Origin of the sequence: Azospirillum sp. TSH58 (genome assembly GCF_003119115.1) — a bacterium.
Classification (GTDB): domain Bacteria; phylum Pseudomonadota; class Alphaproteobacteria; order Azospirillales; family Azospirillaceae; genus Azospirillum.
Window position 1 is genome coordinate 887882 of sequence record NZ_CP022364.1, and the last position, 56213, is coordinate 944094.

53 protein-coding genes, 1 tRNA gene and 1 pseudogene (2 of these 55 running past the window's edge) are annotated in these 56213 nt (G+C 68.5%); 37 read left to right on the forward strand and 18 right to left on the reverse strand.

Annotated features, from left to right (window positions below; genetic code table 11):
- The 7 genes from nifN to TSH58p_RS07790 all read left to right on the forward strand — a co-directional run.
- Positions 1-382: the 3' portion of a nitrogenase iron-molybdenum cofactor biosynthesis protein NifN gene (gene nifN, locus TSH58p_RS07760; protein ID WP_109068587.1), read on the forward strand. Its footprint begins 1019 nt before the window's first position; only the last 382 of its 1401 coding nucleotides appear in the window; the start codon falls outside the window, past its left edge; its stop codon occupies positions 380-382.
- A 47-nt stretch (positions 383-429) separates the two neighbouring features.
- A complete protein-coding gene (nifX, locus tag TSH58p_RS07765) occupies positions 430-831 on the forward strand; it encodes a nitrogen fixation protein NifX (RefSeq protein WP_038531130.1) in 402 nt (133 codons plus the stop codon).
- Positions 832-835: 4 nt separating this feature from the next.
- Complete coding sequence (locus tag TSH58p_RS07770; RefSeq protein WP_109068588.1) at positions 836-1300, forward strand: NifX-associated nitrogen fixation protein; 465 nt, start codon at positions 836-838, stop codon at positions 1298-1300.
- A 10-nt stretch (positions 1301-1310) separates the two neighbouring features.
- Positions 1311-1517: a CCE_0567 family metalloprotein gene (locus tag TSH58p_RS07775; protein WP_094305893.1), complete on the forward strand. Its 207-nt coding sequence runs from the start codon at positions 1311-1313 to the stop codon at positions 1515-1517.
- Positions 1518-1683: 166 nt separating this feature from the next.
- Positions 1684-1977, forward strand: coding sequence for a ferredoxin III, nif-specific (gene fdxB / locus TSH58p_RS07780; protein ID WP_109068589.1), 294 nt, complete (start codon positions 1684-1686; stop codon positions 1975-1977).
- Between the two features lie 90 nt (positions 1978-2067).
- Positions 2068-2658: a nitrogen fixation protein NifQ gene (locus tag TSH58p_RS07785; protein ID WP_109068590.1), complete on the forward strand. Its 591-nt coding sequence runs from the start codon at positions 2068-2070 to the stop codon at positions 2656-2658.
- A 90-nt stretch (positions 2659-2748) separates the two neighbouring features.
- Positions 2749-3522, forward strand: coding sequence for a hypothetical protein (locus TSH58p_RS07790; protein WP_109068591.1), 774 nt, complete (start codon positions 2749-2751; stop codon positions 3520-3522).
- Positions 3523-3608: 86 nt separating this feature from the next.
- On the opposite strand, the gene TSH58p_RS07795 is transcribed toward TSH58p_RS07790, so the two are convergent.
- Positions 3609-4106, reverse strand: a complete 498-nt coding sequence (locus TSH58p_RS07795; RefSeq protein ID WP_109068592.1) for a hypothetical protein — start codon at positions 4104-4106, stop codon at positions 3609-3611.
- 281 nt (positions 4107-4387) lie between these two features.
- On the opposite strand from TSH58p_RS07795, the gene TSH58p_RS07800 reads away from it, so the two are divergent.
- From TSH58p_RS07800 to TSH58p_RS07855, 12 genes are all read left to right on the forward strand, one after another.
- Positions 4388-4768, forward strand: coding sequence for an iron-sulfur cluster assembly accessory protein (locus TSH58p_RS07800; protein ID WP_109068593.1), 381 nt, complete (start codon positions 4388-4390; stop codon positions 4766-4768).
- A gap of 62 nt (positions 4769-4830) precedes the next feature.
- Positions 4831-5748, forward strand: a complete 918-nt coding sequence (nifU, locus tag TSH58p_RS07805; RefSeq protein ID WP_109068594.1) for a Fe-S cluster assembly protein NifU — start codon at positions 4831-4833, stop codon at positions 5746-5748.
- 3 nt (positions 5749-5751) lie between these two features.
- Complete coding sequence (gene nifS, locus TSH58p_RS07810) at positions 5752-6957, forward strand: cysteine desulfurase NifS (protein WP_109068595.1); 1206 nt, start codon at positions 5752-5754, stop codon at positions 6955-6957.
- A gap of 244 nt (positions 6958-7201) precedes the next feature.
- A complete protein-coding gene (gene nifV / locus TSH58p_RS07815) occupies positions 7202-8347 on the forward strand; it encodes a homocitrate synthase (protein WP_109068596.1) in 1146 nt (381 codons plus the stop codon).
- A 46-nt stretch (positions 8348-8393) separates the two neighbouring features.
- The gene (gene cysE, locus TSH58p_RS07820; RefSeq protein WP_371732440.1) at positions 8394-9284 is read left to right on the forward strand and encodes a serine O-acetyltransferase; all 891 of its coding nucleotides are present in this window, start codon (positions 8394-8396) and stop codon (positions 9282-9284) included.
- Between the two features lie 17 nt (positions 9285-9301).
- Positions 9302-9625, forward strand: a complete 324-nt coding sequence (gene nifW / locus TSH58p_RS07825) for a nitrogenase-stabilizing/protective protein NifW (protein ID WP_109068597.1) — start codon at positions 9302-9304, stop codon at positions 9623-9625.
- Positions 9626-9972: 347 nt separating this feature from the next.
- Positions 9973-10824 (forward strand): electron transfer flavoprotein subunit beta/FixA family protein, encoded by an 852-nt coding sequence (locus TSH58p_RS07830; RefSeq protein ID WP_109068598.1) that lies wholly within the window; start codon positions 9973-9975, stop codon positions 10822-10824.
- A gap of 54 nt (positions 10825-10878) precedes the next feature.
- Positions 10879-11958 carry an electron transfer flavoprotein subunit alpha/FixB family protein gene (locus TSH58p_RS07835; protein ID WP_109068599.1) on the forward strand — a complete coding sequence of 360 codons (1080 nt, stop codon included), beginning with the start codon at positions 10879-10881 and terminating at the stop codon, positions 11956-11958.
- 29 nt (positions 11959-11987) lie between these two features.
- On the forward strand, positions 11988-13289 hold the full coding sequence (locus tag TSH58p_RS07840; protein WP_109068600.1) for an FAD-dependent oxidoreductase: 1302 nt from the start codon (positions 11988-11990) through the stop codon (positions 13287-13289).
- Positions 13286-13579 (forward strand): ferredoxin family protein, encoded by a 294-nt coding sequence (locus TSH58p_RS07845; RefSeq protein ID WP_014239763.1) that lies wholly within the window; start codon positions 13286-13288, stop codon positions 13577-13579. The genes TSH58p_RS07840 and TSH58p_RS07845 overlap by 4 nt, the downstream gene beginning before the upstream one ends.
- 209 nt (positions 13580-13788) lie before the next feature.
- The gene (locus tag TSH58p_RS07850; RefSeq protein WP_109068601.1) at positions 13789-14088 is read left to right on the forward strand and encodes a hypothetical protein; all 300 of its coding nucleotides are present in this window, start codon (positions 13789-13791) and stop codon (positions 14086-14088) included.
- A 212-nt stretch (positions 14089-14300) separates the two neighbouring features.
- Positions 14301-16292: a methyl-accepting chemotaxis protein gene (locus TSH58p_RS07855; protein ID WP_109068602.1), complete on the forward strand. Its 1992-nt coding sequence runs from the start codon at positions 14301-14303 to the stop codon at positions 16290-16292.
- 149 nt (positions 16293-16441) lie between these two features.
- Here the strand turns inward: TSH58p_RS07855 and TSH58p_RS07860 are convergent, their stop codons facing one another.
- From TSH58p_RS07860 to TSH58p_RS07875, 4 genes are all read right to left on the reverse strand, one after another.
- The gene (locus TSH58p_RS07860; RefSeq protein WP_109068603.1) at positions 16442-19417 is read right to left on the reverse strand and encodes a DUF3369 domain-containing protein; all 2976 of its coding nucleotides are present in this window, start codon (positions 19415-19417) and stop codon (positions 16442-16444) included.
- A gap of 149 nt (positions 19418-19566) precedes the next feature.
- Complete coding sequence (locus TSH58p_RS07865) at positions 19567-20286, reverse strand: Crp/Fnr family transcriptional regulator (protein ID WP_109068604.1); 720 nt, start codon at positions 20284-20286, stop codon at positions 19567-19569.
- Positions 20287-20537: 251 nt separating this feature from the next.
- Positions 20538-21146 carry a cold-shock protein gene (locus TSH58p_RS34410; protein WP_109068605.1) on the reverse strand — a complete coding sequence of 203 codons (609 nt, stop codon included), beginning with the start codon at positions 21144-21146 and terminating at the stop codon, positions 20538-20540.
- A gap of 351 nt (positions 21147-21497) precedes the next feature.
- Positions 21498-23693, reverse strand: coding sequence for an ATP-dependent RecD-like DNA helicase (locus tag TSH58p_RS07875; protein ID WP_247873875.1), 2196 nt, complete (start codon positions 23691-23693; stop codon positions 21498-21500).
- A 236-nt stretch (positions 23694-23929) separates the two neighbouring features.
- Between TSH58p_RS07875 and TSH58p_RS07880 the strand changes: the two genes are divergently transcribed.
- Positions 23930-26104 (forward strand): malate synthase G, encoded by a 2175-nt coding sequence (locus TSH58p_RS07880; protein ID WP_371732434.1) that lies wholly within the window; start codon positions 23930-23932, stop codon positions 26102-26104.
- 464 nt (positions 26105-26568) lie between these two features.
- Positions 26569-28560, forward strand: a complete 1992-nt coding sequence (locus TSH58p_RS07885; protein ID WP_247873876.1) for a methyl-accepting chemotaxis protein — start codon at positions 26569-26571, stop codon at positions 28558-28560.
- Between the two features lie 187 nt (positions 28561-28747).
- Here the strand turns inward: TSH58p_RS07885 and TSH58p_RS07890 are convergent, their stop codons facing one another.
- Entirely contained in the window at positions 28748-30928 is a 2181-nt protein-coding gene (locus TSH58p_RS07890) for a methyl-accepting chemotaxis protein (RefSeq protein ID WP_109068606.1), read from the reverse strand.
- A 215-nt stretch (positions 30929-31143) separates the two neighbouring features.
- On the opposite strand from TSH58p_RS07890, the gene TSH58p_RS33065 reads away from it, so the two are divergent.
- On the forward strand, positions 31144-31398 hold the full coding sequence (locus tag TSH58p_RS33065) for a hypothetical protein (RefSeq protein WP_146205833.1): 255 nt from the start codon (positions 31144-31146) through the stop codon (positions 31396-31398).
- Here the strand turns inward: TSH58p_RS33065 and TSH58p_RS07895 are convergent.
- A tRNA-Val gene (locus TSH58p_RS07895) sits at positions 31377-31451 on the reverse strand. The two genes, TSH58p_RS33065 and TSH58p_RS07895, sit on opposite strands and share 22 nt — an antisense overlap.
- A gap of 232 nt (positions 31452-31683) precedes the next feature.
- Here TSH58p_RS07895 and TSH58p_RS07900 point away from each other — a divergent pair.
- From TSH58p_RS07900 to glk, 3 genes are all read left to right on the forward strand, one after another.
- Complete coding sequence (locus TSH58p_RS07900; protein ID WP_109068607.1) at positions 31684-32562, forward strand: N-formylglutamate amidohydrolase; 879 nt, start codon at positions 31684-31686, stop codon at positions 32560-32562.
- A 463-nt stretch (positions 32563-33025) separates the two neighbouring features.
- Positions 33026-34423 carry an alpha,alpha-trehalose-phosphate synthase (UDP-forming) gene (gene otsA, locus TSH58p_RS07905; RefSeq protein WP_109068608.1) on the forward strand — a complete coding sequence of 466 codons (1398 nt, stop codon included), beginning with the start codon at positions 33026-33028 and terminating at the stop codon, positions 34421-34423.
- Between the two features lie 10 nt (positions 34424-34433).
- The gene (gene glk, locus TSH58p_RS07910; protein ID WP_109068609.1) at positions 34434-35408 is read left to right on the forward strand and encodes a glucokinase; all 975 of its coding nucleotides are present in this window, start codon (positions 34434-34436) and stop codon (positions 35406-35408) included.
- A 7-nt stretch (positions 35409-35415) separates the two neighbouring features.
- Here the strand turns inward: glk and TSH58p_RS07915 are convergent, their stop codons facing one another.
- Positions 35416-36009 (reverse strand): uracil-DNA glycosylase, encoded by a 594-nt coding sequence (locus TSH58p_RS07915; protein ID WP_247873877.1) that lies wholly within the window; start codon positions 36007-36009, stop codon positions 35416-35418.
- Positions 36010-36125: 116 nt separating this feature from the next.
- On the opposite strand from TSH58p_RS07915, the gene TSH58p_RS07920 reads away from it, so the two are divergent.
- Together TSH58p_RS07920 and TSH58p_RS07925 are read left to right on the forward strand one after the other, a co-directional pair.
- On the forward strand, positions 36126-36527 hold the full coding sequence (locus TSH58p_RS07920) for a 4a-hydroxytetrahydrobiopterin dehydratase (protein WP_109068611.1): 402 nt from the start codon (positions 36126-36128) through the stop codon (positions 36525-36527).
- A gap of 167 nt (positions 36528-36694) precedes the next feature.
- Positions 36695-37879: a glycosyltransferase family 4 protein gene (locus TSH58p_RS07925; RefSeq protein ID WP_109068612.1), complete on the forward strand. Its 1185-nt coding sequence runs from the start codon at positions 36695-36697 to the stop codon at positions 37877-37879.
- A gap of 3 nt (positions 37880-37882) precedes the next feature.
- Here TSH58p_RS07925 and TSH58p_RS07930 read toward each other — a convergent pair whose 3' ends face one another.
- From TSH58p_RS07930 to minC, 10 genes and pseudogenes are all read right to left on the reverse strand, one after another.
- A complete protein-coding gene (locus tag TSH58p_RS07930; protein ID WP_109068613.1) occupies positions 37883-39085 on the reverse strand; it encodes an aminotransferase class V-fold PLP-dependent enzyme in 1203 nt (400 codons plus the stop codon).
- Positions 39082-39465, reverse strand: coding sequence for a cupin domain-containing protein (locus TSH58p_RS07935; RefSeq protein WP_109068614.1), 384 nt, complete (start codon positions 39463-39465; stop codon positions 39082-39084). Before TSH58p_RS07935 ends, TSH58p_RS07930 begins: the two co-directional genes overlap by 4 nt.
- Complete coding sequence (gene dgcA / locus TSH58p_RS07940; RefSeq protein WP_109068615.1) at positions 39462-40460, reverse strand: N-acetyl-D-Glu racemase DgcA; 999 nt, start codon at positions 40458-40460, stop codon at positions 39462-39464. The genes TSH58p_RS07935 and dgcA overlap by 4 nt, the downstream gene beginning before the upstream one ends.
- A 79-nt stretch (positions 40461-40539) precedes the next feature.
- Positions 40540-41646: a methyl-accepting chemotaxis protein gene (locus TSH58p_RS07945; protein ID WP_109068616.1), complete on the reverse strand. Its 1107-nt coding sequence runs from the start codon at positions 41644-41646 to the stop codon at positions 40540-40542.
- A 431-nt stretch (positions 41647-42077) separates the two neighbouring features.
- Entirely contained in the window at positions 42078-43388 is a 1311-nt protein-coding gene (locus TSH58p_RS07950; RefSeq protein WP_109068617.1) for a methyl-accepting chemotaxis protein, read from the reverse strand.
- Positions 43363-43911 (reverse strand): PAS domain-containing protein, encoded by a 549-nt coding sequence (locus tag TSH58p_RS07955; RefSeq protein ID WP_094305923.1) that lies wholly within the window; start codon positions 43909-43911, stop codon positions 43363-43365. The genes TSH58p_RS07950 and TSH58p_RS07955 overlap by 26 nt, the downstream gene beginning before the upstream one ends.
- Before the next feature lie 234 nt (positions 43912-44145).
- The gene (locus tag TSH58p_RS07960) at positions 44146-45549 is read right to left on the reverse strand and encodes a CRTAC1 family protein (RefSeq protein ID WP_109068618.1); all 1404 of its coding nucleotides are present in this window, start codon (positions 45547-45549) and stop codon (positions 44146-44148) included.
- A 385-nt stretch (positions 45550-45934) separates the two neighbouring features.
- Positions 45935-46183: pseudogene (gene minE, locus TSH58p_RS34670) on the reverse strand (cell division topological specificity factor MinE); the annotation flags it as partial.
- A complete protein-coding gene (gene minD, locus TSH58p_RS07970) occupies positions 46180-46995 on the reverse strand; it encodes a septum site-determining protein MinD (protein ID WP_109068620.1) in 816 nt (271 codons plus the stop codon). The pseudogene minE and the gene minD, both read right to left, overlap by 4 nt.
- Before the next feature lie 141 nt (positions 46996-47136).
- Positions 47137-47898, reverse strand: a complete 762-nt coding sequence (gene minC, locus TSH58p_RS07975) for a septum site-determining protein MinC (protein ID WP_371732435.1) — start codon at positions 47896-47898, stop codon at positions 47137-47139.
- A gap of 740 nt (positions 47899-48638) precedes the next feature.
- On the opposite strand from minC, the gene TSH58p_RS07980 reads away from it, so the two are divergent.
- The 10 genes from TSH58p_RS07980 to TSH58p_RS08025 all read left to right on the forward strand — a co-directional run.
- The gene (locus TSH58p_RS07980; RefSeq protein ID WP_109068621.1) at positions 48639-49379 is read left to right on the forward strand and encodes a PhoH family protein; all 741 of its coding nucleotides are present in this window, start codon (positions 48639-48641) and stop codon (positions 49377-49379) included.
- A gap of 251 nt (positions 49380-49630) precedes the next feature.
- A complete protein-coding gene (locus TSH58p_RS07985; RefSeq protein WP_247873878.1) occupies positions 49631-51811 on the forward strand; it encodes a bacteriohemerythrin in 2181 nt (726 codons plus the stop codon).
- Positions 51812-51838: 27 nt separating this feature from the next.
- Positions 51839-52084: a hypothetical protein gene (locus TSH58p_RS07990; RefSeq protein ID WP_146205834.1), complete on the forward strand. Its 246-nt coding sequence runs from the start codon at positions 51839-51841 to the stop codon at positions 52082-52084.
- Positions 52085-52156: 72 nt separating this feature from the next.
- Positions 52157-52759: an SCO family protein gene (locus TSH58p_RS07995; RefSeq protein ID WP_109068623.1), complete on the forward strand. Its 603-nt coding sequence runs from the start codon at positions 52157-52159 to the stop codon at positions 52757-52759.
- Positions 52760-52935: 176 nt separating this feature from the next.
- Positions 52936-53298, forward strand: coding sequence for an AtpZ/AtpI family protein (locus TSH58p_RS08000; RefSeq protein WP_014239729.1), 363 nt, complete (start codon positions 52936-52938; stop codon positions 53296-53298).
- A gap of 12 nt (positions 53299-53310) precedes the next feature.
- The gene (locus TSH58p_RS08005; RefSeq protein ID WP_035672105.1) at positions 53311-54054 is read left to right on the forward strand and encodes a F0F1 ATP synthase subunit A; all 744 of its coding nucleotides are present in this window, start codon (positions 53311-53313) and stop codon (positions 54052-54054) included.
- A gap of 73 nt (positions 54055-54127) precedes the next feature.
- Positions 54128-54352, forward strand: a complete 225-nt coding sequence (locus tag TSH58p_RS08010; protein ID WP_014239727.1) for an ATP synthase subunit C family protein — start codon at positions 54128-54130, stop codon at positions 54350-54352.
- 87 nt (positions 54353-54439) lie between these two features.
- Positions 54440-55090 (forward strand): ATPase, encoded by a 651-nt coding sequence (locus tag TSH58p_RS08015; RefSeq protein WP_109068624.1) that lies wholly within the window; start codon positions 54440-54442, stop codon positions 55088-55090.
- Positions 55087-55566, forward strand: a complete 480-nt coding sequence (locus TSH58p_RS08020) for a F0F1 ATP synthase subunit B (protein WP_199230041.1) — start codon at positions 55087-55089, stop codon at positions 55564-55566. Before TSH58p_RS08015 ends, TSH58p_RS08020 begins: the two co-directional genes overlap by 4 nt.
- Positions 55567-55663: 97 nt before the next feature.
- A protein-coding gene (locus TSH58p_RS08025; RefSeq protein ID WP_109068625.1) for a class III extradiol ring-cleavage dioxygenase crosses the window boundary here: on the forward strand, positions 55664-56213 show its 5' portion. It continues 251 nt past the right edge of the window; 550 of the gene's 801 nt are visible here — the first part of the coding sequence; it begins with the start codon at positions 55664-55666; its stop codon lies beyond the right edge, outside the window.

Here is a 56213-nt window from a genome sequence, read left to right on the forward strand (position 1 = left end):
CGCCGTCTCCCCCACCCAGACCGCCGTCCTGGAGAAGCTGAAGGCCGCGACCGTCATGGTCGGCGACCATTCCGACGTGGAGACGCTGGCCCGCGACGCCGACCTGATCGTCTCGAACTCGCACGGGCGGCAGGGGGCGGCGCGCATCGGCGTGCCGCTGCACCGCATGGGGCTTCCCATGTTCGACCGGCTGGGCGCCGGGCTGAAGGTCCAGGTCGGCTACCGCGGCACCCGCGAGCTTCTCTTCGAAATCGGCAACCTGTTCCTGTCCCGCGAGATGGACCACGACAGCCATGGCCACGCTCATGGCCACGCTCATGGGGACGGGCACGAACACGGCCAGCACTGCGGGAGCGGATCATGCGGATGCAGCGCCGGCTGAGTGTGGTGGGCCAGGCCGAGGAGGGCCGGCCCCGCAAAGGAGGTTCCATGAAGGTCGCTTTCTGCACCCAGGACATGCAGCACGTCGACGCGCATTTCGGGTGGGCCAAGAACATCGTGGTCTACGAGGTGGACAAGGCCGGCTACACGATGGTCGAGACCTGCCAGTTCGGCGGCTCGATGTTCGAGGACGGCAACGAGGACAAGCTGATCCCGAAACTCGACGCGCTGGCCGACTGCGCCATCGTCTATTTGTCGGCCATCGGCGCCTCCGCCGCCGCCCGCGTGGTGGCGAAGAAGATCCACCCCGTGAAGGTGGAGGCCACGGACAGCATCACCGCCCTGCTCGACCGTCTGGTCGAAACCATCAACGGCAACCCGCCGCCCTGGCTGCGCAAGGCCCTGAACGCCGGCCAGCCCCAGGAGCTGGCCTTCGACGAGGAGGATTGAGAGCATGACCGACACCGCCGTGGCCGCCGGGAGCGATCTCGCCGAGGCCTTTCTGAAGACCCTGGTCATGCTGTTCCGCGCCGAGGACAGCTACGGCGCCTGGGAAGGCAAGAGCGACGAGACGATCCTCGCCCCCTTCATCCTCGACAAGGAGGCCCGCGCCGCCATCCCGATCATGGGCGACCCGGACCCCGACACGCTGTGGCGGCTGGAGCTGTTCTACAAGGCCGTCGGCATCACGGTCGAGAAGCAGACCGGCCACATCGCCTCCCCCATCATGAAGATGAGCCACGAGGGCTTCGGCCGCATGGTGCTGACCACGGGCCGGCTGGTCGTCGTGTCGAAGCACCTGCGCGACGTCCACCGCTTCGGCTTCCCGTCGCTGGAGAAGCTGGCCGCCGACGGCGCCAAGATCGTGGACGAGGCCGTCGCGCTGATCCGCAAGTATCCCGACGTCGCCGATCTGTGAGGGTTCCGCCATGTCCGACATCGACGCCCTGAAGGACGAGGTCAAGAAGCTCAACGCCCGCGCGACCCAGAAGAAGATGGACCTGCACGACCTGTCGGAGGAACTGCCGCAGAACTGGCAGTCCATCCTCCAGGTCGCCCAGGAGACCTACGACGCCTACAAGACCCTGACCGAGAAGCGCGCCGAGCTGAAGGCCCTGGAAAAGGCGTCCGCCTGACGGACCGGTTCGGAAACCGCGCCCCCACCCCAACCCTCCCCCGCTGACGCAGGGGAGGGAACTTTTCTCCCTCCCCCGCCCGGCGGGGGAGGGCCGGGGTGGGGGCAGCCGCAGCGTCCAGGTCCCAACAAACACCCCCACACCAAGCCCGATTGAGGAGCAGACGATGGCTGAGTTCGTGACCGGCACCACCCGCGGCGGCGCCGCCTGGACGCCGAAATTCGTGGAAAGCATCGACCAGAAGATGTGCATCGGCTGCGGCCGCTGCTTCAAGGTCTGCGGCCGCGACGTGCTGGAGCTGATCGGCATCACCGAGGACGGCGACATCGTCGACGCCTTCGACGACGAGGCCGAGAAGAAGGTCATGAGCGTCAAGAACGCCGGCAACTGCATCGGCTGCGAAAGCTGCGGCAAGGTCTGCTCCAAGAGCTGCATCACCCACTTGCCCCAGGCGGCCTGAAGGCCGCCCGCCTTGTCTCAAGCGGCCTGAGGGCCGCCCACCTTGCCTGAGGCGGCCTGACGGGCCGCCCGCCCCCGGAGGACGGACGCCATGGGCATCCTGCACACCGCCCCGCCGGGGGCGGGTGACACCATGCAGCTCTACCGCTGGCTGACCGACCGTCAGGGACGCTGCAACGTTTTCGACGCGCATCTGTTCGCCTGCATCCTGGCCCGCCGCTGGCCGGCGGGTCCGGGAGCGCTGGGCCTGGACGACCGGGCGCTGAGCCAGCTTCTCGACCGCTACTTTCCCGGCGCCTTCGCGGCCGGCATGCCGGTTCCCGACTGCTCTCCCACCGCCCTGCCCCCGCTGCTTCGCGGCGAGGCGGACGACATCGCCGCTCTCCTGCTCGCCCACCGCTCGCTGGGCATCGAGGAGGAGGAATGGCTCGCCGCGATCGTCGCGCGGGCGATGCTGGACGGCGGCGAGCTGTGGCGGGACCTGGGGCTGGCCGGCCCGAGCCATCTCGCGGCGCTGATGGAGCGCCATTTCGAATCGCTGGCGCTTCTCAACGCCACCGGCACGCGGTGGAAGGTCTTCCTCTTCCGCTTCCTCTGCGCGCGGGATGGGCTGATCCCCTGCGGCGCCCCGGTCTGCCGCGATTGCGGCGCCGAAGCGGTCTGTTTCGGAGCCGCCGAATAGAAACTTGCCGTTCACAGCCGTCCCCGACGCGTCGTCCAGTCAACAGCCATGATCCGAGCCGGATATGGTGAATCCACGGAGCGGACGACCATGCGGAAAAGCGAAAACCGGAACATCGCCGGCTACAACAACATTCTGTGGCGGTTGCCGTACTATGCCCTGAACAAGCAAGGCGGCTGGGAGGAGTTCACCGAAGAGAGCTTTATCCGATTAACGAACCTGCAATTCTGCTGGTACATCCCCGAAAAATACAACCAGAATGACTACCGAACCCTGACCATCGATGCCGCGGTTTCTCCGCAATTGTTGCTGATGGATGAGTTCGATTTCGAAGAAAAGAAGACCTACAAATATGTGGCGGGAGCCGCCTTCAAAACAAAGATCGGCTATTGGGTTCTTCAGCAAATCGGCCGGAACAATTGCGGAAGCACCTGCGCCGCGATGTTGGGTCTCGACAATAATTTCTGGAACGCAGACCGCTACATAAGCACGCAGGACCTTCCATCGCTCCAGAGCGACACCGAATTGGTGATGGAAGCGAACGAGTATTTCGAGGGAAGTCCCTGGCAGCTGGTGATCGACGCGAACGGTTGCTCCGACAGCAAGGACGAGCCGCGGGTCGAGGCCTGGATCACATCCGGCGCCAGCAAGAAGGAGTCCTACATCTACACGGTCGGCGGCCACTACATCATCGTGGACACGGTCTACTCCCGGCTGATCGGCAACGCCTTCGAGCCGTGGGCACTGGTCCGCGACCCGACGGCGGGGTGGCAGATCACGGTTCCCCTGTCCTCGATCGTCAAAGCCATCGGCGACCAGACAAAGGCCGTCACCCGGCTGATGATCGCCGGCAGAACGGGCTGACCGTCACGGGACGACATTCCTCCAGGCGCGTTGGCCGGCGTCATCCCGCATGGGCGCCTCCATGGGCGCCTGACGGAAATTCTTCCCTATTCCTTCTCGATCCCGCGGGCCAGAGCGGCGATGACGCCGTAGCCGACCTGATCCTGCGGGTCGATCTCGGCCAGCTTGGCGAGGATGTCCGTCGCATCCTCAACGCGCCCGCTGCGCAGGCTGATGAAGGCCAGCGCCTTCAGCGTGAAAAGGGTGAAGCGCGGCGGCCCTTCCGTCGTCCAATCCGTGCTGTCCGCGCGCAGGCTCCGCCAGTCCCCGGCATAGCCGCCCTCGCGCGCCGCGGCGTCCAGCCCGATCGTCGCCACCCGCTCCGCGTCCGCGAAGCGCTTGCGGTTGAAGTAGAATTTGTAGAGCGCGTAGAAGACCGGCAGAACGCGCGGCCCCATCCGGTGCGCCTCCCACAGCAGGGCCTCGCAGGCCATGGCGTCGGGGCGGGCCTTCACCGCCTCCTGCAGCTTTTCGTCGATGTGCTCGGGCACGTCGCCGAAGGCCATGCGCCCGTTGGACATCCGCAATTCGACCGGCCGCTCCATCACCCGTTCCCTTCCGCTGTTGTGCGACACCGTGCGCCCGACCGACAATTCTGTATGGGCCGCAAGCGGGTTTCGCAAAAGACCATAAAGCAATTGTGCGTCCTTTCGTCGCAGGATGTCGCAAACCCGACACGGCCCCGACCCGACAATTGTCGGGAAGGCGTCAGCACCGCGATCTGACAATCCTTAAAATTCAATGCCTTATCAATTGGCACACCGCTTGCTGTTCCACTGATCAAGATCGGTCGGCATGCCCGACGGAGCATTTGGAGGCGGCAGACATGGTGACCCTGACGGATGCGGCGGTGAACACCCTGGAGCGCGTGCTGGCGAAGTCCGGCGGCGCCGCGGCCGGCCTGCGCATCGCGGTGGCCGACGGCGGCTGCGCCGGCATGAAGTACCAGATGGGGCTGGAGGCCTCGGCGGGCGACGAAGACGCCGTGCTGACCTTCGGCCCGGTGACGATCTTCGTCGATCCGACCAGCCAGCCCTTCCTGACCGGCGTGGTGGTCGATTTCGTCGAAGGGGTCGAGGGCGCGGGCTTCAAGTTCGACAACCCGAACGCGACGGGCAGCTGCGGCTGCGGCAAGTCCTTCTCGGCGGGGCCGGGGGGAAGCTGCTCCTCCGCGCCGTCCGCCGGCGGCTGCGGCACCGCTCACTAACCCCGAACACACTCTCCCAACCCGGCAAAATCGGGCCGGTCACGCGGGAAAGGCAAGGCGTCATGTGGAACTACACCGACAAGGTCAAGGAACACTTCTTCAACCCGAAGAACGCCGGCGCGCTGGATGAAGCGAACGCCGTGGGCGAGGTCGGGTCGATCACCTGCGGCGACGCCCTGAAGCTGATGATGAAGGTCAACCCCGACAGCCAGGTCATCGAGGACGCGAAGTTCCAGACCTTCGGCTGCGGCTCGGCCATCGCGTCCTCGTCGGCGCTGACGGAGATGATCATCGGCAAGACGGTGGACGAGGCGCTGGCCGTCACCAACCGCGACATCGCCGAGTATCTGGGCGGCCTGCCGCCGGAGAAGATGCACTGTTCGGTCATGGGCGCCGAGGCGCTCCGCGCCGCCATCGCCAACTTCAAGGGCGAGGAGTGGGTGGACGACCACGAGGAAGGCGAGCTGGTCTGCAAGTGCTTCGGCATCGACGCGGCGATGATCGAGCGCGCGGTGACCGTCAACAGCCTGACCACGCTGGAGGAGGTCACCCACTACACCAAGGCCGGCGGCTCCTGCCAGACCTGCCACGAGAAGATCGAGGAGGTGCTGGAGGCCGTGCTCGCCAAGACCGGCGCGCTGGCCCCGCCCAAGTCCCACGCGCCCGGCACGGTCGGGCTGGACGCCATCAAGCCGCTGGCCCCGAAGGCCGAGGCCGCCCCGGCGAAGCTCACGAACGTGCAGCGCATGCAGAAGATCATGGTCGCCATCGAGGAGCTGCGCCCGCAGATCCAGCGCGACGGCGGCGACGTGGAGCTGGTCGACATCGACGGCAAGGACATCTACGTCCGCCTGACCGGCGCCTGCTCCGGCTGCTCGCAGTCCGCCGGCACCATGATGGGCGTGCAGGCCAAGCTGGTCGAGGCGCTGGGCGAGTTCGTCCGCGTCAAGCCCGCCTCCCTCCTGCCGGCGGGGGCCTGAGCCATGACCGCACAGGGCATCTACCTGGACAACAACGCTACCACCCGCGTCGATCCGGAGGTGCTGGCGGAGATGCTGCCGCTGTTCACCGAGCAGTTCGGCAACCCCTCCTCCATGCACGGCTTCGGCGCCGCGGTGGGCGGCAAGATCGAATGGGCGCGCAAGCAGGTGCAGGCGCTGCTCGGCGCCGCCCATGACAGCGAGATCGTCTTCACCTCCGGCGGGACGGAGAGCGACAACACCGCCATCCTGTCGGTGCTGGAGGCCTATCCGAAGAAGAAGAGCATCGTCACCAGCGTGGTCGAGCATCCCGCCGTCCTGGCGCTGTGCGACTATCTGGAGAAGAAGCGCGGCTACACCGTCCACCGCATCGGCGTGGACAAGCGGGGCAACCTCGACCTCGACGCCTACAAGGCGGCGCTGGGGCCGGACGTCGCCATCGTCTCGATCATGTGGGCGAACAACGAGACCGGGACGATCTTCCCGATCGAGGAGCTGGCCCAGCTCGCCAAGGCGGCGGGGGCGGTGTTCCACACCGACGCCGTGCAGGCGGTCGGCAAGATCCCGATGACGCTCGCCACCAGCGCGGTGGACATGCTGTCGCTGTCCGGCCACAAGCTGCACGCGCCCAAGGGCATCGGCGCGCTCTACGTCAAGCGCGGCCTGCGCTTCCGCCCGATGCTGCGCGGCGGCCACCAGGAACGCTCGCGCCGCGCCGGCACGGAGAACGCGCCGGGCATCGTCGGGCTGGGGGCGGCGGCGCAGCTCGCGCTGATGCACATGACCGACGAGAACACGCGGGTGAAGGCGCTGCGCGACAAGCTGGAGCAGGCCATCCTGGCCGCCGTTCCGAACTGCTTCGTCACCGGCAACCCGGACAACCGCCTGCCCAACACCTGCAACGTCGCCTTCGAGTACATCGAAGGCGAGGCGATCCTCCTGCTGCTGAACGAGGCCGGCATCGCCGCCTCGTCGGGGTCGGCCTGCACCTCCGGGTCGCTGGAGCCGAGCCACGTGATGCGGGCCATGGGCGTGCCCTACACCGCCGCCCACGGCGCCACCCGCTTCTCCCTGTCGCGCGAGACGACCGAGGAGGAGATCGACCGGGTGATCGCGGTGGTCCCCGACATCATCGCGAAGCTGCGCTCGCTGTCGCCCTACTGGTCGCAGGCGGGCGCGCCGAAGGAGTTCGCACCGGTCTATTCGTAACACCGAGATCGCAGGCCGGGCCGGGCCCGCGCTCCGGCAACCCGCCCGACGACACCCGCCGGGACGCGGTTCCCCGGCCCGGTCTGCGACACACCACCCTGGCACCGTTGCCCCCACCCTACCCCTCCCCCGCTGGGCGGGGGAGGGAATCAAGGCCCTCCCCTGCGAAGCGGGGGAGGGAGGGGACCCACGACGTGGGGAGGGTGGGGGCAATCACCGCGACGCATTCGCAGAGGCTCACGTCATGCCGATGGCCGGTTCCACCATCATCAACGACACGACGCTGCGCGACGGGGAGCAGACGGCGGGGGTCGCCTTCACGCTCGACGAGAAGATCGCCATCGCCCGCGCGCTCGACGGGGCCGGCGTCCCGGAACTTGAGATCGGCATCCCCGCCATGGGGCCGGAGGAGCGCGAGGGCATCCGCGCCGTCGCCGCGCTGGGGCTGAAGGCCCGGCTGATGGTGTGGTGCCGCATGCACGACACCGACCTGAAGGCGGCGCTGGACTGCAACGTCGGCACCGTCAACCTGTCGATGCCCGTCTCCGACATCCACATCACCAAGAAGCTCAAGCGCAGCCGCGCCTGGGCCCTGGCGGAAATCGAACGCAAGGTCAAGACCGCCCGCGACCACGGGCTTGAGGTCAGCCTGGGCGGCGAGGACTCCTCGCGCGCCGACATGGATTTCCTGATCGCGGCGGCGACCGTGGCGCAGGAGGCCGGCGCCCGCCGCTTCCGCTTCGCCGACACGCTGGGCGTGCTCGACCCCTTCCAGACGCGCGCCTGCATCGAGCGGCTGCGCCGGGCCACCGACCTGGAGATCGAGATCCACGCCCACGACGACCTCGGCCTCGCCAACGCCAATTCGCTGGCCGCCGTGCTGGGCGGGGCGACCCACGTCAACACCACCGTCAACGGCCTGGGCGAGCGTGCCGGCAACGCCCCGCTGGAGGAGGTGGTGGTGTCGCTGAAGGTGCTCTACGGCCAGGACTGCGGTGTGGACACCCGCGCGCTGGGGGCGATCTCCGACCTCGTGGAGCGCGCCTCCAACCGGCCGGTGGCGGTCAACAAGTCCATCGTCGGCGACGCCGTCTTCACGCACGAGGCCGGCATCCATGTCGACGGGCTGCTGCGCGACCGCGCGACCTACCAGAATTTCGACCCCGCCGAGGTGGGGCGCGAACACCGCATCGTGCTGGGCAAGCATTCCGGCACGGCGGGGGTGAAGATGGCCTACGGCCAGCTCGGCATCGCCTGCGACGACGCCACCGCCCAGGCGGTTCTGCCGCGGGTCCGGGCGCTCGCCACCCGCGCCAAGCGCGCCCCGACGGCGGAGGAGTTGCGCGCCTTCCACGACGACGCCACGCGCTGGAGCGCCGTCTCCTCGTGATCCGGAGGACCCCATGGCCGCGATCGACGCCCACCCGGACCTCACCATGACGGAGACCAGCCTCTGGCGTCTGCTGCGCGAGGACGTCGCCTGCGTCTTCGACCGCGACCCGGCGGCGCGCAACGTCTTCGACGTGCTGACCTGCTACCCCGGCATCCACGCGCTGGTGGTCCACCGGCTGTCCAACGCCGCGTGGCGGCGGGGGCTGCGCTGGCCGGCGCGCTTCCTGTCCTATCTGGCCCGCGCGCTGACCAACATCGACATCCACCCCGGCGCCACCATCGGCCGCCGCTTCTTCATCGACCACGGGGCCGGCGTCGTCATCGGCGAAACGGCGGAGGTCGGCGACGACGTGACGCTCTACCACGGCGTGACCCTGGGCGGCACCTCCTGGACCAAGGGCAAGCGCCACCCGACGCTCGGCGACGGCGTGCTGGTCGGGTCCGGGGCCAAGATCCTGGGGCCGATCACCGTCGGCGCCCACTGCCGCGTCGGCGCCAACTCCGTGGTGACCAAGGACGTGCCGGAGGGCATGACGGTGGTCGGCATCCCCGGCCGCGTCGTCCGTCCGGACGCCCAGCGCCGGCTGGCCGCCCACGGCATCGACCTCGACCATCACCTGATGCCCGACCCGGTCGGCAAGGCCATCGCCTGCCTGATCGACCACATCAACCGCATCGAGGCCCGGCTGGAGGCCCACGCGGCGGAGGAGGCCACGCGCGCCGCCCCGCTCCATCCCGCCCCACCGCTGAGCGCCATCCGGCTGGACGACCTGCCGCTCGACGGCATCGTCTGCCGGAGCTGCGGCAACCTGTGCGACCAGGACGCCTGCGGCGACCGCAACCACGATCACCACGACACCGGCCACCACGACACCGGCCACCACGACGCCGGCCACCACGACACCGGCGCCCGCGCCGATCATTACGTCATCTGAAGGGAAAGGACCCCGCCATGAGCTTCAAGGACGATCTGGAGGATCTGGAGACCGCGGAGGACTTCCTGCGCTTCCTCGGCGTCACCTACGAACAGCGCGTGGTCAACGTGAACCGCCTGCACATCCTGCAGCGCTTCCATGACTATCTGTCCGCCGACACCGGCATGGAGGGGCTGGACGACGAAGGCATGGCCGCCCGCTACGGCGCCCATCTGGAGCGCGCCTACCAGGACTTCGTGGTGTCCAACGCGATCGCCGAGAAGACCTTCAAGGTCCACCAGGATGAGGCCAAGCGGATGGCCGACCGCTTCGTCCCGCTGGACTCCCTGCTGCCGACCTGACCCGTTCCATCCGTCGATCCCAGGACGGCCCGCGGACCCGCCCCCGGCGAGCGTCCGCGGGCCGTTGCGCTTTCCGGCCGTCCTCCGCGCCCTGTGCCGGCGGTTGTCGGGTTTGTCCGGTAGGCGACAGAGGCCGGACCGGGTCGGGGAGTCGGTCCGGGCGCGACGGAAGCCCCCTGTTGAGAAGCCGACACGTCCGTTCTTTGTCGTTTTTGCGACAATCTCTCAACTGCCACAAAATCAATACATTCCAACAACTTACCGCACCGCGCAAATCTGGCACGCCGCTTGCTGATAGGGGCACAGCCACGCCGCGCGACAGGCGGCGGAATGTCAAGGAGACCGGGATGCACATCGTTGTCTGTATCAAACAGGTGCCCGACAGCGCCCAGATCCGCATCCACCCCGTGACGAACACGATCATGCGTCAGGGCGTCCCGGCCATCATCAACCCCTTCGACCTCTTCTCGCTGGAGGAGGCGCTGCGGATCAAGGACAAGGTCGGCGCCCGCGTCACCGTCCTGACCATGGGGCCGCCGATGGCCGAAACCTCGCTGCGCAAGGCGCTGTCGCTGGGCGCCGACGACGCGGTGCTGCTGACCGACCGCAAGTTCGCGGGGTCGGACACGCTGGCGACCTCCTACGCCCTGACCTCCGCCATCAAGAAGCTGTCGGAGGAGCAGACGGTCGATCTCGTCTTCTGCGGCAAGCAGACGGTGGACGGCGACACCGCGCAGGTCGGTCCGGGCATCGCCACGCGGCTGGGCTTCCAGCAGCTCACCTACATCTCGAAGATCGAATCGATCGACCAGGACGCCAGGGAGATCGTCGTGCACCGCCGCTCCGAAGGCGGCGTGCAGGTGCTGAAGACCGCCCTGCCCTGCATGATCACGATGCTGGAAGGCACGAACACCATCCGCTTCGGCAAGATGGACGACATGTTCCGCGCCGCCCGCTACGGCCTGAAGACCTGGAGCAAGGACACCACCGGCGCCGAAGAGACGAAGGTCGGGCTGAAGGGCTCGCCCACCGTCGTGTCGAAGGTCTTCGTGCCGAAGCCGCGCGCCCAGAAGGCGACCATGGTCGAGGCCGAGGCCCCCAGCGCCGAAGCCCAGGCGGCGGCCGCGGTCGATGCCATCTTCGGCGCCCAGCCGAAACTCGCCGACGAGCTGCTCGCCCGCGCCGCCGCCGGCCTCTGACGCGCTGGCCTTTGACGCGCCGTTCCTGACGAATCCTCCGCCGGAGACATCCCGATGAGCGAACCAAGCAAGCCGCAGGGACGCAAGTTCCAACTGCCCGAGCACCTGAAGGAATACAAGGGCATCTGGGTGATCGTGGAGCAGGAGCGCGGCTCCGTCCATTCCGTGTCGTGGGAGCTGGTGGGCGAGGCCCGCAAGCTCGCCGACAAGCTGGGGGTCGAGGTAGGGGCCGTGGTGCTGGGCGCCGACAGCCCGGAACTCAACGCCATCTGCGGCGACGCCTTCACCTACGGCGCCGACGTCGTCTACAAGGTGACCGACCCGGTCCTGGCCGACTACCGCACCGATCCCTACACGCGGGTGATGACCGACGTGGTCAACACCTACAAGCCGGAGATCGTTCTGCTGGGCGCCACCACGCTGGGCCGCGACCTCGCCGGCGCCATCGCCACCACGCTCGCCACCGGCCTGACCGCCGACTGCACCGAGCTGGACATCTACATGGACAACCGGTCGCTGGCGGCCACCCGCCCGACCTTCGGCGGCACGCTGCTGTGCACCATCCAGACGCTGGCCTACCGGCCGCAGATGGCCACGGTGCGCCCGCGCGTGATGTCGATGCCCGACCGCGACGACAGCCGCACCGGCCGCGTGGTCGAGGTGTTCCCGACGCTGCGCGAGGACGACGTCATCACCAAGGTGCTGAGCTTCATCGCCGACCGCGAACAGAACGAGGCGCAGCTTGCCTTCGCCGACATCATCGTCGCGGCGGGCAAGGGGCTGGGCAAGCCGGAGAACCTGAAGCTGGTCTTCGACCTCGCCAAGGTTCTGGGCGGCGAGGTCGGGGTGACCCGCCCGCTGGTCCAGGCCGGCTGGACCGGCTTCGACCGGCAGGTCGGGCAGACCGGCAAGACGGTGCGCCCGAAGCTCTACATCGCCGCCGGCATCTCCGGCGCCATCCAGCACCGGGTCGGCATGGAGAAGTCCGACCTGATCCTGGCCATCAACACCGACCCCAACGCGCCGATTTTCGACTTCGCCCATCTCGGGCTGGTCGGCGACGCGCTGACCATCCTGCCGGCCCTGACCGACGCTTTCGGCAAGCGCCTGTCGGTCAACCGGCTGGCCGGCTAAGCAACCGGACGATAAGGAGCCAACAGGACATGGTCGAAAAGTTCGACGCCATCGTCATCGGTGCCGGCCCGTCCGGCAACGCGGCGGCCTACACGCTGGCCAAGCAGGGCCTCAACGTTCTTCAGCTCGAGCGCGGGGAGTATCCCGGCGCCAAGAACGTCCAGGGCGGCATCATGTACGCCGCCGAGCTGGAGAAGATCATCCCGGACTTCCGCGAGGATTGCCCGACCGAGCGCCACATCATCGAACAGCGCATCTGGCTGCTCGGCGACGACAACTATATCGGCACCAACTACCGGTCGGACGCCTTCAACAGCGACAAGCCGAACCGCTACACGATCATCCGCGCCAACATCGACAAGTGGTTCTCCGAGAAGATCCGCGAGGCCGGCGGCCTGCAGATCTGCGAGACCACGGTGACGGAGCTGATCCGCGACGCGTCCGGCAAGGTCATCGGCGTGCGCACCGACCGCGAGGGCGGCGAGATCCACGCCGACGTGGTCATCATGGCCGACGGCGTGAACGCCCTGCTGGCCCGCCGCACCGGCTTCCAGCAGGAGCTGGCGCCGCAGAACGTCGCGCTGGCGGTCAAGGAGATCCTGTTCATCGATCCCGAGCTGATCCAGCAGCGCTTCGGCCTGAAGGACGAAGAGGGCGTGGTCATCGAGATCATGGGCAAGGTGACCAAGGGCATGGTCGGCACGGCGTTCCTCTACACCAACAAGGAATCGCTGACGATCGGCATCGGCTGCCTGATCTCCGACTTCAAGGAGGGCGCCATCCCGCCCTACAAGATGCTGGAGGACCTGAAGAACCACCCCGTCATCAAGCCGCTGATCGAAGGGGCGGAGATGAAGGAATACGCCGCCCACATGATCCCCGAGGGCGGCTACAAGGCGGTTCCGCAGCTCTACGGCGACGGCTGGATGGTGGTCGGCGACGCCGCCCACTTCAACAACGCCGCCCACCGCGAGGGCTCCAACCTCGCCATGGCGTCGGGCCGCATGGCGGCCGAGACGGTGATCGAGCTGAAGCAGGCCGGCAAGCCCTTCAACGCCGCCAACCTCGCCGCCTACAAGAAGAAGCTGGACGACAGCTTCATCATGAAGGACCTGAAGAAGTACCGGAACCTGCCGGGCATCATGCACGAGAACAAGCAGTTCTTCGGCGCCTATCCCGACACGCTGACCGCCGCCGCCCACAGCTGGTTCACCGTGGACAGCGTGGACAAGAAGACGAAGGAGAAGGAGATCATGAAGTCCTTCGTCAAGAAGCGCTCGATCATGGGTCTGGTCGGCGACGCAATCAAGCTGGTGAGGGCCGTGCGATGAGCATCGTGGTCAAGATCGAAGAGAAGCTGTACCAGAACCGCTACATCGTGGACGAGAGCCGGCCGCACATCCAGATCCGCAACGACGCGGTCTGCAAGTCCTGCGAGTCCCAGGCCTGCACCGTCTGCTGCCCGGCGGCCTGCTACAGCAAGAACGAGACGGGCAGCGTGACGCTGGCCACCGACGGTTGCCTGGAATGCGGCACCTGCCGCGTCGTCTGCCAGGACAAGGAAAATATTCAGTGGGACTACCCGCGGGGCGGCTACGGCATCAGTTATAAGTTTGGTTGAGGAACGCACCGGCGGTCCTACGGCCTACGCCGCTGGTCCGCCGGTCGTCTCCCTCTCCTATCCGCCATGACTGAAACCCCTTCCCGCCCCGCGGGGAGGGGTTTTCTTCGTCGCGCCCATCCGAATTTTCAGCCGCCCGGCGGATGCGGACGTGATGGACGCTGCACATATCCGTTGTATCGAGACCCGCGGAACGAGGGAGACGGAACATGCAGCTTCGTGTCTGCTTCGAGAACATGAAGTCGGTCAACGTCAACGACGCGTCCATGATGCGGCACTACGCCGAAAGCTATCTGGCCGATTTCCGGCCGGAATGGGCGGGCTTCATCATGCTGCCGCACAACGAGACCCAGCGCGCCACCATGGAGCCGGCTTGGCAGATGCTGATCCGCAACGCCACGGCGGATACGGAGCGGCGGCTGGTCGAGTATGTGCGGGGCAACCCGATGGCCGCCTATCACGTGCATATTTATCGCCGGGACCATGGCAACGAAGTGAAGGTCCACTGAAATTTTCTATCTCTTCGCCGAAACGACACAGAGTAAATAAGCAAAGCTTGGAAATACTCCAAAAGACCGCCACTCCATATCGGACATACGACCGTTTACGACGGAAAGAGAGGGGCGGTCTTTTCATTTCATTTACCTATCGAACGCACGATGGTGCCCGCAAAGAAGCGCAAAAAGGCGGGCGTGATCCCGCTGGGAGAAGGGAACGCGTCATGCGAGTCACCATCAAGTTCATTTTGCTCTCGGTTCTCACCCTGCTGGGCGTCCTGCTGGCGCTGAGCGACCTGATCGGGCTGCGCGCGCTCAACGTGGCGAACGGAAATCTCCGCACCGTCCACGATGACCGCGTCCTGCCCTTGCGGGACCTCAAGATCATCTCGGACGCCTACGCCGTCTTCATCGTCGATGCGTCGCACAAGGCGCGCAACGGCAACTTCACCTGGAACGAAAGCCTGACCTCCGTCCAGACGGCCAAGGAGGACATCCGGTCACGCTGGGGCGCCTATCTCGGCACCCGGCTGAGTCCGGAGGAGGCCATGCTGGCGGACGGCATCAAGCCCGACATGGTCAAGGCCGACGTCGCGGTCGAACAATTGATCGGCATCCTCTCCGCCCGGAACGCGGCCGCGCTCGACGCGTTCGTGAAGGACGTGCTGTACCAGACCATCGACCCCGTCACCGACCGCATCAGCCAGCTCATCGATCTTCAGGTGCGGGTCGCCGGCGAGCGCTACGGGGAGGCCCAGGCCACCCATGCCTTCGCCAGCGCGACGTCCTGGACCCTGCTGGCGGTTGGCGTCGCGATGGCGGCGCTGGGCATGGCGGTGGTGATCCTGCGGGTCGTGAGGCCGGTGGCCCGGCTGACCGGAACGATGCGACGCATCGCCGCCGGCGACTACAGCGAGGCCGTTCCCGGAGCCGGCGGGCGCGACGAGATCGGCGAGATGGCCCGCGCGGTCGAGGTGTTCAAAGCCAACGGGCTGGACAACCAGCGCATGCACGAGGAACAGACCCGCCAGAGGCAGCAGGCCGAAACGGCCAAGCACGCCGCCCTGGAAAACATGGCCCAGACGATCGAGCGCGAAACCCGGAAGGCCGTGGACCGGGTCGCCGAGCACACCGCGCAGATGAAGGGCAACGCCGAGAAGATGACCCTGTCCGCGGGCGCCGTCGACGTGAACAGCCAGTCCGTGGCCACCGCCGCGCATCAGGCGCTGCGGAACGCCCAGACGGTCGCCGCCGCGTCGGAGGAGCTGGCCGCCTCCATCCAGGAGATCGGCACGCAGGTCGCCCAGGCCAGCCGAATCACCCGCGGCGCCGTGGAACAGGGCGACCGCGCCCGCGCCACCATCCAATCCCTGTCCGACGCGGTGCAGAAGATCGGCGACGTCGCCCAGCTGATCCAGAGCATCGCCAGCCAGACCAACCTTCTGGCGCTCAACGCGACCATCGAGGCCGCCCGCGCCGGGGAGGCCGGCAAGGGCTTCGCCGTGGTGGCCAACGAGGTCAAGAGCCTCGCCAACCAGACCGCCAAGGCGACCGAGGACATCGCCGTCCAGATCGCCGGCATCCAGTCGGCGACGGGGAATGCGGTGAGCGCCGTGTCCTCCATCACCGGCAGCATCGCCGAGGTGGACCATGTGGCCGCGTCCATCGCCGCCGCGATGGAGGAGCAGGGGGCCGCCACCCATGAGATCAGCCGGAGCGTCAACCAGACCGCCGACGCCGCGCGGGAGGTGTCGCGCCGCATCGCCGAGGTGTCGGGCGAGGCCAGGGTGACCGGCGAACGGGCCGCCGACGTGCGCGTCTTCGCGGACGAGGTGTCGGGCAGCATCGACGATCTGCGCGGCCTCCTGGTCCGCGTCGTCCGCACCTCCATGACCGAGGTGGACCGGCGGCACGAGATCCGATACGCGATGGACCTGCCCGCCCGCGCCGACACGCCCGCCGGCAGCCGGACCTGCCGCCTCCTGAACCTGTCATACAGCGGCGGCGCCCTGCAGGCCTGGGATGGCGCGACGGACGCCACGCGCGGCACGCTGCATGTCGAGGGCGTCGGCATGCCCCTGCCCTTCCGCGTGGTCACGCTGGATGCCCAGCACTGCCGCATCCGGTTCGACCTGACGGGCGAGGCGAAGGACGACTTCCAGCGCCGTCTCGACAAAATGGTCCGCGAGCGCGGGCTGCGGCCCATCGCGGCCTGACACCGTCAGGCGTCGGTTCCGACCGACGCCCGGCGATAAGGGCCGCCACGGCGGCCCCGCAGGCCCGCGCCTGCGAAAGGCGGGCGGCCGGCCCTGATGCCCTGGTGGCCGTGCCCGCCGCCGCGGTCGAAAGCGGACCGGACTCCGCTTCAAACCGGCGCCATGCCGCGGATGTAGGCGGCGGCGCGGCCCAATTCCCGGTCGGCGCGGGCGACCAGCGCGCCGACGCCGTCCAACCGGCGGTCGACGCAGGCCAGTTCGATGGCGTCGCTCGCCGCCGCCAGATCGCGCGCGCCCACCGTGCGGGAGGACCCCGCCAGCTTGTGGGCGGCCTGACGCACCCCGTCCCAATCCTCCGCCTGATGGGCGGCGACCAGACGGTCGCGGCTGGCGCTGTTGGAGACGATGAACTCCTGAAGCAGTTGCCCGACGAACTCCATATCCCCGTCGAACAGCGTCGCCAGAACGCCCACATCGATGGGCGGCGCATCGGGTCCGGCCTCCGGCGCCGCGGCGGACGGCGGCGGAGCCGGTTCGGTCGCGGGTCGGGACGGCAGATGGCGATCCAGCAGCCGGCGCAGATGGCCGATCTCCACCGGCTTCGACACCGCATCGTCCATCCCGGCGGACAGGCAGCGCTGCGCCTCGCCGGCCATGGCGTTGGCGGTGACGGCGATGATGGGCAGGCGCGGGCGCCCGCTCGCCGCCTCCTCGGCACGGATCAGGCGGGTCAGCTCGAAGCCGTCCATCTCCGGCATCTGGCAGTCGGTCAGCAGGAGCGCGTAATCGCCGTCGCGCCACAGGGCCAGCGCCTGGACACCGTCCTCGGCAAGGTCGGCCGTCTGGCCGAGCAGGGCGAGCTGCCGCTGGATGACCTGCCGGTTGGTCGGATGGTCCTCGGCCACCAGGATGCGCGGCGGGGCCGCCGCCCCATTCCCCGCCGGGGAGGCCGTGGCCGGTCCGGGATGCCCCGCCTCGGCCTCGACGGCCGGCCCGCGGCCCGCGGCGGCCAGCACGGCGCGCACCAGATGGCCGCGGCGCACCGGGCGGGCCAGCGCGACCGCGTCGATCAGGGCGCCGCGCCCGCCCAGCAGCACCTGCCCGCGCGCCAGCCCCGGCGCGGCGGCGTTCAGCGCCTGCACATCCGCCTCGGCGGTGGTCACCACGACGTCGCAGGGCGTGCCCGGCGGCAGCGCCCGCATCCCGGCCGCCGCGTCCGGCGCGTCCAGCAGCACGGCGCCGTCGGTGCTCAGGTAACGGGCGAGGAACTGCCGCTCCTCCGCGTCGGCGGCCAGGAGCAGCACCGACAGCCCGGCCAGCGGCGGAGCCGCGACGCCCGCGGCGTCGCCGTCCGGGGCGAGATCGGCGGTGAAGGTGAACCAGAAGGTCGAGCCGCGGCCCGGCTCGCTCGCCACCCCCACTTCCCCGCCCATCAGCTCGGCGAGGCGGCGGCAGATCGACAGCCCCAGCCCGGTCCCGCCGAAGCGCCGGGTGGTCGAGGCCTCCGCCTGGGTGAAGGGGCGGAAGAGCTGGGCCTGCGCCTCCCTGGCGATGCCGATGCCGGTGTCGGTCACGGCGATCCGGATGGTCGCCCGCCCGTCCTCGAAGCGCGCCAGCTCGGCGCGGATGCGCACGGAGCCGGAGGGGGTGAACTTCACGGCGTTGCCGGCGATGTTGAACAGCACCTGCCGGATGCGCACCGAATCGCCCATGACCAGCGGCGGCAGGTCGGGATCGACGTAGGTGACCAGAGCCAGATCCTTCTGCCGCGCCGCCGGGGCCAGCGTCTCGGCCACGCCCTCCACCACCGCGGACAGCGACACCGGGGCGCGCTCCAGGTCCAGCCGCCCGGCCTCGATCTTCGAGAAGTCGAGGATGTCGTTGATGATGGTCAGCAGCGCCCCCGCCGAATCGCGCACGACCGCGACCAGCTCCTGCTGCTCGGGAGTCAGCGGCGTGTATTCCAGCAGCTCCAGCATGCCCTGGACGCCGTTCATCGGGGTGCGGATCTCGTGGCTCATGGTCGCCAGGAACAGCGACTTGGCCTGGTTGGCGGCCTCCGCCTCCGCCCGCGCGGCCTCCGCCGCCTCGGTCGCGGCGACCAGCTCGCGGGTGCGGTCGGCCACCTGGCTTTCCAGGTTGCGGTTCAGAGCGGTCAGCTCCTCGTACAGATGCACGTTGTCGAAGCCGACCGCGACCTTGGAACAGAAGACCTCCAGAAGCCGCCGCTCGTCCTCGGTCAGGGGGCGGCGGTGGCTGATGTGGAACACCGTGTCGTGGTGCCGCGAGGTGGAGCGGAAGACCAGCAGGCTGCGCTCCCGCTCATAGCGGTTCCGCCCGTCGGCCAGCGCCTGGGTCACGGCCTCCGCCGCCTCCGCCGGCAGGGCGGCGCGCACCGGCTTGCCCTCCGCCGCCGCGTGGATGCCCCCGGCCCCCAGCACCAGCGGGTCGCGCGCGGCGCCGTCGGCCTCCTCGCCGGTCCAGCGGCTGCACAGGGCGATGCCGTCGCAGGGCGGGCAGATCTCGGCGATCTTCGACACCGCGCCGTGGACGAATTCCGCCATGGTCCGCTTGTCCAGCAGGGCGGAGGAGGCGTCCAGGATGCGCTCCAGCCCCAGGCGGTGGTCCTCGATGGCGGTGATGTCCTGATAGCCGCGCAGGGCGGCGACGACCGAGGTGAACAGCTTCTGCGCCGTCAGCTCCGTCTTCGATTTGTAGTCGTTGATGTCGTAGTTCAGGATGACGTCGCGTTCCGGCGCCTGCCCCGGCTGGCCGGTGCGCAGGATGATGCGCACGCGCCGGTTGTTCAGCTCGCTGCGGATCATGCGCACCAGCCGCAGGCCGGCGTCGTCGGATTCCATCACCACGTCGAGGAGCACCACGGCGATGGCCGGATTCTGCTCCAGCAAGCTGCGCGCCTCGGCGGCGGTGCCGGCGGACAGGAACTGCGCCGGGCGGCCTTCGAAGGTGAAGCCGCGCAGCACCATCTTGGTCGTCGCGTGGATGGCCGGGTCGTCGTCGACGATCAGGATGATCCAGGGATCGGCGGGCTCCGGCGCCGTTTCCTTCGCCGTCTCGGCCTCGATACCCGGCTCGTCGTCGGCGAAAAGAAACTCGTCGCTCATCCAACTCCCTCCGCACCGCGGCAGCTTCCGGATGCGGGAGGATACCACAGCGCCGCCGCGCGTGAACATGCCCCAGCGGCCCGCCACAACCCTTCATCGGCAAGGCGCCGCGCCCGACGACAACCCCAGACTGCGCCCCGCCCCGCCCGTCAGCCGCGGGAGTCGCCCCCGGAGTCGGCGTTGCAGAAGCGGCGCAGCGCGTCCAGGTCGGCGACGGACACCGTCCCGCCCTGCGTCTCCACCCCCACGCCGCGCAGCTTCGCCAGCGCGCGGGAAAAGGTCTCCGGCTGCATGCCGAGGCGCCGGGCGACCAGCGCCTTGTCGAAGGGCAGAGCGAAGCTGGTGGCGCCGCCACCGTCCGGGCAGAAGCGCAGCAGGAAGCTGCCGACCCGCTGGGCGGTCGGCTGAACCTGCAGCTGCTCGATCTGCTGGACGAGGTGGCGCAGCCGCACCGACAGCGACCCCAGCATGGCGAAGGCGATCTGCTCGTCGTCGCGCAGGCAGCGGGCGAAGCCCTCCGCCGTCAGGGTCATGACGCGCGAGTCGGCGACCGCCTCCGCGCAGACCGGGAACTTGCCGCTGGCGAACATGGCGGCCTCGGCGAAGGTTTCGCCGGGGGCGACGATGGTCACCACCGCCTCCGCCCCGTCGCGGGTCAGGCGGTACAGCTTCACCCAGCCGTCGAGCAGCGCGAAGAAGCGGTCGGCGTCCTCGTCCTGGACGAACAGGGTGGTGCCGCGCGGCACCGTGCGCACCTGCGCCGTGCTGACGAGAAGCTCCAGCGACCGGTCGGGCAGGCGGCCGAACAGCGCGTTGGACCGCAGCGTCGCGGCGTCCTGGGGCCGGAAGCCCGGCGGATCGTTCCTCATGCCTTCCCTCACCTCTTCACCCCCCACAGTCCCGGCCCGGACGACCGGCGGGCGGGACCGTCGGCGATAGCCCTCCAGGACCCCTGGGGCCATTCCGTCCGGCCACTGTCGCAGCATGCACAAGCTTTGGGCAAGACAGGGAATCACCGCGACGATGCGGATGCCTCGGGCGCCGGCATCCGGAGCCCCAAAACGAACCGGGGCGCCCCCTCGCGGAAGCGCCCCGGCCGTTCTTCAGAAGCTGAAGAGGCTTAGCGGTACTCGACCTTGCCGGCCTCCGGACCCTTCTGGCCCTGGCGGACGGTCACGCGCACCTGATCGCCTTCCTGGAGCGTCTGCATGCCGGAGCGACGCAGAACGTTCACATGGACGAACACGTCCTTGCCACCGGTGCTCGGCGTGATGAAGCCGAAGCCCTTGTCGGCGTTGAACCACTTGACGGTGCCGTCGACCTCTTCGCCGCCGCCGGCGTCGTTGCCCCAGCCGCCGCGGTCGTAACCGCCGCCGCCGCCGAAGCCGCCACGGTCATAACCGCCGCCGCCGCCGAAGCCGCCGCCGCCCGTGCGGGCCGGACGGGCCGGCGAGCGGGATGCGGTGGAGGTGTCCACGGATTGGATGGAAGCAACCTGCGGACCCTTCGGGCCGCGGGCGAGGTCGCAAACGATGGTCGCGCCTTCGTCGAGCGCGTCATAGCCGGCGGCCTGGACCGCGGAGACGTGCAGGAAGGCGTCGGGCGAACCGTCCTCGGGTGACACGAAGCCGAACCCCTTGGTGGGGTTGAACCACTTCACAGTGGCGGTAACGTTGGCCTTGGTGATCTCGGGAGCGCGGTAGCCCTGGCGGGGCGGGCGGTCGAACATGTGTCTTCAAGCTCATAGAGGATGCCGAATTATCTTTGTCACAGGGTACGAGCCATCCGTCAAGCACGCCAAAGGCCAGACGCCCCTTCCTGCGACATTCGGCCAAGGGGAGGTCCGTCCGTTCGGAAGGGGTACCGGTCCCGAAGACCCCCGATGCCGCACCCGGCGGACTCCGCGCGCCCACGCCCGCCGCTGTCCCGGAACGAAGGGGATTTCTTCCGCCAATTGAACGGCTTAAGACAATTTCTCCACGCCGCGTCGAAACATGCGCCGCACACCGGGTCCGGCGCCGCTAACGGCGCGCGCATACGTCTGTGACAAAATCCCGACATGGTTGTCCTCCCCCAAGGGTCATAGAGGCGACAGCCATTCCCCCAGCTTGGTCCAGCGCCGCCGCCCCTGCGTCCCGCGCACCGCCATGGCGAGCGCGCGGCGCTGGCCGAGCATGATCACCAACCGCTTGCCCCGCGTCACGCCTGTATAGATCAGGTTGCGGTGGAGCATCGTGTAATGCTGGGTCACCACCGGGATCACGACAACCGGGTATTCGGACCCCTGGCTCTTGTGAATCGTCGTCGCGTAGGCGAGGACGATCTCGTCCAGTTCTCCGAAATCATAGGTCACCGGGCGCCCGTCGAAAGCGGCGGTCAGCGTCCCTTCTTCCGGATCGACCGCGGATACGATGCCGAGATCGCCGTTGTAGACCTCCTTGTCGTAGTTGTTCTCGACCTGCATGACCTTGTCGCCGGGGCCGAAGGTCCAGCCGAATCGCTCGACTCGGGACTCGCCCGGCGGGTTCAGCACCTTCTGCAATTCGATGTTCAGCGACCGCGCGCCGAGGCCGCCGCGGTTCATCGGGCAGAGGATCTGCACGTCGCGCACCGGGTCGGCGCCGAACCGGCGGGGAATGCGGTCGCGCACCATCTCGATCAGCTTCGCCACGCCGGCCTCCGGAGTCGCCGCCTCGACGAAGTAGAAGTCGCTGTCCTCCCCGGCCTTCGGCGTCTCCGGCATCTGGCCGGCGTTGATGCGGTGGGCGTTGACGATGATTCGGCTGGTCGCCGCCTGCCGGAAGATCTCGGTCAGCCGCACCACCGGCACCGCGCCGGAGGCGATCACGTCGCCCAGCACCTGCCCCGGCCCGACCGAGGGCAGCTGGTCCACGTCGCCGACCAGCAGAAGGGCGGCCCGCCCCGGCACGGCGCGCAGCAGGGCGTTCATCAGCGGCACGTCGACCATGCTGGTCTCGTCCACCACCAGCAGGTCGCAGTCCAGCGGGTTGGTCTCGTCGCGCTTGAAGCCGCCGGCCTGCGGGTCGGTCTCCAGCAGGCGGTGGATGGTCCGCGCCTCCAGGCCGGTGCTCTCGCTCAGCCGCTTGGCGGCGCGGCCGGTCGGGGCGGCCAGCGCGATCGACACGCCCTTGGCCTTCAGCATGGTCAGGATGCTGTTCACCAGCGTGGTCTTGCCAACCCCCGGACCGCCGGTGATGACCAGCAGCTTCGACGTCGCCGCCTGGCGCAGCGCCTCCCGCTGTCCCTCGGCCAGCGTTATGCCGGCCTTCGCCTCCACCCAGGGAATGGCCTTCTCCGCGTCGATCTCCGGCCAAGGCACCGGGCCGCCGGCCAGCCGGCGCAGCCGCTCGGCGATGGCCCGCTCCGCCCGGTGCAGGCTCGCCAGGAACAGGCAGGGCTCGCCGCCCAGGCTGTCGGCGACCACCGCGCCGTCCTGCCGCTCCAGCTCCGCCGCGGTCTCCAGGATGGACGCGTCGATCTCCAGCAGCTTCACGGCCATCGGGATCAGCTCGGCCACCGGGACGCCGCAATGGCCCTGGTCGGTCGCCTCGGCCAAAGCGTAGGCGATGCCGGCCCGCGCCCGGATCATCGCGGTCTTCTCGATGCCCAGCCGGGCGGCCACCGCGTCCGCCGTCTTGAAGCCGATGCCGCGGATGTCGCGGGCCAGCCGGTAGGGGTTCTCGGTGATGAGGCGGATGGCGTCCGGCCCGTAGGTCTTGAAGATGCGCACCGCGCGCGAGGTGCCGACCCCGTGGCTGTGCAGGAAGACCATGATCTCGCGGATCACCTTCTGGTCGGCCCAGCCGGCGATGATGCGCTGCGCCCGCTTCGGTCCGATGCCGGTGACCTGCCGCAGCCGGTCCGGCTCCTGCTCGATCACGTCGAACACGGCCTCGCCGAACGCCTTGACCATCTTCTTCGCGTAGACCGGCCCGATGCCGCGGATCAGGCCGGAGCCGAGATACTTCTCGATGCCCTCCACCGTGGTCGGCGGGGTGGCGCGCAGGAAGTCGGCCTTGAACTGGAGCCCGTGGTTGCGGTCGTTCACCCAGGCTCCGCTGGCCTGCACGAACTCCCCCGCGCCGATCGTGGCGGCATGGCCGACCAGCGTGACGAGGTCGCGCTGCCCGCGCACCTTCAGCCGCAGCACGCAGAATCCCGTCTCCGGGCTGTGGAAGGTCACCCGCTCCACCAGCCCCGACAGCGGTTCCCGCGGGGGGCCCGCCGCGGTGGAGGCATCGCCGGATATGCTCATGCCACCCAACATAGGTGCTGGCGGGCCTTTGGGGGAGTTCCCCGCGCAACCGCTGCATCGCGTCAAATCGGAGGAAGACCGGAGCGCCGCGAATGTGTACTTTGTCGCCCGAAGCCCGCGCCGGGGCCGCACCGAAGGAACGGCGCCGCGCGCGGGCTTGCGGTGAAAAAACGTCAGCCAAAGAACGACAAACCGAAAAACCGCGGTGTCTACGACTTCGGAAGGAAAGAGCAGCAATGGTGACGGAACGCATTCAGGTTGGCGGCTTGCAAGTTGCCACGGAGCTTCACCGCTTCATCGAGAACGAAGCCCTGCCGGGCACCGGCGTGACGCCGGAGCAATTCTGGTCGGGCCTTGACGCGATCCTCCACGATCTGGCCCCGCGCAACCGCGCGCTGCTGGCCAGGCGGGACGCGCTGCAGGCCCAGATCGACGAGTGGTACCGCAGCCGCCGCGGCCAGCCGCTGGACCGCGCCGCCCACACCGAGTTCCTCAAGGAGATCGGCTATCTCCTGCCGGAAGGCCCGGACTTCGCCGTGACGACCGAGAACGTCGATCCGGAGATCTCCACGACCGCCGGCCCGCAGCTCGTCGTGCCGGTGATGAACGCCCGCTACGCGCTGAACGCCGCCAACGCCCGCTGGGGCAGCCTGTACGACGCGCTCTACGGCACCGACGCCATCCCCGACACGGACGGGGCGGAGCGCACCGCCGGCTACAACCCGAAGCGCGGCGAGAAGGTCATCGCCTTCGCCCGCGACGTGCTCGACCGCGCCGCCCCGCTGTCCGACGGGTCGCACGCCGACGCCGCCGGCTACACGGTGGACAACGGCCGCCTCGTCGTCGCGCTGAAGGACGGCCGCGCCACCGGCCTCGCCGAGCCGGAGCGTCTGGTCGGCTACACCGGCGAGCCGTCCGCCCCGACCGCCATCCTGCTGGCCGACAACGGCCTGCACATGGAAATCCGCATCGACCGCAGCCACCCGATCGGCAAGACCGACGCGGCGGGCGTCGCCGACCTCGTGCTCGAATCCGCCCTGACCACCATCCAGGACTGCGAGGACTCCGTCGCCGCCGTGGATGCCGAGGACAAGGTGCTGGCCTACCGCAACTGGCTGGGCCTGATGACCGGCAGCCTGACCGCCAGCTTCCCCAAGGGCAGCGGCACGGTGGAGCGCCGGCTGAACCCCGACCGCAGCTACACCAGCCGGAACGGCGAGACGATCACCTTGCCGGGCCGCAGCCTGATGCTGATCCGCAACGTCGGTCACCTGATGACCAACAGCGCGGTCCTGCTGAAGGACGGCAGCGAGGCGCCGGAGGGCATCCTCGACGGCATGATCACCTCGCTGATCGCGCTGCACGACGTCAAGGGCGCCCGCCTCAACAGCCGCGCCGGCTCGGTCTACATCGTGAAGCCGAAGATGCACGGGCCGGAGGAGGTCGCCTTCGCGGACGAGCTGTTCGCCCGCGTCGAGGACGCGCTGGGCATCGCGCGCAACACGCTGAAGATGGGCATCATGGACGAGGAGCGCCGCACCACGGTGAACCTCAAGGAGTGCATCCGCGCCGCGGCGGCGCGCGTGGTGTTCATCAACACCGGCTTCCTCGACCGCACCGGCGACGAGATGCACACGGCCATGGAAGCCGGCCCGATGATCCGCAAGAACGACATGAAGTCGTCCGCCTGGATCAAGGCCTATGAGGACTGGAACGTGGACACCGGCCTGCTCTGCGGGCTGAAGGGCCACGCCCAGATCGGCAAGGGCATGTGGGCGATGCCCGACCGCATGGCCGACATGCTGGCCGCCAAGGTCGCCCACCCGCAGGCCGGCGCCAACACCGCCTGGGTGCCCTCGCCCACCGCGGCCACGCTGCACGCCCTGCACTACCATCAGGTCAACGTCGCCGCCCGCCAGGAGGAACTGGCCCGCCGCGAGCGCGCCAGCCTGGACGCCATCCTGACCATCCCGCTGGCCGACCGCCCCAATTGGTCGGAGGAGGAGATCCAGCAGGAGCTGGACAACAACGCCCAGGGCATCCTCGGCTACGTGGTGCGCTGGATCGACCAGGGCGTGGGCTGCTCCAAGGTGCCGGACATCAACAACGTCGGGCTGATGGAGGATCGGGCCACGCTCCGCATCTCCAGCCAGCACATCGCCAACTGGCTGCTCCACGGCATCACCACCGAGGCGCAGGTCATGGAGACGATGAAGCGCATGGCCGCCGTGGTGGACAAGCAGAACGCCGGCGATCCGCTCTACCGCCCGATGGCCGCCGACTTCGACGGCAGCGTCGCCTTCCAGGCCGCCTGCGACCTCGTCTTCAAGGGCCGCGAGCAGCCGAACGGCTACACCGAGCCGGTGCTGCACCGCCGCCGCATCGAGGCCAAGGCGAAGGCCGCCGGCTGAGCCGGCACGCCATCCGGCGCGCATCGCAGGCCCTTTTCCGGAGGCCCTTCCCCGTTCGCGGGGGAGGGCCTTTTTCTTTGTCCGCTCGCAACGAAATTACCAACCCCATGAAACAAAATAAGAGACCACGAATGATAACATTCGATCATCACGCCAAGAAAAATTCGTTGTTCGTACCAATATTTTTCTGAACGAAACCTCCCTCCCGAACGTCCATTCATCGCACACGAACACCTCACACCAGATGTAAACCTCATTCATAAGGCAGCTCACCTCAGGGCTTTGTAATACGATCAACGGTAAACTTGATTTCATGCATGATTGGATGAATTGTCCAATCGACACATCTGCTGGCGGTGAGCCAGCAGCAGCAATATATGAAATGGAGCATTGTTATGAATTTCTTGCACGCCATGACCATCAAACGAAAGACAACGCTGATCTCAGTGTTTGTTTTTGTCGTCATGGCGATCGCAACATTCTCCGTCGGGACAGAAACATCACGGCAGGAACGCCACCTCTCCCACGTCCGCCAGACCGCCGACGAGGTGAGCCGCAAGGTCGTGCCGTTAAGCGAGCTGATCGCCAACATCCGTTACGACGTGGCCCAGGTGCAGCAATGGTTGACCGACGTGTCCGCGACCCGCGGGCTGGATGGGCTGGACGACGGGCCGGCCAAGGCGGAGGAGTACGCGAAGGCCTTCGGCCGGCACGCCGATGACGCCGTCGCCATCGCGCGCGAGCTGGGGCTGGCGGACATGGTGCAGAGCATCACCGCCACCCGCGCCGCCTTCCCCCCCTTCTACGAGCTGGGGCAGCGCATGTCCCGCGCCTACGTCGAGGGCGGCCCGTCGGAAGGGAACGCCATGATGGGGCAATTCGACGCGGTGGCCGAGAGCATGGATCAGGAGATGGAACGGCTCCTCTCCACCATGGAACAGGTCCGCGGGGAGCGCCTGAACGGACTCGGCGCGGCGGTGACCGACATCGAATTCTCCGCCGCGATGCTGGAAACCCTGCTGATCGCCGTGGCGGTGACGGTGCTGTCCCTCATCGCCGCCTCCATCGTCTTTCTGCGCTGGGCGATCGTCGGGCCGATCGACCGCTTGCGGCTGACCATGAGCAGCATGGCCGCCGGCAATCTGCGGGCGGAGGTCGGGTTCACCGGGCGCGGCGACGAGATCGGCCAGATGGCCGATGCCGTGCGCGTGTTCCGCGAAGCCGGCCTGGAGAACGAGCGCCTGCGCGCCGAACAGGAACGCACCCGCACGGCCGGCGAGGAGGAACGGCGCCGGTCCCTGGCCGCGATGGCCGACACGGTGGAGCGCGAAACCCGATCCGCCGTGGAGCAGGTGGCCCGGCACGCCGGGCAGATGGCCAGCAACGCCGAGGCGATGGCCGCCTCCGCCGGGATGGTCAGCGACAACTCCCAGACCGTGGCCGCCGCGGCGAGCCAGGCGCTGTCCAACGCCCAGACCGTCGCCGCCGCGGCCAACGAACTGTCCGCCTCCATCCAGGAAATCGGCCGGCAGGTGGCGGCGTCGGTGTCGGTGACCGGACAGGCCGTCGAGAAGGCGGGCTCCGCCAGCGCGATCATCGGGCATCTGTCGGAGGCGGTCGACCGCATCGGCGCCGTCGCCCGCCTGATCGGCGACATCGCCAGCCAGACCAATCTGCTGGCGCTGAACGCGACCATCGAGGCGGCGCGGGCCGGCGACGCCGGAAAGGGCTTCGCCGTGGTGGCGCAGGAGGTCAAGAACCTCGCCAGCCAGACCGCCCGCTCCACCGAGGAGATCGCGACGCTGATCACCGACGTGCAGTCGGTCACCAAACAGGCCGTGGACCGGGTTGGCGAGGTCGCCGCGACCATCGATCAGGTTTCCGACATTTCCTCGTCCATCGCCGCCGCGGTCGAGGAGCAGGACGCCGCCACCCGCGAGATCGCCCGCACCGTCAACGAGACCAGCCACGCCGCCCAGGAGGTGTCCAGCCGCATCGCCCTGGTGTCCGAGGAGGCCAACCAGACCGGCGAGCGGGCCGACGGCATGCGCGCCGTCGCCGGGGACGTGGCGCAGAGCATCGACGATCTGCAAAGCGTCCTGGTCCGCGTGGTCCGCACCGCGACCAGCGACGTCGACCGCCGCCGCAAGGCCCGCTTCCAGGTCGACCTGCCCTGCACCATCGACGGCGCCGGAGCGGGCACGGGCAGCAAGGCGCGGATCGCCAACCTGTCGTCCGGCGGCGCGATGATCATGGACGCGCCGATGATGGCGGTGGGCACGCCCGGCACCCTGCGCGCCCCGGAGCTGTCCCGTCCCGTGCCCTTCACGGTGAAGCTCTGCGAGCCGGGACAATTGCACGTGAAGTTCAGCGTGCCGGAGGCCGACCAGCCGGCGCTGGACCGCGATCTGGAGGCCCTGGAGCGCCGCATGGTACCAAACCGCAACGCGGCCTGAGAGCGCCTGGCGAGGCGGTCCGTGCGCTGACGAGGGCATGGCCGCCCCCATCCTCCCGCCGGCCTGTGGTCGCTCACCGAGCCGTTGCTCCCCTGGGGAAACCCGAGGGAGCAACGGACGTCCGCGCTGAAGACTGGCCGAACACGGCCCCGCGCCCCTTCGAGACCGAACCGGGAAACCGAACCCGTCAGGCGGCCCGGATCTTCCCCAGGAAGCCGTGTACCACGCCGCGCAGGCGTTCCGATTCGACGCTCAACTGGCCGGAGACCGACAGCACCTCCTGCGCGGAGTGGCCGGCCTCGACGGCGGCCCCGCGCACGCCGGTGATGTTGGCCGACACCTCCTGGGTGCCGGTCGCGGCCTGCTGGACATTGCGGGCGATCTCCAGCGTCGCGGCGCTCTGCTCCTCCACCGCGGCGGCGATGTTGGCGGCGATGCCGTCGATCTGCGCGATGATGGAGCCGACGCCCTTGATGACTGTGGCCGTATCGCCGGTGACACGCTGCATCTCGTTCACCTGGAGGGCGATGTCCTCGGTCGCCTTGGCGGTCTGGTTGGCGAGATGCTTCACCTCGCCCGCCACGACGGCGAAGCCCTTGCCGGCCTCTCCGGCGCGGGCCGCCTCGATGGTCGCGTTCAGCGCCAGCAGGTTGGTCTGCGCCGCGATGTCCTGGATGAGCTGGACCACCATGCCGATCTTCCCGGCGGCCTCGGTCAGGCCGAGAACCTGATCGTTGGCCCGCTGGGCCGCGTTCACCGCGTCGCGGGCGATCTCGGCGGACCGGTTGACGCGCTCGCCGATTTCGCGGATGGACCCGGACAGCTCCTCCGTCGCGGCGGCCACGGTCTGGACGTTGACGTTCGCGTCGTCGGCGGCGCTGGCCACCGTCGCCGCCTGCTGGCTGGTCTGCGTGGCCGTGGAGGTCATGGTCTGAGCCGTCACGCCCATCCCCTTGGCCGCGGCATCGACGCCGTCCACGACGCTCATCACGTTGGATTCCAGATCGTCGGCCATTTTCAACATGGCGGCGCGACGCTCCGATTCCGCCTGCCGCTGGTCGGCGGCCCGCTGCGCGATCATGCGCTGAAGGTCGGTCAGCATCTTGCGCAGCGCATCGGCCAGGGTGCCGATCTCATCCTCCTGCCGAACATCAAGCGTCTGATTGAAATCGCCGTCGGCGATCCCCTCGGCGAAGCGGACGCAGGCGCGGACCGGGCGGGCGATGCGGCCGGCCATCATCCACATCAGACCGACCGCCGCGACGATGACCAGCAGCCCGACGCCCACCTGCCACAGCATGCCCGAGTTTGCCCGGTCGTTCAGCGCTCCGCCCAGCGCGTTGGCGTCGGCCAGAACGATGTCCTTCGGCACCTGGATCAGCACCGACCAGGGCTTGCCCGTGCGGCCCATCGAGATCGGGGCGAAGGTGCGCAGCAGGCCGCTGTCGGTCTGCACGTCGACATGGGCGTTCCCGCCCTGCACGTAGGTGAGGTCGTCCCGCCACGCGGTGTCGAAGGACGAGATCGACTGCCCGATCAGGTTGGGTTTGCCGCTGTGGGCAACGATCAGCCCCATGTTGCTGATGATGACGACCTCGCTCTTGCCGTCGAAAACCGCCTGGCTGACCTTCGTGGCCAGTTGCTGAACGAAGTCGAGGTTGAAGTCGGCGCCCGCCACGCCCTGGAACTTGCCGCCGACGACCACCGGAACGGACAGGGTGGCCAGGAAGACCTGCCTGCCCTGCACGACGTACGGCAGCGGGTCGAGAACGCTTTCCTTCCCGGTCTCCTTGGGGCCGATGTACCACCCGCCCTTCATGACGCCGTTGGGATGCAGGTCGCGGCTGTCGTATTCGACGAGCGGCTGCATGGCGATCCGGCCGCTCTGGTCGCGATTCCAGTAGGGAATGAAACGCCCTGTCGCGTCGTGTCCGGATTCCCGATGTCCCTTGAAGGCGGCGTCGTCCCCGTCCAGCGCGTCAGGCTCCCACGCGGTGTAGGTGCCGTTGAACAGCTTGTTGTTCTGCAGCACGTTGAGCAGGATGCTGTTGATGGCGTCGCGTCGGGTGGCGACCGGGGCGCTCCCCGCGTTCTCGGGATCGACGATGGACGCGAAGCCATGGGCCATGGTCCGCGCTGCGTTCAACGCCGTGTCGAACTCCGCCCGCACCAGCCCGGCTTGTGAGGACGCGAGATTGAGCAGCGATTCCTTGGTCTTGCGCTCCAGGATGTCGGTGACCTGGGTGTTGACGTAGGTGTTGGTGGTGTTGGCCGACAGAACCCCGAAGCCGACCAGGACACCCACCGTTCCAATCAGGCACAGCCCCGCCAGACCAGCAATCTTTTGTTGAATAGTTCTTATTTTCATCGAGAATCCGCCTCACGCCTGATGCTCTCAAGCGCGAATAATTCCATAAAAATTATAATGACATGTTAAGTCATCCCTATAATCAACTTCATATTACTTATGAATGAGGAAATTTAAAAGCACTCGAAACATTTATCAGAGAAACAACTCAAGATTTAAAAAATGACGATATGGAATTTTACCGGCATCTCTTATTACCTTCTTGCGGTCATTATATGACGAACCAGCAGAACAATGGAAGCAAACTGGCGAATTTTATTACTCTCCATGCCGTCGAGCGTCTTCTTTTCAGGGAGAGGGAACGCCTTTCGGCCCCAACGATCGCCGGCGGCTCAGCAGACTTGGAAGACTGGGGGACGCTCTTTGCCGGCCTGGGGCTCACCCGAGCCGGGACCGGCGCCAGATATGGCGAAGGCCGGAAACCCGTCTGGGTTCCGGCCTTCGAGGATGGTGGGCGCGACAGGGATTGAACCTGTGACCCCTACGATGTCAACGTAGTGCTCTCCCGCTGAGCTACGCGCCCATCCGTGTCGCCGGTCGGTTCGGGGTTCGGCATCCGTCTTGCGTCCCGTCCGGCGTGGGCGTGGGGTGTACCATCATCCCGGAGGTCTGGCAAGCCTGGATTTCACTTTTTTGCCGTCCCGCGATGGACGCGTCCAATTTTCCCGCCGACGCGACACCGTGTTCCCCCCTCTGTTGAGGCGCGAGCGGGACGGCGCGTGACAGAGCCGCCCGGGTCCACTACATCACATGCCATGGATGCTTCCGTCGACGCCGCCACACCGGAGCCGGCCTTCGAACTTCTGGCCCCGGACGAACAGACCAAGCCGCTTGTGCTGGCCTCGCCGCACAGCGGCAACCGCTATCCGGCCGCGTTCCTGGCGGCGGCACGGCTCGACCCGCGCGCGTTGCGCAAATCGGAAGACTGCTTCGTCGACGAAATCTTCGCGGGCGCCCCGGCGCTGGGCATACCGCTGATCCGCGCGCTGTTCCCCCGCGCCTTCCTGGACGTCAACCGCGAAGCCTACGAGCTGGACCCGGAGATGTTCGCGGACCCCCTGCCGCCTTATGTGAACACGCGCTCCCCGCGCGTGGCCGCCGGGCTGGGCACCATCGCGCGGGTGGTCGCCAACGGTGAGGACATCTACCGCGGCAAGCTGCGCTTCTCCGAAGCGGTGCGACGGGTGGAGCAATGCTACACCCCCTACCACAACGCCCTGCGCCGTCTGGTCGAGGACACGCGCGCCCGGTTCGGCCACGCGGTGCTGATCGACTGCCATTCCATGCCGTCCCCCGGGCTGGCCGACCGCGACAACCGGCGCAGCGACATCGTGCTGGGGGACTGTTTCGGCAATTCCTGCGCCCCCGCGGTCACCGAGACGGCGGAGCGCTTCCTGCGCGGCCTGGGCTACACGGTCAGCCGCAACGCCCCCTATGCCGGCGGCTACACCACCCGCCATTACGGGCGTCCGCGCCAGGGCATCCACGCGCTTCAGATCGAGATCAGCCGCGACCTCTACATGGACGAGGCCACGCTGTCCCGTCTGCCCTTCCTGACCGTCCTGACCCGGCACATGCACGAGCTGGTGGACAACATCGCCCATCTGCCGCCCGATCCCCTCGCCCCGCGCTGAGCGGTCCGCCGCGCGCCGGACCGCGCACAAAAAAAGGCCGGGGCAAAGGCCCCGGCCCGAGTCTAGGGAGGAAACGCCCAAGAAGTGCGTTACGGCACCACCCGCGTCGCAGACACGATCGATGCCGCACTGCACAATATGATGAAGCCCCGTTCAGGGATCAAGAGGGAAAATGTTTTTTCATGTTATTCAATGGCTTAACCAAAGTTAAGACAAAGCTCCGGCGCAGCGCAAACAGCCGTTTATGCTGCATTGCACACAGAATCCCGGCTCTGCTCCCGCACAATCTGGGGCTGGCGGCGCGTCCGCCAACCCACCCCGGTCCTTCGGCATAACCCATCCGACCGATAGGGAACCAACCCCCCACACGGTCGTTTTGTCCCTGCGCGTCCCGGGGCCTGCCCCGCCACGCGCCATTCGGCCGCCCGTCCAGGCGGCCGTCCGGCACCGGAGAACCACCCACGTGAGCAGACTGGTCGTCGTATCCAACCGCGTCGCCCCCATCGATGAAGGCAAGCAGGCCGCCGGGGGCCTCGCCGTGGCCGTGCTGGCCGCGCTGAAGAAGACCGGCGGCATCTGGTTCGGCTGGAGCGGCACGGTGGTCGAGGAGGAGTCGCAGAGCGAGCCCCGGCGCACCGACGTCGGACGCCTGACCTACGCGACGCTGGACCTCAGCCGCCGCGACTTCGAGGAATACTATAACGGCTTCGCCAACCAGACCCTGTGGCCGCTGTTCCACTACCGCGTCGGCCTGATCGAGGTCAGCCGCCGCACGCGCGAAGGCTACAAGCGGGTCAACGGCTATTTCGCGGAGAAGCTGGTCCCGCTGCTCAGCCCCGACGACATGGTGTGGGTCCACGACTACCACCTGATCCCCTTCGGCGAGGAGTTGCGCCAGCGCGGCTGCACCCAGCGCATGGGCTTCTTCCTGCACACGCCCTTCCCGGCCCCGGAGATTCTGGTGGCGCTGCCGAACCACCGGGAGCTGATCCGCGAGCTGTGCGCCTACGACCTCGTCGGCTTCCACACCCAGGTCGACCTGCGCAGCTTCGCCGACTACATCCGCCAGGAGCTGGACGGCGAGGTCGAGGACCGCGGCCCCGACGGCGGCATGCTGATCCACGCCTTCGGGCGCACGCTGCTGGCCCGCGCCTTCCCCATCAGCATCGACACCGAGAATCTGGTGGGCATCGCCGAGATCGCCGCCCGCTCCCGCCACACCCAGCGGCTGAAGGAAAGCCTCGTCGGGCGGCGGCTGATCATCGGGGTGGACCGGCTGGACTATTCCAAGGGCCTGCCGCAGCGCTTCCAGGCCTTCGAGCAGCTTCTGGCGGCCTACCCGGAGCATTGCAACCGCGTCTCCTTCCTCCAGGTGGCGCCGCCGAGCCGGGAGGACGTGCCCGAGTACATCGCCATCAAGCGCGAGCTGTCGGAGCTGTCGGGCCGCATCAACGGACGCTTCGCCGAGTTCGACTGGGTGCCCATCCGCTACCTGAACAAGAGCTTCGGGCGGCGCGTGCTGGCCGGCTTCTACCGCACCGCCCATGTCGGGCTGGTGACCCCGCTGCGCGACGGCATGAACCTCGTCGCCAAGGAGTATGTCGCCTGCCAGGACGCCGACGACCCCGGCGTGCTGGTGCTGTCCACCTTCGCCGGGGCGGCGCGGGAGCTCGATTCGGCGCTGATCGTCAATCCCTTCGACATCGAGGCGGTGGCCGACGCCCTGCAGCGCGCCCTGACCATGTCGCTGCCCGAGCGCAAGGAGCGCCACGCCGCCATGATGCGCATCCTGCGCAGCCACGACATCGGCTGGTGGCGGGAAAGCTACGTCGATGCCTTGACGCGCGCGCCGTACGGGTGAAACTGATTTCATGACCACAGACAGCCATGCCGCTTCCGGCCCCGTCACCCTGGTCGCCGACATCGGCGCCACCAACGCCCGCTTCGGCCTGATCGACGGCACGGGCATCCACGGTTCGCGCGTGCTGCGCTGCGCCGACTTCCCGTCGCTGGAGGCGGCGGCGCTCGCCTATCTGGGCGGCGTGGCGCATGACGCCCGGCCCAGCCGCGGCGCCTTCGCCATCGCCGGGCCGGTGACCGGCGACGAGGTGCTGATGACCAACCGCGGCTGGTCCTTCTCCACGGCCAAGGTGCGCGGCACTCTGGGGCTGGAGCGGCTGGCCGTCATCAACGACTTCACCGCCGTCGCCCTGTCGGTGCCCCGCCTCACGGCCGCCGACGTGCGTCAGGTGGGCGAGGGAGCGCCGGTGCCGGGCCGCGTCGTCGGGGTGATCGGGCCGGGCAGCGGGCTGGGCGTCTCGGGGCTGGTGCCCGGCCCGGAGGGCTGGACCGCGCTCGCCGCGGAGGGCGGACACGTCACCATGGCCCCGGTCAGCGACCGCGAGAGCGCCGTGCTGGCCCAACTCCGCAAGAGCTTCGACCATGTCTCGGCGGAGCGGGTGCTGTCCGGGCCGGGGCTGGTCAACCTCTATCAGGCGCTGTGCGTCCTCGACCATCAGGAGCCGGAGACCTTCACCCCGGCCCAGGTGTCGGACGCGGCGACCGCCAACACCAACCCGCATTGCGTGGAGGCGGTGGAGATGTTCTGCGCCATGCTCGGCACCGTGGCCGGCAACCTCGCCCTGACGCTGGGCGCCCGCGGCGGCATCTACATCGCGGGCGGCATCGTGCCGAAGCTGGGCACCCTGTTCACCTATTCCCGCTTCCGCAAGCGCTTCATGGAGAAGGGCCGGATGCACGACTTCCTGGCCCCCATCCCGACCTACGTCATCACCCACGAGCTTCCCGCCTTCCTCGGTCTGGCGGAAGCCGCGGAGCGGGCGTAAGCGACGGTCAGACCGTCAGCCGCGAGGCGGCCAGCGTGATGTCGGCGAGGAAAGTCGGCTGCTCGGCGAGCTGGCCGCGCAGGATGTAGCTGGGGTGGAAGGTCGCCACCACCTCCGCCCCCGGCACGAGGCGGCAGGGCTGGACGGTGCCGCGCAGCTGCATGATCCCGTTCAGCCCGGTCAGCGCCCACAGCGGCGTGCGGCCCAGCGCGACGATGACGCGGGGGGCGAAGCCCTCCAGCGTCCGCTGCAGATGCTCGATCTCGCCGGAGAATTCCGCCAGGACCCAGTCGGAGGTTCCGAACGGCCCCCACCGCTCGTCCAGCGCCCGCCCCTCCTTCTTCGCGCGGGTGCGTGAGGCGAAGAAATGGCCGACCTTGTTGCCCGGCGGCTGGTAACGGAAGACGTTGGCGACGAGGCATTCCGCCCGCTCCACCCCCGCCGCCTTCAGCGTCTCGTCGAGCAGTTGGCCGCTGCGCCCGACGAAGGGCACGCCCCGCCGCGCCTCCTCCGCCCCCGGCGCCTCCCCCACGATGGCGAGGCGCGGCCCGGCGGCGGTCTTCGTGGGCTGCTGATAGTCGGCGAAAGGCAGGTCCGTCATGCGCGCGTCCATTACTGGTCGTGAGGCTTGCCGCCGGGAGGCTTGTCCTTGGGAGGCTTCGGCCCCAGCATTGTTCGAAACGAGAAGTCCGAACCAACAACACCGGAGGGCATGAGATGGCGACTCAACAGGAGCTGGCGGGAAAGAGCTGCGAACCCTGCCGCGGCGGCATTCCCCCGATGGACCGCGCCATGGCGGAAAATTATCTGGTCCAGGTGCCCGGCTGGTCGATCAAGCCGGACCCCGACCGGCTGGAGCGCGACTACCGCTTTTCCAACTTCCGCGAGGCGCAGCATTTCGCGATGCGCGTCGGCGACCTGTGCGAGGCGGAAGGCCACCACGCCGAGATCCTCTACGGCTGGGGCCACTGCACGGTCACCTTCTGGACGCACAAGATCAAGGGCCTGCACGAGAACGACTTCATCATGGCCGCCAAGGTCGAGGGGCTGATGGACGAACCCTACGCCCCGGTGTCGGAGTCGATGGGCGACGTCTCCCCCACCGCGCGGCACGGGTGATTTCTTCCCTTTTTCCTCAACTTTTTCCCCTCTCCCTTCCGGGGAGAGGGTTAGGGTGGGGGGTTGCGCCTTTGCCGGACGTCCCGCAAAGCGCATCCCCCTCACCCGGCCCTCCGGGCCACCCTCTCCCCCGGAGGGGAGAGGGAAACCAACCCGAAGGACACGCCATGCCCAACGCCCAGCCCGCCGTCATCCAATGGGGCCTGTCCAGCTACAGCGGCTGGGGCGTCAACGGGCTGCAGCTGGCGCTGAGCTGGACGCGCAGCGGTCGGCTGGTGCCGGTCTGCTCGCTGCCGCTTCGGCTTGAGGACATCGCGCTGTCCCCGCTGGAATGGCGGCGCATGGCCGGCTTCGTCCGCGAGTCCGAGGCGCTCTGCCGGCAGATCGCGCCCCATGCGGGGCAGGAGGTCGGAGTGTCGGTGCCGGTGCTGCGCGGGCTCGGCAACAACCTCGTCGGCAGCCGGTCGGTGGAGGGCGTGACCCTGAAAGGCCAGCCCACCGTCGGCGTCTGCTATCTGGAAGACACCGTCATCGACGCGGAGGGCCGGGCGCGGGCGGAGCAATGCGCGGCCATCGTCGCCGGGTCCAGCTTCGTCGAACAGGTGCTGAGCGGCGCCGGCATCGGGCGGGTGCGGACGGTCCTGCAGGGCGTCGATCCCACCCATTTCCACCCGGCGCCCAAGGTCGGCTGGTTCAAGGACCGCTTCGTCGTCTTCTCCGGCGGCAAGCCGGAGTTCCGCAAGGGGCAGGACCTTGCCCTGCTCGGCTTCCGCGCCTTCGCCGAGCGTCATCCGGAGGCGCTGCTGCTGACCGCCTGGCACAACCCCTGGCCGGAGAGCGCCCGCTCGCTGGAGGCCAACCCCGCCGTGGCGCCCGTATGCTTCCATGAGAACGGCGCGTTCGACGGGGCCGGCTGGGCGATCGCCAACGGGCTGCGCGCCGATCAGGTGATGGACCTCGGCCCGGTGCCCAACGCCGACATGGCCCGCATCCTGCGCGAGGTCGATGTCGGCCTGTTCCCCAACCGCGGCGAGGGCGGGACCAACCTCGTCGCCATGGAGTGCATGGCCTGCGGCGTGCCGTCCATCCTGTCGGCCAACACCGGGCATCTCGACCTGATCGCGGGGGATCGCTGCCTCCCCTTGACCCGGCAACGCCCCATCCGGACCGACTTCGGCACGGAGGGCTGGGGCGAGAGCGACGTGGAGGAGATCGTCGCGGCGCTGGAAAGCCTGTGGGCCGACCGCGCCCGTGCCACGGCCATCGGGCGGGCGGGCGCCGCCTTCCTGGCCGGGCTGACCTGGGACCGCTACGCGGACGGTGTGGCGGAGGTCGTGGAGTCGGTGCTGTAGCGCCTACAGCGCCTTGACCGCCGCCAGGAGCCGCTCCACCTCCGCCTCGTCGTTGTAATAGTGGGGGGAGGCGCGGACGACCTCGGTCAGGCCGCGGGCGTCCATGTCGAAGGGGGTCGAGGGCGCGGAGGACACCGACAGGTTGATCCCCTGGCCGCGCAGAGCGGCCTTGATGGCGCGCGGTTCGTGGCCGTCCACCGTGAAGGTAACGATGGCGCAGCGCTCCGCCCCGAGATCGCGCACCGTCACGCCGGGAAGATCGCTCAAACGGTGCCGCAGCGTGTCGGCCAGGACGAAGGCGCGGTCGCGGATCGCCGCCAGCCCCCAGGTCAGCGCGTAATCCACCGCTACCCCCAGCCCGAGCCGGGCGGCGGTGTTGCTCTCCCACAGCTCGAAGCGGCGGGCGTCGGGACGCATGGTGTAGCGGTCCGGCCCGGCCAGGGCGGCGCCGCTGTGGTCGAGCGTGTATGGCTCGATGCGGTCGAGCCACTCCTTGCGAACATACAGGAAGCCGGTGCCCCGCGGCGCGCGCAGGAACTTGCGCCCGGTCGCCGACAGGAAGTCGCAGCCCAGCTCCTCGACATCCACCGGCATCTGGCCCACCGTCTGGCAGGCGTCGAGCAGATAGGGGATGCCATGCCGCCGCGCCACCCGCCCGATGGCGGCGGCCGGGTTGACCAGACCGCCGTTGGTCGGGATGTGGGTGATGGCGATCAGCCGGACGGGACCCTTCCCCGGCTCGCCGATCATCGCCTCCAGCGCCGCGACGGAGGTCTGGCCGGTGTCGTCGCTGGGGATCACCTCGACCGCCACGCCGGTGCGGCGGGCGGCCTGCAGGAAGGGGATCAGGTTGGCGGCGTATTCGGCGCGCGCCGTCAGGATGCGGTCGCCGGGCCGGAAGCCCTCCCCCGGCAGGGCGGCCAGCGCGTTGAAGGCCATGCCCCAGGCCGCCGTCGCGCTTTCCGTCAGGGCCACCTCCGCGCGCGAGCAGGCGAGCAGGCGGGCCACGGAGTCGTAGACGCCCTCCAGCCGCTCGTCGGCCCGCTCCGCCGCCTCGTAGCCGCCGATGGTGGCCTCCAGCGCCAGATGCGCGGTCACGGCGTCCAGCACCGGTTGCGGCGGCAGGGCCGCCCCGGCGTTGTTGAAATGGGCGACGTGCCGGGTCCCCGGCGTCTCCGCGCGGGCGCGCGCGATGTCGATGGTCATGCGTCCTCCCCCTGCCCCCTTGCTTGCGGCGGTTTCTGTTCGCCGATGTGGACGGCCAGCCAGACGGTCGGGGCGGCGGGATCGGTCCAGGCCACGCGGTGCCGCCGCCCGGCCGGGATCATCAGCCAGTCGCCGGGTCCGAGCGCGCGCTCCGCCTCGCCCTCAAGCTGCAGCCGGGCGGCGCCCTGGACGACGAGCACGAACTCGTCCCAGTCCTGATCGTACCAGAAGCCGTCGGGGGACGCCTGACCGGTGGACAGGATGCGTTCGATCCGCACCGTCCCGGACGATGCCGCCGACTCCGTCAATGTCGTGAAAAGCTCGTCCAGCAGGACACCGGGCGGCAGGCCCGCCAGCAGGTTGCCGGCCGGGACGCTCATCCCCACAGTTCGGGGGCGGGCGGGAACAGCGTGCCGCCGTCGTAATGCAGGGCCGGCGTGCGGTCCTCGGCCAGCAGCAGCGGACCGTCGAGATCGACGTAGCGCGCGCCCTGGGCCAGCAGGACGGCCGGCGCCATGGCGAGCGAGGTGGCGACCATGCAGCCGACCATGATGTCGAAGCCGGACTCCTGCGCCGCCTGCTTCAGCAGCAGCGCCTCGGTCAGGCCGCCGGTCTTGTCCAGCTTGATGTTCACCACCCGGTAGATGCCCTTCAGCCGGTCGAGCGAGTCCAGCCCGTGGCAGGATTCGTCGGCGCCCAGCGGCACCGGGCAGTCGATGCCGCGCAGCGCCTCGTCCTCGCCGGCGGGCAGCGGCTGCTCGATCAGCTCCACCCCGAGATCGGCCAGCACCGGGGCGAAGCGGTGGAGCATCTCCAGCGTCCAGGCCTCGTTGGCGTCGACGATCAGGCGGGTGGCCGGGGCGGCCTCGCGCACCGCGCGCACGCGGTCGAGATCGCCCTCCCCGGTCAGCTTCATCTTCAGCAGCGGATGGTCCGCCGCCCGCGCCTTGGCGGAGGCGGCCATCGCCGCCGGCTCGTCCACGCTCAGCGTGTAGCAGGTGGTCAGCTTCTTCGGCGCGTCGGGCAGGCCGGCGAGCCGCCAGGCCGGTTTGCCCGCCTGTTTGGCCTCCAGGTCCCACAGCGCGCAGTCCAGCGCGTTGCGCGCCGCCCCCGGCGGCAGGAGTGTCCGCAGCCGCTCGCGGTCCAGCCCGTCCGCCACCGCCCCGGCCAGGGACTCCAGCGTCTTGACCGTCTCGTCCAGCGATTCCCCGTAGCGGGCGTAGGGCACGCATTCCCCACGGCCCCGCTTGCAGGATTCGACCACTTCGGCGACCACGACCTCGGCCTCGGTCTTGGCGCCGCGCGATATGCGGAAGGTCCCCGCGATGGGGAAGGTATCGCGGCGGACGTAAAGACGGCGGGCGGTGGACGACATGCAACTCTCCAGCAACGCGGCGGACCCGAAGTGTAAGCAAACCCGCCGCGATGACCAGAGCAGGGTGGGAATGCCAGCCTTACCCGTGAAGCCCGGCCCCGTTCATTCCCACGCGCCCGTTCATACCGGAGGTTGCAGGCGCCTGCTGCTGGCGCGGGTCCGGGTCCTGCACGATCACCCCGTACCAGCCCAGCCCCTTGTAGGTCTCGTAGCCCGGCGTCAGGGCGTAGCCGTAGGTGCGGCCGGCGGCGTCGGCGTAATGGCCCATGCTCTCCCCGTTGCGGCGGAGCTGGACGGTCTCGCTGAGGATGCCGCGCCCGTCGGACGAGGCGATCACCCGGTGCCGGGCGTCGAGCAGAAGGCAGCGCGAGCGGGAGCGCTCCTCATCCTCCAGCCGGACGCCCTGGACGACGGCGGCGGCCTGCGGTTCCCAGTCGAAGAAGATGCCCAGCACGCCGATCGGATCGCCGTCCGCCTCGCCGCCGCGCCGGATCGCGGTGGCGTAGGTGGCGACCACCCGGTCCTCCAGGCGGCCGTTGCGCGCCACGTCGCCCACCGTGAACTCGCCGCCGTTGCGCGTGGCCAGCGCCTGGCGGAACCAGCCCTCGTCCCCCACACGGGCGCCCAGGGCGCCGGGATAGCGGCCGGGCCGGCCGGTGGCAATCACCTCCCCCTTCAGGTCGGCGATCCACAGGTCGAGATAGACGGTGTAGGACTCGAGGATGACGCCCAGCCGGTGGGAGGCGTGCTGGCGGTTCACCTCCGTCGGGTCGGCGGCGCAGTCCACCACCGCGCTGTCGGTCGCCCACCAGCGCACGTCGCAGGACCGCTCGTACAGGTTCCGGTCGATGATCTCGATCATGTTGAGCGACAGGTCGGCCAGACGCCGCCCGTGCATCTCCTGCACCATGGCGCTGCCGGTGGTGGTCAGGTGATCGACGCGGGAGACGATCTCCGACCGCAGTTCCTTGGTGATGGTGTTCACCTGCTTGGAGATCTCGGAGACCTCGTTCGCCACCACCGCGAAGCCCCGCCCGGCGTCGCCGGCCCGCGACGCCTCGATCAGGGCGTTCATCGCCAGCATCTTGGTGCGGCGGGTGATGTCTTCGATCAAAGACACTTTCCGGGAGGCGACGTCCAGGACGCCCCGGGAAAGCTCGAACAGTTCGTTTCCGGCCACACTCATCCCGAACACCTCTGTGAGTTTGGGTGGGATATCTTTTTTAGACGTCTAACCATCAAACGCTGTGCCAAACGCCCTTTGGGGACCATCTGGACGCGCAAAGCCGCGAAACGCCTGCGTTTGCGGGCGGCGTCACGGGCTCCGGCTCAACGTCTTTGAGATGTCAGTTTCGAAATTGTGATGAATTCGGCGTCATATTGGAGTCCGAACAATCACACGCGGCACCGGCCTTGCCGCACCGCACCCCGCACACCGCGTGCGCCGCAACAAAAGCAACGGTTTCTCCTAAAAAATGAGGCAAAAGGTCGCATGGACCCCGCCAGCCGCTCCGACACTGCTTAGCATACAAGCAAATGCCGGGCGGCTAATCAATGCTCACCTAATGAGCAAGTGCAATTTTTCGGACAAAAAAGGCGAGATTGCACAAAAATGCGTCAGGCGACCTTGTGCATCTCGTCGAGGAAAAGCTGGACCTCGCGGGTCAGGCGGTCGGCCTGGACGCTCATCCGCTCCGATGCCGCGAAGACCTCATGGGCGGTGCCGCTGGTGCGCTCGGCGGCGGTGGTGACGTCCTGGATGTCCTCGGTGACGGCGCGGGTGCCGGCGGCGGCCTGATCCATGTTGCTGACGATCGAGCGGATCGCCGAGCCCTGCTGCCCGATTCCCGCGGCGATGCCGCCGGCGATGTGGTTGATGTCCTGGATGGTGTGGCCGATGCCGACGATGGAGGCGACCGCCACGTCGGTGGAGGACTGGATGCCGGCGATCTGCCCGGCGATGTCGCCGGTGGCCTTGGCGGTCTGGTCGGCCAGCCGCTTGACCTCCTGCGCCACCACGGCGAAGCCTTTTCCGGCTTCCCCGGCGCGGGCCGCCTCGATGGTGGCGTTCAGCGCCAGCAGGTTGGTCTGGCTGGCGATGTCGTTGATGAGGGTGACCACCTCGCCCACCGTCTTGGCGGCCCCCGACAGCTCGGCGATCAGCGCGTTGGAGCGCTCGGCCTCGCCCGCCGCGTTGGCGGCGACCTTGGCGACCTCCTCCACCTGCCGGGCGATCTCCCGGATGGACGCCGACAGCTCCTCCGTCGCGACGGCGACACTGCCGACCGAGGAGCCGGTCTGCGACGCGGCGGCGGCGACCGAGGACGCCTTGCCGGTGGCGGTCTGGGCGTCGGTCTCCATGGTGCGGGCCGACATCTCCAGCTGGTGGGCGGTGCCGGACACCTGCTCGCACACCGCGCGGATCTGCGTCTCGAAGCGGTCGGTCACCCCGGCGAAGCCCTTCACCTTGGCGGCGATGGCGTCGGTGGCGGTGTTGATGGTGCGCGACGCGTGCAGGAAATTGCCCTGCATGCCCTTCAGGACGATCCGCCGGAAATACTTGTTGGCCGACACGTAGCTCATCGAGGCGGTGGCCTCGCGGATGAAGGCGTCGGTGCGGTCGATCGAGTCGTTCAGGGCGTGCATCAGCTCGCCGAGGTCGCCCTTCTCCCGCACGTTGACCACCCGCGCCTCGAAGTCGCCGCGCGACACCGCCTGGCAGACCGCCACCGCCTGCCCCACCGCGGCGCGGGCGCGGACCATGCACAGCATGACGCCGACCAGCGCGGCCAGGGCCGCGGCCCCGATCCCGATGCGCAGCGGCGCGCCGCCGACGTCCAGCGAATCGGTCACCAGCAGCACTGCGACGAGCAGCGCGGCGACCGCCCCCAGCCCGAACGCCTTAGAGAGAGAAGACGAATTCGTCATACCCGATCCCCTTCTCCGTCAGCAGCCCGACAACGGTGGCGAAGGCCTCGTTCATGCCCTGCTTGCGGTCTTCGTGGCGGTTTTCGATGTCCAGAAGCGTGCGGTAGAGCGGCACCACCTTGTCGATGGCGCCGCGGTCCGGCACCCGGCGCGACGAGTGGTAGCCGACGAGCCGGCCGTTGACGTCGTAGCTGGGGGTGACGTGGGCGAAGACCCAGTAGTGGTCGCCGTTGCGCGCCCGGTTCACGACGTAGGCGAAGATCTCCTGCCCCGCCCCCAGCGTGTCCCACAGCAGCTTGAACACGCAGCGCGGCATGTCCGGATGACGGACGATGGAGTGCGGGGCGCCCATCAGCTCCGCCTCGCTGTAGCCGGCGACGCGCTGGAACACCCGGTTGGCGTAGGTGATCCGGCCCTTCAGGTCGGTCTTGGAAACGATGACCTCGTCGGCGTCGAAGAACCGCTCGACCCCGGTCAGCGTCCGGTCGCGGGGGCCGGGACTGAGAACAGCGCTGTGTGCCATGTGCCTGCGGTCGCGGGCCGAGAGCCCGGCGCCCCCTTATTGGTTCGCGGTCGGTTACAGGGCGTACATCTCCCCATCCGCGCGTTCCCGTCGGGCACTGGCGGACGCCGCAAAATAAAGACCATGCAGGTTATACAAAAGATTAAATTTGTTGCCGGACGGAAATATGATTCAGCTCAACCGTCCGCCCGACATCGCTCAACCGCGGACCGCACGCAACATTGTGCCGTCCGCTCACTCCGGCGGATAGGGAACGGTCAGCAGCCGGCCGATGGGCGGGTTCTCGACGATGGCCGTCATGCCGTCCGGCCAGCGCACCTCCAGCCGCTCCACCGCGCGGGCGCTGCCCAGCCCGAAATGGGCCACCGGCTCCATCTGGCAGAGATAGCCCGAGCCGGCGCAGACGGACCGCACCTGCCGCCGCCCGTTGGCCGTGCAGGTGACCAAGGCGCCGCGCGCCGGGGCGCCGTAGGGGGTCAGCGGCAGCACGCGCAGCCACCCGTTGTGGTTCGCCGCCGTGCGGTAGAGCGACAGGGGCTGCGGCGATCCGCCGCCATGCCCGCCGCCATGCCCGCCGCCCACCCCATTGCCATGCGCGACCAGCAGTTCCAGCCGTCCGTCACCGTCGATGTCGGCCACCACCGCCCCGGTCCCCAACCCCTTGGGCTCCAGCGCGTCGCCGAGATCGATGGCCTGCCAGCGGTCGTCGCGCCACCCGAACAGGCGGTTGGGCTCGCCATGCAGGTTGAAGAACAGCTCCTCGTAGCCGTCGTTGTCGAAATCGGCGGCGATCACGCTGGACACCCGGCCTGGAAAGGACATCTCGGGATCGGCCTCGTCGACGAAGCCGCCGCCGGAGCGCTGGACGAACAGGCGCTGCGGCCCTTCCCAGGCGCCGACCAGCAGCCCGAATCCGCCATAGCCCGGCCCGTCCACCGCGGTCACCGCCCGCCCGGCGAAGCGCGAGTCGGCGACACCCCGCTCCTCGGCGATCTCCTCGTAGGTTCCGTCGCCCAGATTGCGGAACAGGAAGTTCGGTCCGCCCTCGTTGCAGGCGAACAGGTCGACGCGGTCGGACAGGAACGGCAGGGCGAGCAGCCCGCGCCCGGCGCCGATCAGGTCGATGCCCGCGTCCTCCGCCGCGTCCTCCAGCCGCCCGCGCCGGCTCAGCTCGAACAGGCGGAAGGGGCCGCCGTCCGCCGCCACGACGAAGCCGTAACGGCCATGGCCGTGCCGGTCCATGGCGACCACCGACCGCCCGGCGACGCGGTTCGCCATGCCGGCGTTCTCCGGCTGGGCCAGCAGGTCGAGCCAGTGCTTGCCGAAGCAGGCGAACAGCCGGTCGCCCATCTCCTTCGGCCCGCTCGCCCGGTCGGAGTTCAGGACATACAGCTCCTCCCGCCCGTCGCCGTCCACGTCGGCGGCGGCGATGGCGACCGCGCAGCCCGAGGGGTCGGCCAGCAGCGGCCCGGCGATGTCCACCAGCCGGGAGCCGTCCCATTTGAGGATGAGGTTGTTGGTGGCGTAGCCCGTGACCACCAGTTCGAATGCCCCGTCACCGTCGACGTCGGTCACGGTGATGCCGTTGGACAGGCGCGGCTGGTTGCCGTCGATCAGCCGCGAGCATTCGAAGAACATCGGCCGCCACTCCCTCACTGCCGCAACGCCGCCCGGTGAGGGTTTGGCCCGCGAGGGCCGGTCCCTGACGGGCTCCAATCCGTTGATACCTCTTCGAACGGCTGAGGTAAACCCGCACGGAAGTCCAGCCCACGGTCGGGCTGCGGCCTATGACCGCGATGGACGCCTCCCCGCGGGCATGAAAAATCCCGCCGCAGCGGGCCGGCTGCGGCGGGATCGGTCCTGGAGCGCCCGACGCTCAGCGGCGCTTCTTGACGCCGCCGTTGGTCAGTGAACCGCCCGCGGCCAGCTTGACGGGATCGGACTCGTCCGCGTCCTTGGCCGCCGGACGGTTCCCGGCGACCGCCAGCTTGGCGCTTTCCTTCAGCGCCTTGGCGGCGGCCTCGCGGGCCGGCAGCTCGATGTTCAGTTCGAGCGTCGAGCAGTCGCCGCCGCGGTCCAGCTTGACCTCGACCTTGTTCTGGTCGATGTCGATGTATTTGGCGATGACCGCCAGCAGCTCCTGCTGGAGCATCGGCAGATAGTCCGGCCCGGTGCGCCCGGCGCGCTCGTGCGCCATGACGATCTGGAGCCGCTCCTTGGCCTGGACCGCCGACGCGCGCGGGGCGGACCGGAAAAAGCTGAAGATGCTCATGCGGACCTCCGGAGGAGGCGGCTGAACAGGCCCTTCTTCTGGGGCGTGACGAAGCGGTGCTCGACATCCTCGCCCAGGAAGCGGGAGACCGCGTCCAGATAGGCCTGGCCGGCGTTGGACGCCTCGTCGAGGATGACCGGCATGCCGACGTTGGAGGCGCGCAGCACGGCCTGGCTCTCCGGGATCACGCCGAGCAGCGGGATCGCCAGGATCTCCAGCACGTCGTCGACCTTCAGCATCTCGCCGCGCTCCACCCGCTCCGGGTCGTAGCGGGTGAGGAGAAGCTGCTGGGTCACCGGCTCCAGCCCCTGCTCCGCCCGGCGCGAGCGGGAGGCCAGCACGCCGAGGATGCGGTCGCTGTCGCGGACCGAGGAGACTTCCGGGTTGGTCACGATCACCGCGTGGTCGGCGAAGTACAGCGCCATCAGCGCGCCGCGCTCGATGCCCGCCGGGCTGTCGCAGACGATGTAGTCGAAGTCCTTGGAGAGTTCGTTCAGAACCTTCTCCACGCCTTCGCGGGTCAGGGCGTCCTTGTCGCGGGTCTGCGAGGTCGGCAGGATCGACAGGTTGTCGATGCGCTTGTCCTTGATCAGCGCCTGGCTCAGCTTCGCTTCGCCGTTGATGACGTTGATGAAGTCGAACACCACGCGCCGCTCGCAGCCCATGATGAGGTCGAGGTTGCGCAGCCCGACGTCGAAATCGATGACGACCGTCTTGAAGCCGCGCAAGGCGAGTCCGGTCGCGAAAGCGGCGGAGGAGGTCGTCTTGCCGACGCCGCCCTTGCCGGAAGTCATGACGATGATCTTGCCCAACGGAGCTTCTCCCACGTTCCTAAATGTTGCCGCCAAGGTCCGGTTACCGGGTTACGCAGATCAGGGCCTGTGCCGGGCACGCTTTGCGTGACACCGTCCTCGCACAGGGGGCCGTTCGACCGAAAGCGCTCAAAAGCGTCATCACTGGGGCTCCATGTGAAGATAGCCGTCGCGCAGGAAGATCTGCACCGGCTTCTTCAGCACGTCGTTCCCGAAATCCTCGCTGACGCGGTACAGCCCGGCCACCGAGACGACCTCGGCCTCCAGGCTGTGACAGAAGATGCGCGCGTTGGTGTCGCCGGACACGCCGGCCAGCGCCCGGCCGCGCAGCGCGCCGTAGACGTGGATGTTGCCGTCGGCCACCACCTCCGCGCCGGGGGACACCGGGGCGGTGATGACCAGATCCGTCTTCTCGGCGTAGATCTGCTGGCCGGAGCGCACCGGCTCGGTCACCAGCAGCGCCGGGCGGTAGATCGGCTCGGGCGGCGGGGCCGGGATCGCGGGGGCGCCGGCCTGCGGGTCGGCGGCGGGGGGGGCCGCGGACTCCAGCTTGGCGGCGCGCCCGGCGGGCATCGGGGTCAGCCCGGCGGCGAGCGCCCCCTCGTGGACCGCACGCGGCCCGCCCCGGAAGCCGACCGGCAGCAGGTACAGCGCGCGCAGGTTGGTCACCAGGGCGGCGATGTCGAAGCGCGGAGTGTCCTCCGTCAGCTCCTCGAAATCGAGGACGACGGGGGCGTTGCGGAAGAAATTGGGCGCCTGCCGCACCTTGACGGCGAGCTGGGTGAAGAAGTCCGGCGACGCCGGATCATTCACCTTCAGCACCATCATGGTGAAGGAATTGCCCCGCAACTGGAACGGACCGTCCCGATCGGCACCCTGCCTGGCGCTGCTCACCGCTGCCATCCTGCTTGTGTTCCTGCCGAATCCGTGTCGTCCGCATGTCTGGGGCCATCGGCCAGGCACCAGGGCGGAAGGGTCAACCACCCGGGTTCTAGCGGCGCGGACCCCATCCGTTCAAGCCTTTCCCGGCGCCGATGGAGTGACAACCGCCGGACACACGCGCCTTGGGCCGGAACAGGGCGTCCCCGTCCGGGCTGGAGGTCCATGTGTTGCGTCAGCGGAAGGTCTCACTACAAAGTATGGTAATGGAACTGGATTCGCCGGGCAAAGGGTTTTGCAGGGATATGCCCTTTTCGCGCTGCGGCATCTTTCCCTCGCCACAACGCCCGCAGAGATGGTCCGCGCGACCTCAACACATCCCCTCGTCGCGGTGCCGCCGGGTTCCCTCCGCCTCTGGCGGTAGTCCGTCGCCGTCGCGCCTCCACCTGCGGCTCATCCACAACATCTTGTGTGAATCTTTTGCGATGCCCGCAATTTCGCCTGACCTTCGCCGCCGCGCGACCTATGTTTGTGATGTGAGGTTCCTTTCCTGACGAAGAGGTCCGCTTGCATCCTGCTTCGTTCCCGAGCGTCCGATTGTCGCCGGCACCCCATGACGGGCGCAGCCGACGGGACGCACGCCTCGCACCGGCAAGCCAGACTCCGGCCATCCTGTTGCACAGCAACATCGACGACCTCCCCCTTGCGGGAGGTTTTTTTGTGCCCGGAGCCGCCGCCCACCAACGTGACGTTAGGAGAGCGATATGGCCAAACGCCAGACCAAAGGCAGCGCCGTTTCAGCGTCCGAGTCGACGGTCCACCCACTGTTCCCCGCCGCCGGCGGCTGGAACCCCGTGGGCGGCGCCGACCGCCGCGACCAGAGCTATCTCCGCAAGGTCAAGCCCCAGAGCCCCAATCAGAAGAGGCTGATGGAGGCGATCAAGGACCATAACCTCGTTGTGGCGCTCGGCCCCGCCGGCACCGGCAAGACCTATCTGGCGATCTCCTCCGCCGTGGAGGCGCTGGAGGAGGGCAAGGTCGACCGCATCGTGCTGTCCCGCCCGGCCATCGAGGCGGGCGAAAGCATCGGCTATCTGCCGGGCGACATGCACGAGAAGATGGCCCCCTTCCTGCGCCCGCTCTACGACGCGCTGAGCGAGCGGCTGGGCGCCAAGCGCCTGCGCGCCCTGATGGCCGACGGCACCATCGAGATCGCGCCGGTCGGATTCATGCGCGGGCGCACCCTGAACAACGCCTTCGTGGTGATCGACGAGGCGCAGAACTGCACCTACGCCCAGATCAAGATGCTGCTGACCCGGCTGGGCTGGCACTCCACCATGGTGCTGACCGGCGACCCCGACCAGACGGACCTGCTGGACAACCTGTCGGGGCTGGCCGACATCGCGCGCCGGCTGGAGGCGGTGGAGGGCATCGCCGTCGTCCGCCTGAGCGACACCGACATCGTCCGCCACCCCCTGGTCGCCAGCATGCTGACCGTGCTCTGAAGCCGTCGGCAAACGAACGGCACCGACGCGCACCCACCCTTTCCAGTTCGCAACTGCGGGAGGCCTTCGGGCCTCCCCTTTCTTTTCCGCGGCGCTGCGAACTTTCTCTTCCAAACTTTTTGACGGCGGGCCGCGACGTTTTCTCACTCTGGGTTGATGCGTCTTGACGACGATCAGGCCCCCGGAGCAAAAGTAACAAAAAATTTAGCAGAATTTCCGGACGGCCGTCGCTCCGTCCGGGACCGGCGCCCTTGCGCCGGAAGAAGAAGATTCCGGAGGAACGTCAGGTGTTCGAGCGCATCAGCATCAAGGGTAAGATCTCCGTCATCCTGGGCGTCGCGGCCGTCGGGCTCGCCCTGATCGCCGCCGTCAGCCTGTTCGGCCTGCGCGCTGAAATGATGAAGGACCGGCAGGACAAGACCCGCAGCGTGGTGGAGGTCGCCCACAGCCTCGTCGCCCATTACGAGGAGATGGAGCGCAAGGGCACCCTGACCCGCGACGCCGCCCAGGCGGCGGCCAAGGACGCGCTGCGCCGGCTGCGCTACGCCGGATCGGAGTATTTCTTCGTCATCGACCGCGCCCAGCGCATGATCATGCACCCCATCCGCCCGGAGATGGACGGGCAGGACCAGTCACGCACCGCCGACCCGAACGGCAAGCTGCTGTTCGTCGAGATGACCCGCGTCGGCGTCGCGGCGGAGGGCGGCTTCGTCGACTACCTGTGGCCGAAGCCGGGTCAGGCGGATCCGGTTCCGAAGATCTCCTACGTGCGCGGGTTCGAGCCCTGGGGCTGGCTGATCGGGTCGGGCATCTATGTGGACGACGTGGCCGCCGCCTTCCGCGAGGCCGCCCTGTTCCTCGGCGGGCTGGGGCTGCTGATCGCCCTAGCAGCGACGGGCATCGCCCTGCTGGTCAGCCGGGCCATCGTCCGCCCGCTGCACGCCATGACCGGGGTGATGCAGACGCTCGCCGGCGGCGACACGGCGGTGACGGTGTCCGGCACGCAGCGCGGCGACGAGATCGGCGTCATGGCCCGCACCCTGGACGTCTTCCGCAACAACCAGATCGACCTGCAGCGCCATTGGGAGCGCCAGCAGGTGGAGCACCGCGTGACCGGGCAGCGCGCCCGCGCGCTGGAACGGCTGACGGAGCGCTTCGACGCCACGGTCACCGCCATGGTCGGCGCGGTCGGGCAGGCGGTGCAGGCGCTGGAGAACACGGCGCGCTCCCTGTCCGACACCGCCGACCGCAACATGCGCGAGGCGGCCTCGGTCGCCGGGGCGTCGCAGCAGGCGTCGGTGAACGTGCAGACCGTCGCCGCCGCCGCCGAGGAGCTGAGCAGCGCCATCGCGGAGATCGGCACCCAGGTCGCCACCTCCTCGCACATCTCCATGCAGGCGGTGAGCGCCTCCCGCCAGGCCAGCGAGCGCATCGACGGGCTGGGCCACGCCGCGCAGAAGATCAACGAGGTCGCCGACCTCATCACCAGCATCGCCAGCCAGACCAACCTGCTGGCGCTCAACGCCACCATCGAGGCGGCGCGGGCCGGCGAGATGGGCAAGGGCTTCGCCGTGGTGGCGGGCGAGGTGAAGAACCTCGCCGGCCAGACCGCCAAGGCGACGGAGGAGATCGCCACCCAGATCAGCGAGGTGCAGCAGGCGTCGCAGGGCGCCGTCACCGCCATCCGCGAGATCGCCGGGATCATCGCCCGCAGCGATGAGATCGGCACCTCCATCGCCGCCGCGGTCCAGCAGCAGGGAGCGGCGACCGGCGAGATCGCCCGCAGCGCGGGAGAGGCGGCGCAGGGCACGCGGCAGGTTTCCAGCAGCATCGACGAGGTTTCATCCTCGGCCCTGGAGACGGAGAAGGCGGCCAACGGCCTGCTCGACGCCGCGGAGAGCCTCGCGCAGCAGGCCGGGTCCCTGCGCGCCCTGGTCGACGCCTTCCTGGTCAACGTGGCGGCGATCAACAGCGCGGAGCTGGCCACCCTCTTCGCGCCCGCCGGGGAGGACGTCTTCATGCCCTGGAACGACACGCTGGCCGTCGGGCAGGAGGACATCGACAACGACCACATGATCCTGGTCGCGCTGATCAACCGGGCGGCCCGGCGCATCCGGGGCGGCGAAGTGCCGCAGGCCATCGGGTCGGCCATCGACCAGCTCGTCGCCTATACCGTCCTGCATTTCGAGGAGGAGGAGCGGGTGATGCAGCGGTCGGGCTATCCCGACTTCGTCCAGCACAAGGCGCAGCACGACGCCCTGCGCAAGCGCGTGGCCGAGCTGAAGCAGCGCTTCGAGGCCGGGGAGGCGCGGGTCGGCGACGATCTGCTGGCCCTGTTCCGCGACTGGCTGACCGGCCACATCCAGCGCTTCGACAAGCGCATCGGCGACCATCTGGCCCGACCGGGAGAGCCGACGCGCAAGGCGGCGTGAGGAACCGGAAGGGGGGCGGGCGTTGGGATGGATATGATCGTCGATGCTCGTGTGGAGGGTGCCGCCCGGTTGCCGGCCAAGGCCACGGTCGACGGCGTCGTCTGGAAGCCCCGCCTGGCCTGGCTGTTCCTCGCCCTGGTGCCGGGCGGCATCGCCGCCGCTGTGGTCTATGCCGCCACCGGCACGTTGACCGGCACCACGCTCGCCCTTGTTGCGCTGGCGTCAGCCCCCGCGGCGCTGGCGCTGCGCTGGGCCGCGCGGCGTCTCTGGTGAGCGCACGGCGCTCCCGCCTTGGGCAGATTGTCCTCTTGACCTGGGCGGTCCGCCGCCCCATTCCAGTCGGTCATGAAAGCCCGACTCATCCGCATCGCCGCCGCCTCCGCCGTGGGGCTCGTGATCGCCGCCGGCATCGCCTGGTGGCAGGTCCAGAACGCCTCCAGCACGGTGCAGAGCAGCGTGCCCATCGGCGGCCCCTTCACCCTGACCGACCAGGACGGGAAGACGGTCACCGACGCCGACTACCGCGGCAAGTACCTGCTGATCTATTTCGGCTACACCTATTGCCCCGACGTCTGCCCGACGGAGCTGGGCACGATGGCGCGCGCCATGGACATGCTGGGCGTGCAGGCGGAGAAGGTGCAGCCGATGTTCATCTCGGTCGATCCGGAGCGCGACACGGTGGCGCATCTGAAGGACTATGTCGGGCTGTTCCACCCCAATCTGGTCGGGCTGACCGGCACGCCGGAGCAGGTCAAGGCGGCGGCCAAGGCCTACCGGGTCTATTACGCCAAGGCGCCGCAGGAGGGCGGAAAACCGGAGGATTACTTGATGGATCACTCCAGTTTTCTTTACCTGATGGGGCCCGACGGGCGCTTCCTCGGGGTGTATCCGGCGGGCACCACCGCCGACCGCGTGGCCCAGGATCTGGGCACCCGAATTGCCGGCTGACGGAAAACACGAGCGGAGCCGCGCCCCTTGACCCGGTAATACCAAGGTTTCGGCGCGGTTTTGTTGGGTTTTCAAGCACTTGTATTAAGGGTTTTGCGACTTGACAGGGTTGTGCCCTGTCCGTATGGTCTCGCCGCTTTCGCGTGGCTGCGAGACAACGGGGACAACGAAGCGACATGAGCGACGAAAAGCCCCCGCCGTCTCTGGCAGAGCTTGACGCCCGACTGAAGAAGGCGCGTGAAGGGAAGGAATCGCAGAGCGGTCCGGGGAAATATCACCGGCTGCCGCAGAGTCCTCTCGGCATCGCCTTCCGAATCGGGACCGAGCTGGTCGCTGCCATGATCGTTGGCGTCGGTGGCGGGCTTCTGCTCGACCGCTGGCTCGGAACGGCGCCCTGGGGATTGATCGTCATGTTCTTCCTCGGCGCGGCGGCCGGAATTCTGAATGTCTACCGGGCCATCACCGGGCTCGGATTAGCCCCCGGCTACCGCCGGGCCCGTGAGGATGACAACGAGCGCCCCAACGGCGACGCACACTGAGCGAGGACGACCTTGGATCCGCTGCACCAGTTCCAGATCAACCCGATCCTCCAGATCGTGATCGCCGGGTATGACGTGTCCTTCACGAACTCGGCCTTCTTCATGGTCGTGGCGGTCGCGCTGATCTACGCGCTGCTCGTCTTCGGCATGTCTGGCCGCGCCCTGGTTCCGGGCCGCCTGCAGTCCCTGGCCGAGATCTTCTACGAATTCGTCGCGAACATGGTTCGGGACAACGCCGGGCACGACGCCCGTCCCTACTTCCCGTTCGTCTTCGCGATCTTCATGTTCGTGCTGTTCGGCAACCTCGTCGGCATGATCCCGTTCACCTTCACCTTCACCAGCCACATCATCGTGACCTTCACGCTGGCGGCGACGGTGTTCGTGTTCGTGACCGTCCTGGCCCTGATGAAGCACGGCCTGCATTTCTTCAGCTTCTTCATGCCGCACGGCGCGCCGCTGGCGCTCGCCCCGATCCTCATCCCGATCGAGGTGATCTCCTACCTGATGCGCCCCGTCAGCCTGTCGATCCGACTGTTCGCCAACATGATGGCCGGTCACACCATGCTGAAGGTGTTCGCGGGTTTCACGGTTATGATGATCAGCGGCCTGGGCGCCGTCGGCTTCCTCGCCGGTCTCGTCCCGCTGGCCATCAACATCGCGCTGACCGGCTTCGAGTTCCTGGTCGCGTTCCTGCAAGCCTACGTCTTCTCGATCCTGACCTGCCTGTACATCCGCGACGCTCTGGAACTGCACTGAGCACCAGCGCCGACCCGGATCATCTGTTCACCTTTTTCTCCACAGTTCACCCTTACCTAGAGGAATGAGTACCATGGAAGCTGAAGCCGCCAAGTACGTCGGTGCCGGTCTGGCCGTTATCGCCCTCGCCGGCGTCGGCCTGGGTATCGGCAACATCTTCTCGACCCTGATCGGTTCGATCGCCCGCAACCCGGCCGTCCAGCCGAAGGTCTTCCCGATCGGCATTCTGGGCTTCGCGCTGACGGAAGCCGTCGCGCTGTTCGCCCTGCTGATCGCCTTCCTGATCCTGTTCGCCTAAGGCCCGAGCGAACTTTCAATTTCGCTCTGACGCGGCGCCGGGCTCTCGAAGTTTCGGCGCCGCATTCTTGCCTAGGGGGACCGATCCATGCCGAACCTGTTGGCCAAGCGACGGCTGGTCCGCTGGTCGGGTGCTGCGGGCGCCTCGCTCGCCACTCTGACCGTGCTTGCCGGTAACGTCCTGGCGGCGACGGCGGAGCACGCGCCGGAAGCCGCCCATGGCGGCGAGCATGCCGCCGGCGGCCTGCCGCAGCTCAATCCCGCCACCTTCCCCACCCAGATCTTCTGGCTGGCGCTGACCTTCATCACCCTCTACTACCTCCTGTCCAAGAAAGCGCTGCCGCGCGTGGCCGAGGTTCTGGAGGAGCGCCAGGAGCGCATCTCGCGCGACCTGAGCAAGGCCGCTTCGCTCAAGGAAGAGGCCGAGGCCGCCATGGCCCAGGTCGATCAGTCCCTCGCCGGGGCCCGTTCCGAAGCCCAGGCCCTGATCGCCCAGGTGGCCGCCGAGATCGACGCGAACAACCACGCCCGTCAGGCCCAGTTGAACGCCGACAACGCCGAGCGTCTGCGCAGCGCCGAGGCGAACATCGCCGCGGCCAAGGAGCAGGCGATCGCCAACGTCCGCTCCATCTCCGCCGACATCGCCCGTGACGTCGCCGGCCGTCTGGCCGGTCTGGACGTCGACGCGGCCCAGGCCGATGCGGCGGTCGCCGCCGTGATCGAGGAGCGCCGGTCATGAACACGCCCGAAATGTGGGTCGCCATCGCCTTCATCATCTTCGCCGTCCTGGTGTGGAAGAAGGCGGCCGGCGCGATCACCGGCCTTCTCGACGCCCGCGCCGAGAAGATCCGGGCGGAACTGGACGAGGCCCAGCGCCTGCGTGAAGACGCCCAGGCGCTGCTCGCCAACTACCAGCGCCGTCAGCGCGACGCGCTGAAGGAGGCCGAGGCCATCATCGCCCACGCCCGCGAGGAGGCCGACCGTCTCCGTTCGCAGGCCGGCGCCGATCTCGAAGCGTCGCTGAAGCGCCGCGAGGCCCAGGCCATGGACCGCATCGCCCAGGCGGAAGCCGGGGCGCTGGCCGAGGTCCGCAACCTGACCGTCGACATCGCCATGGACGCCAGCCGCCGCATCCTGGAAACCGGCATCCAGCCGGCCCAGGCGGACAAGCTGATCGACCAGTCGATCGCCGAGCTGCCGAAGCACCTGCACTGAGATCGTTGCTCCACGGGCAACGGTCTTTCGAAAAACCCCGGCCTAGGCGCCGGGGTTTTTCTTTGGTGGAATGGGGCGGCAACCCGGAGCCCATTCCATGACCACGCCCCAGCCGGCCACCGCCCTGCCCTCCCCCGTCCCCAGCGTCTTCGTCTCGCACGGCGCCCCCACCCTCATCATCGAGGATTCGCCGGGCCGCCATTTCCTGGCCGGCCTGGGCAAGCGGCTCGGCCGCCCGAGCGCGGTGATCGCGGTGTCGGCCCATTGGACGACCCGGACCCCGGCGATCAGCGGAGCCGCGGCACCGGACACCATCCACGACTTCTACGGCTTCCCCCGCGCCCTCTACGCCATGCGCTACGCGGCCCCCGGCGCCCCGGCGCTGGCCGACCGCGCGCGGGCGCTGACCGGCGCCGCGGTGGACCCCGGCCAGGGGCTCGACCACGGCGCCTGGGTGCCGCTGATGCTGATGTACCCGGAGGCCGATATCCCGGTCGCCCAGCTCTCCGTGCAGCCCGGCGCCACCGCCGCCGACCACATCGCGCTGGGCCGCGCCCTGGCGCCCCTGCGGAACGAGGGCGTGCTGATCCTGGGCAGCGGCGGCGCCGTCCACAATCTCGGCGACTTCCGTTTCGGCGAGCGCGATG

Bases quoted from the DNA above. Each gene is read 5' to 3' on its own strand.
- dgcA (WP_109068615.1), bottom strand. From the start codon at position 40,460: ATGTCGTCCACCGCCCGCCGTCTTTACGTCCGCCGCGATACCTTCCCC.
- TSH58p_RS07790 (WP_109068591.1), top strand. From the start codon at position 2,749: ATGCGGAAAAGCGAAAACCGGAACATCGCCGGCTACAACAACATTCTG.
- TSH58p_RS07925 (WP_109068612.1), top strand. From the start codon at position 36,695: ATGCCCAACGCCCAGCCCGCCGTCATCCAATGGGGCCTGTCCAGCTAC.
- glk (WP_109068609.1), top strand. From the start codon at position 34,434: ATGACCACAGACAGCCATGCCGCTTCCGGCCCCGTCACCCTGGTCGCC.
- TSH58p_RS08000 (WP_014239729.1), top strand. From the start codon at position 52,936: ATGAGCGACGAAAAGCCCCCGCCGTCTCTGGCAGAGCTTGACGCCCGA.
- TSH58p_RS07845 (WP_014239763.1), top strand. From the start codon at position 13,286: ATGAGCATCGTGGTCAAGATCGAAGAGAAGCTGTACCAGAACCGCTAC.
- TSH58p_RS07995 (WP_109068623.1), top strand. From the start codon at position 52,157: ATGAAAGCCCGACTCATCCGCATCGCCGCCGCCTCCGCCGTGGGGCTC.
- TSH58p_RS07770 (WP_109068588.1), top strand. From the start codon at position 836: ATGACCGACACCGCCGTGGCCGCCGGGAGCGATCTCGCCGAGGCCTTT.
- TSH58p_RS07860 (WP_109068603.1), bottom strand. From the start codon at position 19,417: ATGAGCGACGAGTTTCTTTTCGCCGACGACGAGCCGGGTATCGAGGCC.
- TSH58p_RS07835 (WP_109068599.1), top strand. From the start codon at position 10,879: ATGAGCGAACCAAGCAAGCCGCAGGGACGCAAGTTCCAACTGCCCGAG.
- TSH58p_RS07795 (WP_109068592.1), bottom strand. From the start codon at position 4,106: ATGGAGCGGCCGGTCGAATTGCGGATGTCCAACGGGCGCATGGCCTTC.
- TSH58p_RS07800 (WP_109068593.1), top strand. From the start codon at position 4,388: ATGGTGACCCTGACGGATGCGGCGGTGAACACCCTGGAGCGCGTGCTG.
- TSH58p_RS07855 (WP_109068602.1), top strand. From the start codon at position 14,301: ATGCGAGTCACCATCAAGTTCATTTTGCTCTCGGTTCTCACCCTGCTG.
- TSH58p_RS07880 (WP_371732434.1), top strand. From the start codon at position 23,930: ATGGTGACGGAACGCATTCAGGTTGGCGGCTTGCAAGTTGCCACGGAG.
- nifV (WP_109068596.1), top strand. From the start codon at position 7,202: ATGCCGATGGCCGGTTCCACCATCATCAACGACACGACGCTGCGCGAC.
- TSH58p_RS07875 (WP_247873875.1), bottom strand. From the start codon at position 23,693: ATGAGCATATCCGGCGATGCCTCCACCGCGGCGGGCCCCCCGCGGGAA.
- TSH58p_RS07850 (WP_109068601.1), top strand. From the start codon at position 13,789: ATGCAGCTTCGTGTCTGCTTCGAGAACATGAAGTCGGTCAACGTCAAC.
- nifU (WP_109068594.1), top strand. From the start codon at position 4,831: ATGTGGAACTACACCGACAAGGTCAAGGAACACTTCTTCAACCCGAAG.
- TSH58p_RS07960 (WP_109068618.1), bottom strand. From the start codon at position 45,549: ATGTTCTTCGAATGCTCGCGGCTGATCGACGGCAACCAGCCGCGCCTG.
- TSH58p_RS07885 (WP_247873876.1), top strand. From the start codon at position 26,569: ATGGCGATCGCAACATTCTCCGTCGGGACAGAAACATCACGGCAGGAA.
- TSH58p_RS08010 (WP_014239727.1), top strand. From the start codon at position 54,128: ATGGAAGCTGAAGCCGCCAAGTACGTCGGTGCCGGTCTGGCCGTTATC.
- nifW (WP_109068597.1), top strand. From the start codon at position 9,302: ATGAGCTTCAAGGACGATCTGGAGGATCTGGAGACCGCGGAGGACTTC.
- TSH58p_RS07785 (WP_109068590.1), top strand. From the start codon at position 2,068: ATGGGCATCCTGCACACCGCCCCGCCGGGGGCGGGTGACACCATGCAG.
- TSH58p_RS07775 (WP_094305893.1), top strand. From the start codon at position 1,311: ATGTCCGACATCGACGCCCTGAAGGACGAGGTCAAGAAGCTCAACGCC.
- TSH58p_RS07935 (WP_109068614.1), bottom strand. From the start codon at position 39,465: ATGAGCGTCCCGGCCGGCAACCTGCTGGCGGGCCTGCCGCCCGGTGTC.
- minC (WP_371732435.1), bottom strand. From the start codon at position 47,898: ATGGCAGCGGTGAGCAGCGCCAGGCAGGGTGCCGATCGGGACGGTCCG.
- TSH58p_RS07830 (WP_109068598.1), top strand. From the start codon at position 9,973: ATGCACATCGTTGTCTGTATCAAACAGGTGCCCGACAGCGCCCAGATC.
- TSH58p_RS07950 (WP_109068617.1), bottom strand. From the start codon at position 43,388: ATGACGAATTCGTCTTCTCTCTCTAAGGCGTTCGGGCTGGGGGCGGTC.
- TSH58p_RS07890 (WP_109068606.1), bottom strand. From the start codon at position 30,928: ATGAAAATAAGAACTATTCAACAAAAGATTGCTGGTCTGGCGGGGCTG.
- TSH58p_RS34410 (WP_109068605.1), bottom strand. From the start codon at position 21,146: ATGTTCGACCGCCCGCCCCGCCAGGGCTACCGCGCTCCCGAGATCACC.
- TSH58p_RS07980 (WP_109068621.1), top strand. From the start codon at position 48,639: ATGGCCAAACGCCAGACCAAAGGCAGCGCCGTTTCAGCGTCCGAGTCG.
- TSH58p_RS07930 (WP_109068613.1), bottom strand. From the start codon at position 39,085: ATGACCATCGACATCGCGCGCGCCCGCGCGGAGACGCCGGGGACCCGG.
- TSH58p_RS33065 (WP_146205833.1), top strand. From the start codon at position 31,144: ATGACGAACCAGCAGAACAATGGAAGCAAACTGGCGAATTTTATTACT.
- TSH58p_RS07920 (WP_109068611.1), top strand. From the start codon at position 36,126: ATGGCGACTCAACAGGAGCTGGCGGGAAAGAGCTGCGAACCCTGCCGC.
- TSH58p_RS07945 (WP_109068616.1), bottom strand. From the start codon at position 41,646: ATGAGTGTGGCCGGAAACGAACTGTTCGAGCTTTCCCGGGGCGTCCTG.
- TSH58p_RS07990 (WP_146205834.1), top strand. From the start codon at position 51,839: ATGGATATGATCGTCGATGCTCGTGTGGAGGGTGCCGCCCGGTTGCCG.
- TSH58p_RS07915 (WP_247873877.1), bottom strand. From the start codon at position 36,009: ATGACGGACCTGCCTTTCGCCGACTATCAGCAGCCCACGAAGACCGCC.
- fdxB (WP_109068589.1), top strand. From the start codon at position 1,684: ATGGCTGAGTTCGTGACCGGCACCACCCGCGGCGGCGCCGCCTGGACG.
- nifS (WP_109068595.1), top strand. From the start codon at position 5,752: ATGACCGCACAGGGCATCTACCTGGACAACAACGCTACCACCCGCGTC.
- TSH58p_RS08015 (WP_109068624.1), top strand. From the start codon at position 54,440: ATGCCGAACCTGTTGGCCAAGCGACGGCTGGTCCGCTGGTCGGGTGCT.
- TSH58p_RS07840 (WP_109068600.1), top strand. From the start codon at position 11,988: ATGGTCGAAAAGTTCGACGCCATCGTCATCGGTGCCGGCCCGTCCGGC.
- nifX (WP_038531130.1), top strand. From the start codon at position 430: ATGAAGGTCGCTTTCTGCACCCAGGACATGCAGCACGTCGACGCGCAT.
- TSH58p_RS08020 (WP_199230041.1), top strand. From the start codon at position 55,087: ATGAACACGCCCGAAATGTGGGTCGCCATCGCCTTCATCATCTTCGCC.
- cysE (WP_371732440.1), top strand. From the start codon at position 8,394: ATGACGGAGACCAGCCTCTGGCGTCTGCTGCGCGAGGACGTCGCCTGC.
- TSH58p_RS07900 (WP_109068607.1), top strand. From the start codon at position 31,684: ATGGATGCTTCCGTCGACGCCGCCACACCGGAGCCGGCCTTCGAACTT.
- TSH58p_RS07865 (WP_109068604.1), bottom strand. From the start codon at position 20,286: ATGAGGAACGATCCGCCGGGCTTCCGGCCCCAGGACGCCGCGACGCTG.
- TSH58p_RS07955 (WP_094305923.1), bottom strand. From the start codon at position 43,911: ATGGCACACAGCGCTGTTCTCAGTCCCGGCCCCCGCGACCGGACGCTG.